This is a genomic window from Sediminimonas sp., from assembly GCF_024637375.1.
Classification (GTDB): domain Bacteria; phylum Pseudomonadota; class Alphaproteobacteria; order Rhodobacterales; family Rhodobacteraceae; genus Sediminimonas.
In genome coordinates, this window is record NZ_JAGXFK010000038.1 from 1 (window position 1) to 46,544 (window position 46,544).

Below are 46,544 nucleotides of genomic sequence, written 5' to 3' on the forward strand. Positions count from 1 at the left end.
GCCCCCGGTCGTCGTTTCGGGGCTGCCGAACATGACGCCGATCTTCATGCGGATCTGGTTGATGAAGATGACCATACATTTGCTGCGGCTCATCGAGCCGGTCAGCTTGCGCATCGCCTGGCTCATCAGCCGCGCCTGCACGCCGACGCTGCTGTCGCCCATGTCGCCTTCCAGTTCGCTCTTGGGCGTCAGGGCCGCGACCGAGTCGACCACGACTAGGCTGACCGCGCCCGAGCGCACCAGCGTATCGGTGATCTCCAGCGCCTGTTCACCGGTATCGGGCTGCGAGATCAGCAACTCGTCCAGGTCGACGCCAAGCTTGCGCGCGTATTGCGGATCGAGCGCGTGCTCGGCATCGACGAAGGCGCAGACGCCGCCCAGTTTCTGCTCCTCGGCGACGCAGTGCAGCGTCAGCGTCGTCTTGCCCGAGCTTTCGGGCCCATAGATCTCGACGATCCGGCCCTTGGGCAGGCCACCGATCCCCAGGGCGATATCGAGCCCCAGCGACCCGGTCGAGGTCGATTCGATATCACGGATGGCGTTTTCACCGCCCATCTTCATGATCGACCCCTTGCCGAACTGCCGTTCGATCTGTGCCAGCGCGCTGTCGAGCGCCTTCTGCTTGTCTGCGTTTTTCTTGCTGTCCATCGAGAGAAGATCTGCCGTTGCCATTGGATTTGGCTCCTTATTTCACGAAAAGCGGGGGCGCGGCAATCGCCGCCTTTGTTCCGCTTATGTTCCATCTCCATATGAGCACAAAATGAGAACATTGCAAATTAAATTTGCTACCGCCACTGTTGCCGGCGGAAATTAAGGAATGGTTTACACTGGAAAGATCGCACCGGATCGGGAACAACTGGCCCATGCTGGTTTTCTGGAAGCAAAGACTCGTTTTCCTGTCGGTCCCCAAGACCGGCACCACGGCCTACGAGGCGGCGCTGGCGCCGGTGGCGTCGATGGCGATTCTGGAACCGCCCGGGCTGAAGCATGCCCCGCTCTACCGCTACAACCGGTTCTTCCGGCCGATGTTCGAGAAAGCCTGCGAGACCGACGACATGGAAACCCTCGCGGTGGTCCGCGAACCGATCAGCTGGCTGGGTAGCTGGTACCGGTATCGCCGCCGGCCATTCATGCGCGGGCAGCCCAATGCCACCTTCGATATCAGCTTCGAGCAGTTCGTCGAAGGGTATATGCAAGGCCAGCAGCCGGGCTTTGCCAATGTCGGCAGCCAGGCAAAATTCCTTGCGCCGCGGCCCAACGGAACGCGGGTCAACTACCTATTTCGCTACGAGGATCAGCCGGCGCTGATCGCGTTTCTGCAAGAACGACTGGACACGCGGATCGACCTGCCGCGCCTGAACGTCTCACCCGAGATGGACCTGCACCTGTCGCCGCAGGTGGAGGCGCGCCTGCGGCGCAAATGCGCCGCCGAGTTCGAGTTGTGGGATTGCGCCGGCACCTGACCCGCGGCGGCGGTCACCGCAATTGCCGCGATACCGTTTCGGTGAGTTCCGACAGCGAAAACGGCTTGGGCAGGAACACCGAGTTGGGAATCCGCGCCTGCACGTCGCCGAAGGCCTCCTCGGCATAGCCCGACACGAAGATGACCCGCACGCCGGGGCGTTGCTTGAGCGCCTCGACGACCCAGCTCGGCCCGTCCATTCCGGGCATCACCACGTCGGTCACGAACACGTCGACGGCAAGGGTGTCGTCCTGCAATGTCTCAAGTGCCGCCTCGGCCGAGTCGGCCTCCAGAACGGTATACCCGCGCAACCGCAAGGCCCGCGCCGCGAAGGCGCGCACCGGCGCCTCGTCCTCGACCAGCAGGACGATACCGTCCGCCGGCTCCCTGGCCAGCGCATTGGCCGGGCGCGGGGCCGGCGCGGCCGCGTCGTCAACGCTCTTCTGGTGACGCGGGAAGATCAGCGAGAAGGTGCTGCCGCTGCCGGGCACGCTGTCGGCAAAGATATAGCCGCCGCTTTGCTTGACGATGCCGTAGGCCGTCGAAAGCCCCAGGCCGGTGCCTTCCCCGGTGCGCTTGGTGGTGTAGAACGGCTCGAAAATCTTGGGCAGCCGCTCGGGGTCGATTCCGACTCCGTCATCGGACACCATGACCCGGATATACGCGCCCGGCGGCACCACCGCGCGGTCGCGATGCAACGGCTCGTCCAGGGTCATGCAATCGGTGCGGATCTGGATTTCGCCACCGTCGGTCATCGCGTCGCGGGCATTGACTACGAGGTTCATCAACACCTGTTCGAGCTGCCGCTTGTCGGCCCTGATCATCGGCTGCGCGGGATCGTGCGTCAGGCTCAGCCGCACCCGTTCCCCGACCAGCCGGTTGAGCAGGTGGGTGAGATCGGAAAGCGTATCGCGCAGGTCAAGCACCTCTGGCCGCAGAGTCTGCTTGCGCGAAAACGCCAGCAACTGCCCCACCAGCGCGGCGGCGCGGTTGGCGTTCTGGCTGATCTGCACGAGGTCGGCATAGGCCGGGTCGCCCTGGTCGTGGCGCAGCAGCAGCAGGTCGCAGTGCCCCGTGATCGCCGTCAGCAGGTTGTTGAAATCATGCGCGACGCCACCGGCGAGTTCGCCGATGGCCTGCATTTTCTGGCTTTGAACGAATTGCGCCTCCAACGTTTTGAGCTTGGTGGCATCGTTGAGCACGGCGATCAGGGCCGGCGCGCCATCCGCGTCGACCCGCGTCAGCGTGACCTGCACGAACATCTCGCTATCGGTCCGCGACAGGCGCAGAAATTCGGAACTGCGCGCCGGGCGCCCCGCCGCGGCCTCCTCCAGCCAGTCCGCGATCGAGCGGCCGAGCCCCTCCATCAACTCCGGCAGGCGCCGCCCGTGGCACCGCCCTGCGCCCAGAAGGTCGCGCGCCAGCCGGTTTGACAGCGTGATCCTGCCGGAGTCGGCATCGAGACGCAGCAGCGCGACCGGCAGATCCTCGAAAAAGCGCCATCCGTCGTCACCCGTGTCCGCGGCGGCCGGCGCCTTGGCGGGCACCAGGACGATCTCGCGGCGACCGCCCGTCGATGGGCTCTCGGAGACGAGGCAGGCACGCGGCCCTTCGGCCGTGGTGACGGTATTGATCTCGCCCGGTCGCGGCGGCGCGCCATCGAACAGGCGTTCGATCGCCTTGGCCCGCCCGCCCAGGAATTTCCGCGCCGCGTCGTTCATGTAAAGGATGGTGCCACCCCGCCCCACCGTCATCGCCGGCAAGCGCGCCGCGCCGCCGCACTGCCCGGGCGCGGGGCGGTCGGCGACGTCTTCCAGCCGCCACAGGAAGGCGTCGCTGCCCAGCCGGTGCACGGCGATGCGCATATGCCCCTGCCGCAGCACCACGTCCTCGCGCGCGGCGCCGTCGGCCTGCGCGCGTGCCTGCAACCGGTATAGCGCCATCGCCGGGTTGGCAAAGACGTCCGGAAGCAGGCCAGCCACGGTGGCATCGCCGGACAGATCGAAGTGCGCCTGCGCCGCGGCGTTGGCATGCAGGATCGCGCCATCGGCATCGGCCAGCAGGCTGGGCGCGGCGTCGTGGGCGATGAAATCGGTGACCGCGCGCACCGCTTGCGCCTTGCGGCGGCCGTGCCGCCAGGCGACGAGCGCCGCCAGCGCCATGACTGCCAGCATCGCCCCCGCAACGGCGAGCAATGCGGCAGCAAGCGCCGCCCCCGGCACCACCAGCGCGGCGGCCGCGGTCGAAACGCCCACGCCCACTACCACCGCCCGGCGGCGCAACAACCGGGCCGAAACACGTGTGATCGGCCCGGGAGAGACCGCCGCGAATGACACTGGCCACCTCCGAAAATTGATTCGCCCGCACCCCATTGCAACGGGCAAAGCCTTAACCGCCGCTTAATCCGTCCAAGTATGCGGGGTAACGGCGCGGTTGATCAATGCCGGTCGCGGCGAAGGTGCGCGGTGAAGAACCCGTCGCCCGAGGCCCCCGGCACCCATTGCCGGCTGTGGTGTTGGTGCCAGCCGGGATGGCGGGCGAGGAAAGCGTCCACCCGGGCGGTGTTTTCCGACGCCAGGATCGAGCACGTCGCATAGGCAAGCGTCCCGTTTGCGCCCGTCAGGGCGGCCGCCTGATCGAGGATCGCGTCCTGGCGCGCGTGCAGCCGCTCCAGTGCCTCGGGGGTCAGCCGCCACTTCGCATCCGGCGCGCGCCGCCACGCCCCGCTGCCCGAGCACGGCACATCGCACAGCGCGAGGTCGAACGGCGCCTGCGCGTGGGCCTCGGCCAATGTCACCCGGTCGATGTGCACCCCCGCCCGCGCCGCGCGCTGCGGCAGATCGCGCATGCGATCCGGATCGGCGTCATGGGCAAAGGCGGCGATATCGGCGCGCCCGGTCATGGCCAGCGCCTTGCCACCGCCGCCAGCGCAGAAATCCAGTGTTTTCATGCCAGTTGTGAGGTGAAGTTCATCCACGACCGCCTGGCTTGCACCGTCTTGCAACTCGACCAGACCGTCGCGGTAGGCGGCACTGCCACGGATGCGCCGGGCGCCATCGACGACCCGCAGCGCCGAGGGCGAGATCGCGTCGGGCTCGGCCGTCACCCCGTCATCGGCGAGGCGGTCGCGCGCCTCATCGCGCCCACCCGCGCGCAGATTAACGCGCAGCATGACCGGCGCGCGTCGGCGCAACTGCGCGGCAAGCGCGGCCGCGCCCTGCTCACCCGACTCGCGGCAAAGCAGCGCCCAGAGCCAATCGGGCAGGTCCATCGCTTCGGCGCCCGGCTCGGGCGCGTGGCCGGCGGCCGCTTCCTCGGCGGTCAGCGGCGCCGGCGCGTGCCCCTGTCCGGTGAACAGCGATGCCGGTTCCTCGCCCCGCTCGCGCAGCAGGCCGATCATCACCGCTCGCCCCGTCATCGCGCCACCGCGCGCGGCGGCCGAGCGCAGCCGGCGCAGCGCGTCGAAGACGTGATCGCGCACCGCCGCCCTGTCGCCCGAGCCCGCGTAGCGCGCCCCGCGCGCCCAGCCGGTCAGCGCCTGCTCGGCCGGCGTGCCGGCGATGACGCGATCCAGCACCTCGGCGGCGGCAGCGATACGGGCCGCCGGCGTCATTTCGTATTCACGGGAACTGTGGCCCCTAACCTGTTGATAACCAACAAATCAACCGATTTGGTAGTTGGGGCTTTCACGGGTGATCTGGACATCGTGCACATGGCTTTCATGCAGGCCGGCGTTGCTGATCCGCACAAACGTGCAGTTGCGGCGCATGTCTTTGATATTGGCGCACCCGGTATAGCCCATGGCCGCGCGGAGCCCGCCGACCAACTGGTGGATGACCGCGCCCGCCGCCCCCTTGTAGGGAACCTGCCCCTCGATCCCCTCGGGCACCAGCTTGTCGCTGGCGGCGTCCTTCTGGAAATAGCGGTCGGCCGACCCGCGCGCCATCGCGCCGAGGCTGCCCATGCCGCGGTAGCCCTTGAAACTGCGCCCCTGGTAGAGAATGACCTCGCCGGGGCTTTCATCGGTTCCCGCGAGCATCGAGCCGACCATCGCGCACGAGGCACCCGCCGCGATCGCCTTGGCGAAATCGCCCGAGTACTTGATGCCGCCATCGGCGATCACCGGTACGTCGCCCGCCGCCGCGGCGCAATCCATCACCGCCGTCAGTTGCGGCACGCCGACACCCGCGACCATCCGTGTGGTGCAGATCGAGCCCGGCCCGATGCCCACCTTGATGGCGTCGGCGCCCACGCCGATAAGCGCGCGCGTTGCCTCGGCAGTGGCCACGTTGCCGGCCACCACCTGAACGTCGCCCGACAGCGCCTTGGCACGCGCCACTGCCTCGGACACGCCCGCGGAATGGCCGTGCGCGGTGTCGATCACCACCATGTCGACGCCCGCGTCGACCAGCGCCTGCGTGCGCTCGAACCCGGCATCGCCCACGGTCGAGGCCGCCGCGACGCGCAAACGGCCCAGGTTATCCTTGCACGCCGACGGGTTGAGCACCGCCTGTTCGGTATCCTTGAGCGTCAGCAGCCCGGTCAGCTTGCCCTCGGCGTCGGTGACCAGCAGCTTCTCGATCCGCCGGGCCTTCATCAGGGCCTTGGCCTCTTCGCGGTCGGCGGGCTCGCGAAGAATGGCGAGGTTGTCGGCGCTCATCATCACCCGTACCGGGGTGGCGTCGTCCTCGGCGAAGCGCATGTCGCGATTGGTCACGATGCCCACGACATGCCCGCCCGCGTCCACCACCGGAAAGCCGGTGACACGGTAGCGTTCCTGCAGCGCCTTGGCATCGGCCAGTGTCTGGTCGGGGGTCAGCGTGATCGGGTTGTAGACGATGCCCGATTCGAATCGCTTGACCCGGCGCACCTGCTGCGCCTGTTCCTCGACGCTCAGGTTGCGGTGAATCACCCCGATGCCGCCGAACTGCGCCATGGTGATGGCCATACGCGCCTCGGTAACCGTATCCATGGCCGACGAAAGCAGCGGGATGTTGAGGGCAATGTCGCGGGTCACCCGGGTGCCGGTATCTGCCGCCGCCGGCAGCACGTCCGACGCGGCGGGCACCAGCAGGACATCATCAAAGGTGAGCGCCTCACGAATCTGCATCGCAATCTCTCCATGCACGGGGTTCGTTTGGCACGTCCCTATTTCACGTCTGGGCCATGGATGAAAGGGCGATTTCCCGCCCGTCGCCGCGTCGGGCCGGGTCGATCGCATCGCACAAGGCACCCCACGCACGGAATGCGCGCACGATGCCGTGAAAATGACGCAGCCACGCGATTATCTGACGCTCCTCGCCTTTTTCCATGGCCAAAGCGCCATATGGTCGTGCCGACCGGCAGCGCACAGACAGGACATCACCGATGAGCACCGATCCTCTCGTGGTTTTCACCCCATCGGGCAAGCGGGGCCGGGTTCCCAAGGGCACCCCGGTACTGAGCGCGGCGCGGCAACTGGGGGTGGACCTCGATTCGGTCTGTGGCGGCCGCGGCATCTGTTCGAAATGCCAGATCGCGCCGGCCTTCGGCGCGTTTTCCAAGCACGGGCTGACCTCGACCCCCGAGGCGCTGTCGGAATGGAACGCGACCGAGCAGCGTTACCACGACAAGCGCGGGCTCAAGCCGGGGCGCCGGCTGGGTTGCCAGGCCACCGTGCAGGGCGACGTGGTGATCGACGTGCCGCCCGAGTCCCAGGTCCACAAGCAGGTCGTCCGCAAGGCCGCGACGGCACGCGACATCGTGATGGACCCGGCGACGCGGCTATATTTCATCGAGGTGGCGCAACCCGACATGCACGAGCCCACCGGCGATTTCGAGCGCCTGGCGCGTGCCCTGGCGGCACAGTGGGACATCACCGGCGTCACCGCCGCGCCCGACCTGCTGGCGCGGCTGCAACCGGCGTTGCGCAAGGGCGACTGGCAGGTGACGGTTGCCCTTCACCACGATCACACCGGCGCCCCTCCGCGGGTGATCGAGGTCTGGCCCGGTCTGCACGAAGGCGGCATCTACGGGCTGGCGATCGACCTTGGCTCGACCACCATCGCCGCGCATCTGGCCGACCTGGTGGATGGGCAGGTGCTGGCCTCGGCAGGGGTGATGAACCCGCAGATCCGCTTTGGCGAAGACCTGATGAGCCGCGTCTCCTACGCGATGATGAACCCCGGCGGCGAGCAGGAGATGTGCCGCGTGGTGCGCGAGGCGATCGACACCCTGATCGGCGAACTGGCCGGCGAGGCGGGCATCGCGCCCGAGTTGATCGTCGAGGCGGTGATCGTGTGCAACCCGGTCATGCACCATCTGTTGCTGGGCATCGACCCGGTCGAGCTGGGCCAGGCGCCGTTCGCGCTGGCGACCTCCGACAGCATTTCGATGCCGTTTGCCGCGCTCGATATGCGTGTGCCCAACCCGCGCGCGCGGCTCTATATCCTGCCGTGTATCGCCGGGCACGTGGGCGCCGATGCCGCCGCGGTGGCGTTGTCGGAAGAGCCGCACAAATCCGACGACCTGGTGCTGGTCGTCGACGTGGGCACCAATGCCGAGATCCAGCTTGGCGACAAATCCCGCGTGCTGGCGTGCTCGTCGCCCACTGGCCCGGCCTTCGAGGGCGCCCAGATCAGCGCCGGCCAGCGCGCCGCGCCCGGGGTCATCGAACGGGTCGAGATCGACCCGGCCACCAGGGAACCGCGCTTTCGCGTCATCGGGGTCGAGCCGTGGTCGGACGAGGATGCCTTCGCCGAGGCCGTCGCCGCCACCGGCATCACCGGCATCTGCGGCTCCGGCATCATCGAGGCGGTGGCCGAAATGCGCATGAGCGGGGTCGTCGATGCCTCGGGGCTGATCGGCTCGGCCGCGCAGGTGGGCACCGACCGCTGTATCGCCGAGGGCCGCACCCACGCCTATGTCATCCACGACGCGCGCGATGCGGGCGGCCCGCTGGTGGCGGTCACCCAGGGCGACATCCGCGCCATTCAACTGGCCAAGTCGGCGCTTTACGCCGGCGCGCGGCTGCTGATGGACGAAATGGGCGTCGATCACGTCGATCGCGTGGTGCTGGCCGGGGCCTTCGGCGCCCATATCAGCCCCAAGCACGCGATGGTGCTGGGCATGATCCCCGACGTGGCGCTCGACAAGGTCACCAGCGCCGGCAACGCCGCCGGCACCGGGGCGCGCATCGCGCTGAGCAACGTCGCCGCGCGCGCCGAGATCGAGCAGGTGGTCCACCGCATCACCAAGGTCGAAACCGCGATCGAGCCGCGGTTCCAGGAACATTTCGTGGCCGCCAACGCGATCCCCCACGCCACCGAGCCGTTTACCCAGCTCAGATCGATCGTGCCGCTGCCCGATGTCAGCTACAACACCCGCGGCGAAGAGGGCGGCACCGGCCGCCGCCGCCGCCGCCGGGGCTAGCCAAACCCGCCGCGCTGCGCCATTGATGGGCCATGAGGCTGACCTGGAACGAAATTCGCGCCCGCGCCGCCCGCTTCGCGGATGACTGGAAAGACGCCCACTATGAAAAGGGCGAGACGCAGAGCTTTTACAACGCCTTCTTTCACATCTTCGGAGTCGAACGGCGGCGCGTGGCCCAGTACGAGCTTTCGGTGGAGCGCACCGGGCGGGCGCGGGGCTTTGTCGATCTGTTCTGGCCGCGCACCCTGATTGTCGAGCAGAAATCGAAAGGGCGTGATCTGTTCAAGGCCGAGCAGCAGGCGCTGGAATACCTGTCCGACATCGCCGATCACGAACAGCCCCGTCACATTCTGGTCAGCGATTTCCAGACCTTCAAACTGACCGATCTCGATAGCGGCGAGGCCACCGCCTTTGCCCTGCAAGACCTGCCCAAGCATATTGAGCGCTTCGGTTTCATCCTTGGCATCCAGCGCCGCCAGTTCCGCGATCAGGATCCGGTCAACATCAAGGCGGCCGAGCTGGTGGGCCTTCTGCATGACGAGATCAAGGCATCGGGTTACACCGGCCACCGCCTCGAACAGTTCCTGGTGCGGATCGTGTTCTGCCTGTTTGCCGACGATACCGGCATCTTTCAGCCCAAGGATATCCTGTGGGAATATTTGGAGAACCGCACCCAGCCCGACGGCTCCGACACCGGTCCGCTGCTGGCGCAGCTTTTCGATGTGCTCAACACGCCCGAGGACGCGCGCTCGCCCCATCTTGACGAGGATCTGGCGAAATTTCCTTATGTCAACGGCGCGCTGTTCGCCGAATACTTCCCGCCGCCGGTCTTCAACGCCGCGATGCGCGCAGCGCTCTTGAACGCTTGCCGGTTCGACTGGACGCCGATCAGTCCAGCAATTTTCGGCTCGCTCTTCCAGTCGGTGATGGACCCGGCGGAGCGCCGCGCGAAAGGCGCCCATTACACCACCGAACAGAACATCCTCAAGGTGATCGAGCCGCTGTTCATGGACGATCTGCGCGCCGAGTTCGACCGGCTGCGCGTGCTCAAGCGTGACAAGCGGCGGCGGCTGACCGCGTTTCAGGAAAAACTGGCCGGTCTTACGTTTTTCGACCCGGCCTGCGGCTGCGGCAATTTCCTGATCATCGCCTACCGTGAACTCAGGCTGCTGGAGCTGGAGCTGCTGCGCGAGCTCAACCCCAGGGGCCAGCGCGAGCTGGACGCCACCATCCTGTCGCTGATCGACGTCAACCAGTTCTACGGCATCGAGTACGAGGAATTCCCTGCCCGCATCGCTGAAACCGCGCTGTGGATGATGGACCACATCATGAACAACCGCCTGTCGCTTGAGTTTGGCGAGGTGTTCACGCGCATCCCCCTGCGGCAAAGCCCCACCATCGTGCATGGCGACGCGCTGGAGACGGAGTGGCGAGCGGTGCTGCCGCCGGAGCGGTGTTCCTACCTGCTGGGTAATCCGCCGTTTGTAGGCGCCAAATACCAAAGCCCCCAGCAGCGCGAACAGGTGCGCCGCATCGCCGATCTGGGCAAATCGGGCGGCACGCTCGATTATGTCTGCGCGTGGTTCATCAAGGCGGGCGAATACGCAGGGCGCGCGGCTGCGGGCGATGGGGCGCGCCCGACCGGGGCGGCGCGGAACGCGCCCGCCTTGGGGGCGGGCGGGCGCGTCCCATCGCTGCGCGATGGGGGGAAGGAATGCCCACGCATCGGCTTCGTCTCGACCAATTCGATCACGCAGGGCGAACAGGTGGCACAGCTTTGGCCGGTGCTGTTCGACCAATGCGGGCTGGAGATTGCCTTTGCGCATCGCACATTCCCCTGGGGTTCCGAGGCGCGCGGCAAAGCCAATGTGCATGTAGTCATCATCGGGCTGGACCGGCGCGAAAACGCGCAGGCCGAGCGGCGGCTGTTTTCCTACCCCGATCCCAAGGGCGCACCCGAGGAAACATGCCACAGGGCGATTTCGCCCTATCTGTTCGATGCCGGGGGGCTGTCTGATCCGCATCTGGTGGTGCGCGAGCAAAGCCGACCGATCAATGGGTTGCAGCGTGTTTTCAGCGGGTCGCAACCTATCGACGATGGCAACTATGTCTTGGATGAAGAGTCGCGCAATCAGCTTCTGGGTGCAGAGCCGAAGGCCAGTGCATATTTGAAGCCATACTTGGCGGCACGCGATTTTCTTCAAGGTGGCTCGCGGTGGGTTCTTTATCTTTCCAACGCCAGCCCTGCAGATTTGCGGCATATGCCAGAAATTCGACGCCGAATTGCAGCCGTTCGGGAGTATAGGCAGAGGAGCAAGAGAAAATCGACAAAGTCAGCCGCTGATTACCCGGCGCAATTTTCTTTCGAGTTGGTTCCAGACAAAGACTTTCTGGTGCTTCCAAAGGTAAGCTCTGAACGAAGGCATTACATGCCCATAGGGTTTTATTCGCCACCCGTGATCCCGAGCGATCTTGTTTTTGTTCGCCCCGAAGCCACACTCTCCGACTTCGCCCTCCTCACCTCCGCCATGCACATGGCGTGGCTGCGCCAGATCGGCGGGCGGCTGAAATCCGATTTCCGCTATTCCATCGGCCTCGTCTACAACACCTTCCCCCTGCCCAAGGGCGACCTGAGCAAACTCGAACCCCACGCCAAGGCCGTGCTCGACGCCCGCGCCCAGCATCCGGGCGCAACGCTGGCCGATCTTTATGACCCCGATCTGATGCCCGCCGACCTGCGCCGCGCGCATGGCGCGCTCGACAAGGCGGTCGATCGGCTTTATCGCCGCTCGGGCTTTGCCTCCGACCGCGAGCGCGTCGAGCACCTCTTTCAACTCTACGAGCGAATGGTCAAACCGCTGCTGGCCAGACCCAAACGCCGCCGCTAGACGCGGCCGCGGCGCGCGAAAACGCACCATCGGCGCGGCATGGGCTGTTGACGGGATCGTGGTGCTGGCGTAATCAGCAGCCTGTCGCGGGTGTAGCTCAATGGTAGAGCAGCAGCTTCCCAAGCTGACGACGAGGGTTCGATTCCCTTCACCCGCTCCAATCCCGAACAGGCATCCCCCGACACTGGTATCGCTGCTGCGCTTGCGCTAGGCACTGTGCAACGCGAACGAGGGCGGCATGCCGACGATCACCACCGTCATCACCACCGTGGCGCTGTTGGCGCTGGGGCTTTGCGGGGGGCTGCTGGCATTGCTGGCCGGCCTGCCCCTGCCCTACATGCTGGGCAGTCTCGTGGCCACGGCGGCCCTGGCGCTGGGGTTCGGGAGGCTGCTGCCCGACGGGTACCTGTTTCCGCAGCGGCTGCGGCTGGTGTTCATCGCCCTGATCGGGGTGATGATCGGGGCGCAGGTGACGCCCGAACTGGTGGCGATTCTGCCGGCGATGGCGGTCAGCTTCGCCGCGCTGGCCGTTTTCGTCGGGGTGGCCCATGCCGGCAATTTCGCCATATTCCACCACCTTGGCGGCTATGACCGCGCCACGGCGTTCTACAGCGCAACGCCCGGCGGGCTGATGGAATCGATCGCCATGGGCGAAGAGGCCGGCGCCAACACCGCGGTGCTGAGCATGCAGCATTTCCTGCGCATCATCCTGGTCATAACGCTGGTGCCGGTGGGCCTGTCGCTATGGTACGGGGCGCCGGTGGGCAGCGCCGGCGGCGCCAGCTTCTCGACCGCGCGGGCGGGGCTGTCCGATCTGGCGCTTGTCGCCGTGGTCGGCGCGGCCGGGCTGTGGCTGGGGCTGCGGTTGCGCTTTCCCGCCGGGCAGTTGACGGGGCCGATGCTGGCGGCGGCGGTGCTGGGGCTTGCGGGCGTCGGCGCGCCCGCCCTGCCCGACTGGCTGATCCATGCGGCGCAGGTGGTGATCGGAACCTCGCTGGGGTTGCGCTTTGCCGGGCTGGGCCGGTCCGACCTGCTGCGGGCGCTGTGGCTAGGGCTGATATCGGTGGCGGCGATGCTGTCGCTGGGCACGGTGATGGCGCTCGGCGTTCACCACGTTTCCGGCACCGCCTTCGACGTGGCGCTGATCAGCTTTGCCCCCGGTGGCGTGACCGAGATGGCGCTTGTCGCACTCAGCCTCGATGCCAACCCGGCGCTGGTCAGCGCTCACCACATCTGGCGCATCGTCCTGACCGTCGTCGAAATTGCCGTTCTGTCGCGGTTGCGGCGCTTTCGCGGGCGCGACGCGCTTTGACAGCCGCCGCCCGGTCACGCTATCTGAACATATGTTCATTTTGAAAGGACGACCCAAACATGCGTATCGAAGACACAGCCGCCATCGTCACCGGGGGCGCCTCGGGGCTGGGCGAGGCAACGGCGCGGGCGCTGGTCGCCGCGGGCGCCAAGGTGACGATTCTCGACCGTGACGCGACGCGCGGCGCGGCGGTCGCCGAGGAGATCGGCGCCACCTTCCATAGCTGCGACGTCACCGACGAGGCCTCGGTGCAGGCAGCCATCGACGCCGCGGTAAGCGCCATGGGCCACCTCAACGCGGCGATCAATTGCGCCGGCATCGCCATCGCGGAAAAGACGCTGGGGCGCGAGGGGCCGCATCGGCTGGAAAGCTTCCGCCGTACTGTCGATGTCAACCTGGTGGGCACCTTCAACGTCGCCCGCCTCGCCGCCAGCGCCATGGCCGAGAACACCGCCTCGCCCGACGGGCTGCGCGGGGTGATCGTCAACACCGCCTCGGTCGCCGCCTTCGACGGGCAGAAGGGCCAGGCCGCCTATGCCGCCTCCAAGGCCGGGATCGCGGGGCTGTCGCTGCCGATGGCGCGTGATCTGGCGCGCGACGGCATCCGCGTCATGGCCATCGCGCCGGGCATCTTCCGCACCCCGATGCTGATGGGGCTGGGCGAGGAGGTGATGAAGGGCCTGGCCGCCGATGTCACCTGCCCCAGGCGGTTGGGCGATCCGGCGGAATATGCCGCCCTGGCGCGGTTCATCATCGAATCCGACTACCTCAACGGCGAAAGCATCCGCCTCGACGGCGCGCTGCGCATGCGCTGAGCCCCCGGCGCCCGCCCGCCCGCGACACCCGGGCACGCGGCGGGCGCTTCATGCGCCAGCGCCCTCGGTCTCGATCTTCAGTTCGTGACCGCAATGCTTGCAATGGATGGCGTCGGGGTCGTGGCGCGACAGCCCGCATTCGGGGCACTTGTACTTGATCTTGGCAGGCACGAAAATCGCCCGCGCCAGCCGCATGAACAGCGCCACACCGAAAACCATGATTACCACCGACAGAACCTTGCCGGTCGTCGAACTCAGGACGATGTCACCAAACCCGGTCGTGGTCAGCGCCGCGACGGTGAAATACAGCGCATCGACATAGCTGGTCAAACCCGGCTCTTCGCCGCCGCGCAGGAAAAACACCACCGCCGTCATCATGAACACGAAAACGAACAGGTTGACCGCCGCGACGATAGCGTCCTCGTGCAGCCGGAAAAAGCGGTTGTCGCGACGCAAATCGCGCAGCACATGGTAGGAATGGATCAGGCGCAATGCCCGCAGCACGCGGAGTACGCCCAATGTCTGCCCCATCAGCGGCGCCAGAACCAGGGAGGCGAGAACCGCGATGTCGGCAATCACGTAAACCTGCCGCAGAAAGCGCAGCCTGTCGGTCGCGATCCACATGCGCGCGCTCAGGTCTGCAAGGATCAGGATGCCCAGGACCACATCGACCAGCATGAGCTGCACCGACATCGGCAATGGCGCGGTCCCGATGAAAAACATGATGGTCACCGCGTCGAAGGCCAGCAACCCATAGCGGAACCGCGTCGCCCGCTTCGACTGGCCGTTGTACAGCAGCCGGATACGATCCTTCACCGTTCTGTCCTTTTTCACCATCGCGACCGGACCCTCATGTCGCCGCCTCGGCCTTTTCTTCCAGCGCCAGCCATTCCTCCTCGGCCGCCGCCAGCGCCTTCTGCCGCGCCGACAGCGCCTGCGTGGCCTTGTTGAACTTGGCCGGTTCGCGCGTATAGAGATCGGGGGCCGACAGGAATTCCTCCAGTTTCGCGATCTCGGCTTCCAGCCGCTCGATCTCGGCTGGCAGCGCACGCCGCCGGTGCTCTTCGGTGAAGGTCAGCGCCGAAGCCGATGCGCCGCCGCTTTCCTGCGTGGCCGGCTTGCCCTGGGCCGGCTTCGGCGCGGGTCTTGCATTGTCCTGCCCGGGTTTGCGCTGCCCGTCCCGGCCCGCGCCATCCCCGGCTGCCTGCGCCCGCTGCGCGCGGTAGTCGCTCCAGCCGCCGGCATAGACGGTGGCGCGCCCGTCGCCCTCCATCGCCACGGTGGCGGTCGCCACGCGGTCGAGGAAGTCGCGGTCGTGGCTGACCAGCAGCACGGTGCCGTCGTAATCGTCCAGCAACTCCTGCAACAAATCCAGCGTCTCGACATCCAGGTCGTTGGTCGGCTCGTCAAGCACCAGCAGGTTGCTTTCGCGCGCCATCAGCCGCGCCAGAAGCAGCCGCGCCTTTTCGCCGCCCGACAGCGCGCGCACCGGCGCGCGGGCCTGGCGCTCGTCGAACAGGAAATCCTTGAGATAGCCGATCACGTGGCGCGGCTGGCCGCGCACCATGATCTGGTCGGCCTTGCCAGAAACGCGCATGTCCTTGTCGCCGGTCAGGCTGTCCCATAGCGTCATGTCGGGATCGAGCTGCGCGCGCGCCTGGTCGAGTACCGCCGGCACCAGGTTGGTGCCGTGGGTGACGTGCCCGCTATCCGGCGCCATCTCGCCCATCAGCATCTTCAGCAGCGTGGTCTTGCCCACGCCGTTGGGCCCGACAAAGGCAATGCGGTCGCCGCGCAGGATGCGGATGGAAAAGTCGCGCAGGATGACGTCGTCGCCGAAGGTTTTCGAGATATTCTCGGCCTCGATCACCTTGCGCCCGGATTTCGGCCCCGATTCGAGCGCCATTTCCGCCGTGCCCTGCCGCCGCGTCTGCCCGGCGCGCTGCGCGCGCATGTCGCGCAGCGCCCGCACCCGGCCCTGGTTGCGCTTGCGGCGTGCGCTGATGCCTTCGACGGCCCAGCGGGCCTCGGCCTTGATCCTGCGATCGAGCTTGTGGCGCTGCTGGTCCTCTTCTTCCCAGACCTTGTCGCGCCAGGCTTCGAACCCTTCGAAGCCGATTTCCTGGCGCCGCACCGCGCCGCGGTCGATCCACAGCGTCGCGCGGGTCAGCGCGCGCAGGAAGGCGCGGTCGTGGCTGATGACAACAAAACCCGCGCGGGTGGATTTCAGCTCCTGCTCCAGCCAGGCGATCGCCTCGATATCGAGATGGTTGGTGGGCTCGTCGAGCAGCATCAACTCGGGCGCCTCGGCCAGCAGGCGCGCCAGCGCCGCGCGGCGCCGTTCGCCGCCCGATGCGGTGGCCACGGGCGTGTCGGGATCGAACTTCAAGCCCTCGGCGGCCATCGAGACGCGGTAGAACTCGGCCTCCGGCAGCGTCGCCGCGGCGAAGGCGCCCAGAGTTTCGAAGCCCTCCATCCGCGGCTCTTGTTCCATGTAGCCCACAATGACGCCGGGGGCGCGGGTGACGGCGCCGGAATCGGCTTCGACCAGCCCCGCCATCACCTTCATCAGCGTCGATTTGCCCGACCCGTTGCGCCCCACCAGCGCCACGCGGTCACCCGGATGAATCACCAGCGAAAGGCCGGAAAACAACGGTGCCCCGCCGAACCCAAGCGAGATGTCGGAAAGTTGTAAAAGCGGTGCGCGTGCCATGGCGTGCAGCTATCCCGCCGCGCGCCCCGGCGTCAAGCGCCGTGCGCGGCCGCTGCGTCACGACGCGACGGCCCGTAACAGCCGTTGGCGCGCCGGCGGGATCGCGGCGATTTCGAGCCCGGTGAAAACGTGCAGCGTGCCGAGCGCGTCGTCGATCACCGCATGGTCGCTGACCCAACCGCCCATCAACAGATAGGTGCGCAGCAGCGGCGGCATGCAGCGCATGGCCCGCGCCGGATCGGCGCTGCACAGACCGTCGATGCCGAACTGCACCACGCGTGGCGCCTTGATCCGCGGCCGCCAGCGACGCGGCGCCTGATGCCGCGCGCCCAACAGGGCGAAGGCATCCGCGTGAACGCGCGCATCGGTGCCGCGAAACGACGAGCAGCCGATCAGCATCTCGGCCTGCCGCGCATCGATGTATTGCGTGAGGGCACCCCAGGCGATGCGCAGGATGTCGGGGTCGCGCCGGTCGGGATCGACGCAGAATCGCCCCATCTCGACCAGCGGTGCCCTGAGCCCGGCCAGCGCCGACAAATCGTAGAACTGGGCCGAATAGCTCTGCCCCGCGGCCCGCCCGTCGCGTAGCGGCAGGATTCGGAAGCAACACACCAGTTGCCCGCCGCCCGTTTCCTCGACCAGGAAATGCCGGCAGCGGGCGTCGAACGCGTCGGCGTCATGTCCCGGCGCCCCGGGCCGGAAACACCGCTGCCTGAGTCGCTGCGCGCGGCGCAGCTCCTCGGGCGTCTCCGCAATCCGGCACCTGTAGCGCCCTTTTTCCAGCTCTGGCATCCGTTCCACTCTGCCCGGTCCGCACCCGCCTGGCCGTTCGCGGGTTCGTGTTGCGCACCGACCTTGCACAGCCTTCATGTCGGGACTGTTACAGCCCGTGCCATCGGCGCGGCCCCGTGCGGGCTCAATTGAGCATGTTATCGGCGCTGAACTGGCCGATCTTGCTGAGCAGTTGCCGCAGGAGGTTCACATCCACGATGGACGAGTCGGTCACCCGCCGCGAGATCGGCACTACCCGGCCATCCTCCAGGGAGAAGCGTTCGATGTTGCGCACCACGCCGGCATCGTCGAAACTGATCGCCAGAACCTGCCGCTCGACGACCGTCGGTTTCTGGTAGGCGAAGTGGCGCATCCGGCTTTGAACGTAGTAGTAGGCGCCCTTGTCGAAAAACCCCGAGGTGGTCGGCGCACCGATGGTTTCCTCGACACTGGCGCGGGTGTCCACGCCGACGGTGATCTGCTGCAGATCCTCCTCGACCGGGATATAGCCATGCGTGCGGTAGGTGGCCAAACTGCAGCCCACCAGTGCCAGCAGGCCGAGGCCGATGACGATATTCCGTATCCCGACGCGCATCACTGACATGGCTGCCCTCTTGAAATGGCTGGATGTGCCTTCTATCGACGCTTACAGAAGCTTGATTGCCTGTTCAAGAAAGGATGCGGACCGCGCCATGCCAGACAGTCCCGCCCAAAGACCGGCCGCATTGCGCGTGGCCAGGCTGCCGCGCGCCGCGCCAACGCCGTTCGATCTGCATCCCGGCCCCGACGAACTGGCGGCGATTGCCGGCGAATTGGGCCTTGGCAAGCTGCGCAAGCTGTCGTTTTCCGGCACCGTGCAGGCCGACGGGGCGCACGACTGGCGCCTCGACGGGCATCTGGGCGCGACGATCACCCAGCCTTGCGTGATCACGCTGGCACCGGTGACCACCCGCATCGAGGAAGAGGTGTCGCGCCGCTTTCTGGCCGACCCGGCGCCGATCGAACCGGACACCGACGAGGCCGAGATGCCGCCCGACGACAGCGCCGAGCCGTTGACCGACGTCATCGACCCCCGCGCGGTGATGATCGAGGCGCTGAGCCTCGCGCTGCCGCTCTATCCCCGTGCGCCCGGCGTCGAACTGGGCGAGGTCGTCCATGCCAAGCCCGGGAAGCAACCCCTGCGCGACCGTGATACCAAGCCGTTCGCCGGGCTGGCCGATCTCATGGGGGGCACGGCGACCGACGACTCCGGCGACGACGACAACGACCCCCAAGACCCCTGAGCCCCGGGGAAAACACTGGCGAAGACATCGGGAAAAACCGCTTGCGACTCCGCGCAAAGCCGGTATTTTGCGCCCTTCATCCGTATTTTGGGTTGGACATGTCGGCAGTGACCGAATATGAGCCTTGAACCCACGCGAAACCGGGCATCGCCCACAGGAAATCGAGGTTGTGACATGGCTGTCCAGCAGAACAAAGTCTCCAAATCGCGGCGCAACAACCGCCGCGCGCACGATGCGCTGGTTGCGGCAAACCCCAACGAATGCGCCAACTGCGGCGAGCTGAAGCGCCCCCACCACGTTTGCGCCGCCTGCGGCCACTATGCCGAGCGCGAGGTCGTCGCCATGGCGGACGAGATCGACCTGGACGAAGACGCGGCCTGAGCAGTCAACACCTCAACAAAGCGGGCGTCCAGATGACCGCGGGGCAGGATCACTCAAACCCAGACGCCGGGCACGTCACGATATCCGTCGATGCCATGGGCGGCGATCTCGGGGCCGCGGCCGTCGTGGCGGGAGTCGCGCAATCGGCTCGCAAGAATGCGGCGATCCGGTTCATCCTGCATGGCCCGCGCGCCGAGCTGGAGCAGCTGACGGCGAAGCGAAAGGTGCTCGCCGGGCGATGCGAGGTCCGCGACGCGCAAGACGTGGTGCAGATGAAAGACAAGCCCAGCCAGGTCATGCGCCACGGCAAGGGTACCTCGATGTGGTCGGCGCTGGAATCGGTGCGCGCCGGCGAGGCCGAGGTGTGCGTCTCCTGCGGCAATACCGGGGCGCTGATGGCGCTGTCGATGATGCGGCTGCGCAAGATGCCCGACGTCAACCGCCCCGCCATCGCGATCCACTGGCCATCGCGCAACCCCCAGCAGTTCAACGTCATGCTCGATGTCGGCGCCGACGTGCGCGCCGATGCCCGCGACCTGCTGCAATACGCGCTGATGGGCGCCTCCTATGCCCGCAACGGGCTTGACCTGCCACGCCCGCGCATCGGCTTGCTCAATGTCGGCACCGAGGAACACAAGGGCCGGCCCGAACTGCACGAGGCGCACGCGCTGATCACCGATTTCGCCCCGCGCGCCAATTTCGATTATGTCGGCTTTGTCGAGGGCAAGGACATTCCCGGCGATATCTGCGACGTGATCGTCACCGACGGGTTCACCGGCAACGTTGCGATCAAGACCGGCGAAGGCACCGCCACCCTGATCCTGGAATTGCTGCGCGAGGCGTTCCGCCACACGCCGCTGTCACGGCTGGCCTCGGTGCTTGCCTACACCTCGCTGCGGCGACTCGGCAAACGCATGGACCCCCGTCGCGCCAATGGCGGCGTGTTCCTCGGGCTCAACGGGACGGTGGTCAAATCCCATGGCGCCGCCGACGCCACGGGCATATCCGCCGCTGTCAAGCTGGCCTTCGATCTGGCGCAGTCGGGGTTCTCGGAAAAACTCGCGGCGCGGGTTGCATCGGCCCCCGCGCTGGCCGATGATGCATCGCCAGATCAAACCACAGATGGTGACAAGACATGATCCGCCGCGCCGTGGTCCAGGGTGTCGGGCACTACCTGCCGGAACGCGTCGTGCCCAACAGTGAATTCGAAAAGACGCTCGACACCAACGACGAATGGATTCGCGCCCGCTCGGGGATCGAGCGGCGCCATTTCGCGGCCGAGGGTGAAACCACCTCGCAACTGGCCACCCGCGCCGCGCGCGCCGCGCTCGACGACGCCGGGCTGCAGCCCGGCGACATTGACGCGATCATCCTGGCCACTTCGACCGCCGATCTGACCTTCCCCGCCGCCGCCACGATGGTGCAGGCCAATCTGGGCATGACGCAGGGATTCGCCTTCGACGTGCAGGCGGTTTGTGCGGGATTCGTCTATGCCCTGGCCAATGCCAGCGCGCTGATCGCCTCGGGACAGGCCGAGCGGGTGCTGGTCATCGGCGCGGAAACCTTCAGCCGCATCATGGACTGGACCGATCGCGGCACCTGCGTGCTGTTCGGCGACGGGGCCGGCGCGCTGGTGCTGGGTGCCGAGTCGGGCGAAGGCACCGCCGCCGACCGCGGCATACTGGCCACGGACCTGCACTCCGACGGGCGTTACCGCGACATCCTGTATGTCGACGGCGGGGTGTCGACGGGCACGACCGGGCAGTTGCGCATGCAGGGCCGTGAAGTGTTCCGCCACGCCATCGACAAGCTGGCCGCCACCGCGCAAAGCGCGCTGGACAAAGCCGGGCTCGACAGTGGCGACGTCGACTGGATCGTGCCGCACCAGGCCAACATACGTATCATCCAGGGCACCGCGAAAAAGATGAACCTGCCGATGGACAACGTGGTCGTCACCGTTCAGGACCACGGCAACACCTCGGCCGCCTCCATCCCGCTGGCGCTGTCGGTGGGCCGTGACCGCGGGCAGATCAAGCAGGGCGATCTCCTGGTCACCGAGGCAATCGGCGGCGGTCTTGCCTGGGGCGCGGTGGTGCTGCGCTGGTAAGGCGAAAATCGGCGAATTCACACCCGCGCCGACAGCCCTAAAGCATGACGCCCAAGTCGTTGATATTGACTCGGAAATTGACTACCCCCTATTGTTCACCAAAACGGGGGACACCGGCATGAGCGAAAAGACACTAACCCGCATGGATCTGAGCGAAGCCATCTTTCGCGAAGTAGGTCTTTCGCGCAACGACTCGGCACAGATCGTGGAAAGCGTGCTGACCCACATGTCGGACGCCCTCGTCGACGGCGAACAGGTCAAGGTATCGTCCTTCGGCACCTTCTCGGTGCGCGACAAGGCGGCCCGCGTCGGTCGCAACCCCAAGACCGGCGAGGAAGTGCCGATCAGCCCTCGCCGCGTTCTGACCTTCCGGCCCTCGCACCTGATGAAGGAACGTGTCGCCGAAGGAAACAAACGTTGAAGCGACGATAACCGGGGGCGCATATGGGCGGAAAATCACCCGACGCCTTTCGTACCATCAGCGAGGTGGCGGAATGGCTCGACCGGCCAGCCCATGTGCTGCGGTTCTGGGAAAGCAAGTTCGCGCAGATCAAACCGGTCAAGCGCGCCGGCGGGCGCCGCTATTACCGGCCGCAGGACATGCTGCTGCTGGGGGGCATCAAGAAACTGCTGCACGACGAGGGGATGACCATCAAGGGCGTGCAGAAGGTACTGCGCGAACACGGCGTCAAGTATGTCGCCGACCTGTCCGACCCGCTCGAGGACGCGCTGGCCACCTCGGCGCTTGGCGATGACGCCGACACCATCGACGTTCCCGCGCAAGCGCCCGACAGCGCCCGTGTACTGACATTCCCGACCGACAGCACCGCGGCGCCGCGTGCCGGCGGCGCGCGCCCCGAACCCGATACCGACCCCGCCGCCACCGGCGATACCCCGACGCAGGCGCCAGAAGCGGCGCAGGACGCGGACACAGCGGGGCACGCCCCCGACACGCCCGATCTGTTCAACGAAGAGGACGATCACGCCACCGCCGCGCCCGACACCCCCGAGGACGACGCGAAACCGACGAACCAGGGCGATGCCGACACGCCGAAGGCAGACGCGGCGATGACCGATGCAAAGCAGCCGGAGGCAGCGCCGTCTGGGCATGCGGGCGCGACCGGGGCTGACGTCACCGAGCAGCCCGCCGGCGCCGACACGCCCGCCGCGGCCCCGACCGAAGCGCCCGCGCCTTCGGATGCCGACAAGACCCCGGGCAAGGTAGCCGCGGATGCACCGGTCGCGGCGGCGCGCGACGAGGATGCAGCCCCGAAGGACAGGCGCGCGGCCGGCGGCCCCGCCGCCGGGTCCGATGACGCGCCCGCCCTGCTTGCGCGGATTGCTGCCCTCGATACCTCTGTGCCGCCCCCGAACTGCGCCCGCGTGCGCGTCCTTCTGGACCAGTTGATCGCCGTGCACAGCCGCGGCGACGAGGCCCGCGACGGGTAATCAGAAAGTGCCGATTTCCCCTTGCCCTGACGCACAGAAACGGTATGAAAGCGGCATCGTCGGGCTATGGCGCAGCCTGGTAGCGCGTCCGTCTGGGGGACGGAAGGTCGCAGGTTCGAGTCCTGCTAGCCCGACCAATTCATCACAGTGCAACCGCAGCTGCGCATGCGGGCGCAAAGCGGCAATGGCGATGCGGGGGGCCGAATGAGCGGCGTCATTCCTTCACAACAGTTGCGCCGCATGATCGAGGCAGGCGAGATCGCCGCCGACCCCGCTATCACGCCCGATCAGGTGCAGCCCGCCAGCCTGGATTTGCGGCTCGGCACCACGGCCTACCGGGTGCGCGCCTCGTTCCTTGCCGGATCGGGGGCCAGCGTGGCCGAGCGGCTGGCGCAGGTCGAAATGCACCGCGTCGATCTCAGCGCCGGCGCGGTCCTGGAAAAGGGCTGCGTCTATGTCGTGCCGCTGATGGAGCACCTGGCGCTGCCCGATCACGTACATGCCGTCGCCAACGCCAAAAGCTCGACCGGTCGTCTGGATATCCTCACGCGCACCATCACCGATGGCGGGGTCGAGTTCGACCGCGTATCGCCGGGCTACAACGGCCCGCTCTATGCCGAGATCTGCCCGCTGTCGTTCTCGGTGCTGGTGCGCTCGGGGATGCGGCTCAACCAGATCCGGTTCCGCGACGGCCACGCAACCCTCTCGGACGACGCCTTGCGCGCGCTGCACGCCAGAACGCCGCTGGTCGACGGCGCGGCGGTGGTTGACGGCGGCTTGGGATTCTCGGTCGATCTGGCCGGCACGTCGAACAACCTGGTGGGGTATCGCGCCAAGCCCCATACCGGGGTGATCGACCTCGATCGAATCGCGCATTACGACCCGCGCGATTTCTGGGAGGAATTGCACGGCGACCAGGGGCGCATCATCCTCGACCCCGGCGCGTTCTACATCCTGGTGAGCCGCGAGGCAGTACACATCCCGCCCGCCTATGCGGCGGAAATGGCCCCCTACCTGGCCATGGTGGGCGAATTCCGGGTACACTACGCGGGCTTCTTCGACCCCGGTTTCGGCCACGACGCGGCCGGCGGCGCAGGGGCGCGCGGCGTGCTTGAAGTGCGCTGCCACGAAACGCCCTTCATCCTGGAACACGGGCAGAGCGTGGGCCGACTGGTCTATGAACACATGTCCGAGCCACCCGATCAGCTATACGGCGCAGGGATCGCGTCGAATTACCAAGGCCAGGGCCTCAAGCTCAGCAAGCATTTCACGAGCGCCTGAGGCGGCAGGCCCGCGCGCTCAGAACTTGCCCATGCGCCGCCCGACCCGCAGGCTTTGGCGGGTGCGCTTGTTCATCTCGGGATCGTTGTAGTCGCCGCCCTGCCCGTCGCGCTGCGCAGCGTCACCCTGACCCGCCTGCGCCGACTTGCCCTTGCGTTTGGCGAACTTGTCGACACCGGCGCTGATGCCCTTTTGCATGACCATGCGCATGACCATGCGAACTACCATGTTGACTATGGAATTGACGTTCATGTCGCTCTCCTGGCTGCGTCGCGGACAAGATAACACCGAATCTTGCGGAATTCAGGGCGTGACGCGAAAAAATCGCCTTCACCCGCGCCCGCCGGTCAGTGCCTGCCATGCCGGCACGATGGCGCGCGTCGCCACCGGCACCAACAGCAGGCCAAGCGCCAGCCCCGCCACGGCGTTCAACCCCGCCGCGATGGTCCAGTTCGCCGCCGCTTGCGCGGCTTGCGGAACCATCGCGGCGCCGGCAGAAGCCAGATCACCCACCAGATGCGCCGCCATGGGCTGGCCCAGTTGCTCAAGCCCATGGGTGATGATCGCCCCGCCAACCCACAGCATCGCCGCCGTGCCGACGATCGTCAGCGCCTTCAGCACCCCCGGCATCGCCCTGACGATGCCCTGCCCGGCCCGCCGCGTCGGCCACCAGCGCCCGTGCTCGGCCATGTGCAGCCCGACATCGTCGGCCTTCACGATCAGCGCCACGCCGCCATAAACGATCACCGTGATCGCGATCCCCACGACGGCCAGCACTGCCCCCTCGACCCACAGCGTCGACTTGGGGATTTCCGCCAGCGAGATGGTCATGATCTCGGCCGACAGGATGAAATCGGTCTTGATGGCCCCGGCCGCCTTGCGTTCCTCAAGGTGGGCCGGATCGCCCACGTCGAAATCGGCCTCGACCGCATGATCGGCGTGCGGAAACAGCACATGAACGATCTTCTCGGCCCCTTCGAAACACAGGTACGCGCCGCCCAGCATGAGCAGCGGCGGGATCGCCCAGGGCGCCAGGGCCGACAGAGCCAGGCCGACGGGCAGCAGGTAGAGAAGCTTGTTCTTGAGCGACCCCTTGGCAATGCGCCACACGATGGGCAATTCGCGCGATGCATCGAACCCGTGCAGGTATTTCGGCGTCACCGCCGCGTCGTCGATCATCGCGCCGGCGGCCTTCGATCCCGCCTTCGCAGCCTGGCCCACGACGTCATCGACCGACGCCGCCGCCACCTTGGCGATTGCCGCGACATCGTCCAACAGGGCCAGCAAACCGCTCATATCGCGCCTCCCATCTTGCCGCGGAGTCGGGGCCCCGCTTTCCCTCACCCTACTGTCATCGCCGCGACCGGCAAGCCCCGATCCGGGGAACGGGCACGGGGACGTGTTAGCGCAATCAATCGCATTTTGCGCTAACACGCTGCTGCGGCGTCGTTTTTCGCCTTTCGAAGCGCACGACGCGCAGGTATATCGCCCCCAATCCACCTGCACAGGAGATCCCCGCATGACCATCACCGTCGGCATCAACGGATTCGGCCGGATCGGCCGCTGCACGCTGTCCCATATCGCGCAGAGCACGCGCGAGGACATCGAGGTGGTAAAGGTCAACGCCACCGGGCCGCTGGACACCGCCGCACACCTGATCCGCTACGACTCGGTGCATGGCCGCTTCCCCGGCACGGTGGACACCGGCGACGGCTGGATGGACCTGGGCCGTGGCAGGTTCGATGTTGTGTCGACCTACGACATGGACCAGCTCGACTGGGATGGCGTGGACGTGGTGATGGAATGCACCGGCAAGTTCAACGACGGGCTGAAGGCACGCAAGCATATCGAGCGCGGCGCGCGCAAGGTGCTGCTGTCGGCGCCGGGCAAGAACGTTGACCGCACCGTCGTCTTCGGCGTCAACCACGACAAGCTGCGCGCCACTGACACGATGGTATCCAACGGGTCGTGCACCACCAACTGCCTGGCGCCCCTGGCCATGGTCCTTGATCAGGCGGTCGGCATCGAATCGGGCATCATGACCACCGTGCACAGCTATACCGGCGACCAGCCGACGCTCGACCGCCGGCACGCCGATCTGTACCGCGCCCGCGCCGCCGCGATGGCGATGATCCCCACCTCGACGGGGGCGGCCAAGGCCCTGGGCGAGGTGCTGCCCAACCTCAAGGGCAAGCTCGACGGCTCGGCCATCCGGGTGCCCACGCCCAACGTCTCGGCCGTGGACCTGACCTTTCTGGCGTCGCGTGACGTCACGGAGTCGGAAATCAACGACGCCATGGCCCGCGCCGCGGCGGGGCCGATGAAGGGCGTTCTGGCTTACGATCCCGAGCCCAAGGTCTCGGTCGATTTCAACCATACCGAGGAAAGCTCGATCTTCGCGCCCGACCAGACCAAGGTCACCGGCAAGCGTCTGGTGCGGGTGCTGGCATGGTACGACAACGAATGGGGCTTTTCGTGCCGCATGGCCGACGTTGCCGTCGCCATGGGCCAGACCAACTGAGCCAGCGATCCGACGCCGGGCCTTGCGCGCGGGCGGTGCTTGCGGCAAGTCTGCGGGGGAAGCGCCCCACAGGAGAGCCGCCCGCCATGACCGACCGGATCGCCCTTTTCCTGGGCCTCGTGATCGTGCTCTGCCTCGTGCTCGATGCGACGCTGTGGGAGTGGGAGAACACCCTGTTCCTTGGGCGCAAGTTCGCCGAACTGATCGAATGGGTCGCCTTCTGGCGCTGAGCGCGGGGGCGCGCGCGCGCCGGCGCGGCTGCCCGGCTCAGCCCTGCCCCTTGCCCAGCCGCTTGAGCAGGTGCCGGCGCACCGCGGGCGTGACGAATTTCGACACGTCCCCGTCAAGCCTGGCGATCTCCTTGACCAGCTTCGACGCGATCGCCTGGTGTTCGGCATCGGCCATCAAGAACACCGTCTCGACCGAGTCGTCGAGCGCACGGTTCATGCCGACCATCTGGAATTCGTACTCGAAATCGGTCACCGCGCGCAGCCCGCGCACGATCACCCGCGCACCCACGTCGTGGGCGCAGTCGATCAGCAGGTTTTCGAACGGGTGAACCACGATCTCCATCCCGGTGTCGCGCGACAGGTTGGCGGTTTCCGCCTCGATCATCGCGACCCGCTCGTCCAGATCGAAGAGCGGCCCCTTGTCGCGGTTGATCGCCACGCCGATCACCAGCCGGTCGATCAGCGCGGCCGAGCGCCGGATGATGTCGATATGGCCCAGCGTGATGGGGTCGAACGTGCCGGGATAAAGGCCGATGCGCATGTGATGGCTCCCCTTGCCGCAAGTCTTGGCGCGCACGCAATATTATTGCGCCAGGAAATGCAAGCCGGAAAAGGGCGGTGCTACCAGCCCTTGACCATGCCTTCCAACGCATCCTTTTCCAGCGACAGTTCCTGAAGCCGTGCCTTGACCACGTCGCCGATCGTCACGATGCCGACAAGGCGGTCCTCGTCGACCACCGGCATGTGGCGGAAACGGCCGTCGGTCATCCGCTGCAACACGTCGTGGGCGCTGTCGTCGCGGTGGCAACAAGTGGGGTTGCGGGTCATCATGTCGGCGGCCCGTTCCGACAGGCAGACCGCACCGCGCAGCGCCAGCGACCGCACGATGTCGCGCTCCGACAGAATGCCGACGATATCGCTGCCGTCGGTCGATACCACCACGCCGCCGATGCGTCGCTCGGCCAGGATCTGCGCGACGTCGGCGATGGCATCATCGGGTTTCACCGTGACGACCGCGCTGTCGCCCTTCGAAGACAGGATCGTTTGAACATGCATGCCGGCCTCCACCGCTTGCGCCCTTGCACCATCAACCGTCCGGCACGCGCGACGATCTGTCAAGTCAGCGATTCGAGCCGCCCCACCTCGGCGCGCAGCCCGCTCACCAGGGCGGATGCAAAGCGATTCAACCGCTCCAGCCGCCGGTCGTCGGCGTGCCGGATCAGGTAGAACGAGCGGGTCAGGCCGATTTCCGCAGCCAGCACCTTGCGCAGCGGGTGCGACATCGGCAACGCGAAATCGTGCACCACCCCCAACCCGGCGCCGTGGCGCAACCAGTTGACCTGCACCGAAACCGAGTTGCTGGCCAGCGGCACGCGCTCGACCCCGAGATCGGACAGGTAGTCGAGTTCCTTGTCGAAGATCATGTCGGGGATGTAGCCGATGACGCGATGGCCCCGCAGGTCGGCCGGCGTCTCGATGGGCGGGTTGTCCCTGAGATAGCCGCGCGACGCCGCCAGGTGCAGGTGGTAGTCGGTGATCTTCTGCACCGACAGCCGCCCGGCCTGCGGCGGGCTGACGGCGATGGCCATGTCGGCCTCGCGCTTGGACAGGTTGATCACCCGCGGCAACGCGACGATGTGGATATCCAGATCGGGGTTGTCGCGCGCGATCGCGGCGCAAACCTGTGGCAACAGGAAATTGGCGCAGCCGTCCGGGGCGCCGATGCGGATCTGCCCTGACAGCCGCCCCTCCTGCCCGGCCAGTTCCTCGCGCGCAGCACCCATGGCCTGCTCGGCCCGCTCGGCGTGCGCGATCAGTCGCATGCCCGCATCCGTTGGCGCATAGCCCTGCGGGCTTTTGGCGAACAGCGGCGCGCCCAGTTCCTGTTCCAGCCGCGCGATGCGCCGGCCCACCGTGGCCGGGTCGACGCGCAGCACCTTGCCGGCGCCCGACAGGCTCTCGGCGCGGGCCACGGCCAGAAAAACCCGCATGTCGTCCCACTGCATGGCGTCTCCGTACCCCGAAAGATGCAAAACCCTTTTGGAACCTTGCCTCTTTTCATAGGAATTTTGCAAGGCTATCCTCGCGCCAATCATTGCGGAGGAGAACCCCATGAAAGAGCTGACCCACTACATCGACGGCGCCCATGTCAAAGGCACATCAGGCCGTTTTTCGGACGTCTGGAACCCCGCCACCGGCGAGGTGCAGGCACGCTGCCCACTGGCGAATGCCGACGAGATGGCGCGCGCCGTCGAGGCCGCAGCCAAGGCCCAGCCCGCCTGGGCCGCGACCAACCCGCAACGAAGGGCGCGCGTGCTGATGGCCTTTGTCGGGCTTCTCAACCGCGACATGGACAAGCTGGCCGAGGCGCTCAGCGCCGAGCACGGCAAGACCTTCCCCGACGCCAAGGGCGACATCCAGCGTGGGCTGGAAGTGGTGGAATTCTGCATCGGTGCGCCCGAGTTGCTGAAGGGCGAGTACACCGACGGCGCCGGGCCGGGCATCGACATCTACTCGATGCGCCAGGCGCTTGGCGTTACCGCCGGCATCACGCCGTTCAACTTCCCGGCGATGATCCCGATGTGGATGTTCGCCCCGGCCATCGCCTGCGGCAACGCCTTCATCCTCAAGCCTTCCGAGCGCGACCCCTCGGTGCCGCTGATGCTGGCCGAGTTGATGGAAGAGGCCGGCCTGCCCAAGGGCATCCTGCAAGTCGTCAATGGCGACAAGGAAGCGGTCGATGCGATCCTCGACAACGACGTGATCCAGTCGATCGGCTTCGTCGGCTCGACCCCGATCGCCGAATACATCTACGGGCGCGGCTGCTCGAACGGCAAGCGCGTGCAGTGCTTCGGCGGCGCCAAGAACCACATGATCGTGATGCCCGACGCCGACATGGACCAGGCCGCCGACGCGCTGGTCGGCGCCGGTTACGGCGCGGCGGGCGAACGCTGCATGGCGATTTCCGTCGCCGTGCCGGTGGGCGACGAGACCGCCGACCGCCTGATCGAGAAACTGGTGCCGCGCATCGAGAAGCTCAAGGTCGGCCCCTACACCGCCGGAACGGACGTGGATTACGGCCCGCTGGTGACGCCCGAGGCCAAGAAGCGCGTGCTGGGGCTGGTCCAATCGGGCATCGACCAGGGCGCCGATCTGGTCGTGGACGGGCGCGATTTCTCGCTTCAGGGCTACGAGGACGGCTTCTTTGTCGGCCCGCACCTTTTCGACAAGGTGACGCCCGATATGGACATCTACCAGCAGGAGATATTCGGCCCGGTCCTGAGCACGGTGCGCGCGGGCAGCTACGAGGAGGCGCTGAAACTGGCGATGGACCACGAGATGGGCAACGGCACCGCCATCTTTACCCGCGATGGCGACGCGGCGCGCGACTTCGCCAACCGCGTCAACGTGGGCATGATTGGCGTCAACGTGCCGATCCCTGTGCCGCTGGCCTATCACACCTTCGGCGGCTGGAAGAAATCCATGTTCGGCGATCTCAACCAGCACGGGCCGGACGCGTTCAAGTTCTACACCCGCACCAAGACGGTGACGGCGCGCTGGCCCTCGGGCATCAAGGACGGCGGCGAGTTCCACTTCAAGCAGATGGACTGAGCCCGCCGCCGGCATCAGGGGGCTGTCTGCCCCCGTCCCCGGCCCCAAAAGGGGCCAGGGACTCCCCCCGAGGATATTTCCGGCCAGAAGAAACATTCGTGAGCGCGGGCAGCGCGGCCCTTGCAAATTGCCGCCCATGGCTGGAAAATTAAACGCACGTTCATTTTCATCCGCGCGGAGGAAAGCCATGGATTTCGCCCTCACCGAGGAACAGACCGCCATCTTCGACATGGCTCATGCCTTCGGGCAGGAGCGCATCGCGCCCCATGCCCGCGCGTGGGAGGCCGACGGCACCATCCCCAAGGAGCTGTGGCCGGAGATCGCCGAGCTGGGCTTTGGCGGACTGTATGTGTCCGAGGAAACCGGCGGCGCGGGGCTTGGCCGGCTGGATGCGACGCTGGTGTTCGAGGCGCTGTCGATGGCCTGCCCGTCGGTCGCGGCGTTCTTGTCGATCCACAACATGTGCGCCAAGATGCTGGACACCTTCGGCAGCGACGATCTCAAGGCGCGCTACATGCCCGGCGTCGTGTCGATGAACACGGTGCTGAGCTACTGCCTGACCGAGCCCGGGTCGGGCAGCGACGCGGCGGCGCTGAAAACCCGCGCCGCGCGCACCAACGAGGGCTACACGCTCAACGGGACCAAGGCGTTCATCTCGGGCGGCGGTTATTCCGACGCCTACGTGGTGATGTGCCGCACCGGCGACGCGGGGGCCAAGGGCATCTCGACGGTGATCGTGGACGCGGGCACCGAGGGGCTGAGTTACGGCGGGCTCGAAGACAAGATGGGCTGGCGCAGCCAACCGACCCGCCAGGTGCAGTTCGACGATTGCACCGTGCCCGCCGGCAACCTGGTGGGCGAGGAAGGTAAGGGGTTCAAGTACGCCATGGCCGGGCTGGACGGCGGGCGGCTCAACATCGCGGCGTGCAGCCTGGGCGCGGCACAAACGGCGCTCGACATGACGCTGGATTACATGGGCCAGCGCAAGGCGTTCGGCCAGTCCATCGACCAGTTCCAGGCGTTGCAGTTTCGCCTGGCCGAGATGGAGATCGAGATGCAGGCGGCGCGCACCTTCCTGCGCCAGGCGGCCTGGAAGCTGGATCAGAACGCCCCGGATGCGACGAAATTCTGCGCCATGGCCAAGAAATTCGTGACCGAGGCGGGGTCGAGAACCGTCAACCAGTGCCTTCAGTTGCACGGTGGCTACGGCTACCTTGCCGATTACGGGATCGAAAAGCTGGTGCGCGATCTGCGCGTTCACGAGATACTGGAAGGCACCAACGAGATCATGCGCCTGATCGTGGCGCGGCAAATGCTGGCGGATCGCTGAGAGATGACGCACGAAGACGCCGACATCCACATCCGCACCGAGGGCCGCGCCGGGCGGATCACGCTCAACCGGCCGGGCGCGCTCAACGCGCTGACATGGGAGATGTCCCTGGCGATCGAGGCGGCGCTGGACGACTGGCGCGACGATGCGGCGGTGGAATTGCTGATCATCGACGCGGCCGGCGACAAGGCATTCTGCGCCGGCGGCGACATCGCCGAGCTGTACCGGACGGGCCGGGCCGGCGATTACGGCTATGGGCGGCGGTTCTGGTCCGACGAATACCGCATGAACGCCAAGATCTTCGAATTCCCCAAACCCGTCGTCAGCCTGATGCAGGGGTTCGTGATGGGCGGCGGCGTCGGTGTGGGCTGCCATGCCAGCCACCGCATCGTCGACCCCGGCGCGCAGATCGCGATGCCCGAATGCGGCATCGGGCTGGTGCCCGACGTGGGCGGCTCGCTGCTGCTGGCGCGGGCGCCGGGCCGGGCGGGCGAATATCTGGGGGTGACCGCCACGCGGATGTCGGCCGGCGACGCGGTGTTCGCGGGCTTCGCCGATGGCTGCCTGCCGCGCGACGCCTGGCCTGACATGGTGGCGGAGCTGTGCGAAAGCGGCCGCATCGACGCGGCCGAGCGCCCCTGCAAGGAGGCGCCGCCGACCTCGGAGCTGAGTACGCTCATGGACGACATCACCACCCATTTCGGCGGCGAAACCCTGGGCGACATCCTGCGCAGCCTGCGCGCCGACGATGGCGCGTTCGCGGCTGCCGCGCTCAAGCAGATGGGTCGCAACGCGCCCCTGTCGATGGGTTGCGCGATCGAGATGATCCACCGCCTGCGCGGCCCCTCGGCCGAGATCAGGCGCGCGCTGGACCTCGAATACCGGTTCACCTTCCGCGCCATGGAACATGGCGACTTCCTGGAAGGCATCCGCGCCGCGATCATCGACAAGGACCGCGATCCGCACTGGAAGCACGACCTCCACGATCTGCCCGATACGGCGGTGTCGCGGATGCTAATGCCACTGGGCGAAGACGCCCTCGATCTTGAGGAGGAGACAAGATGAAAATCGGGTTTATCGGGCTGGGCAACATGGGCGGGCCGATGGCCGCCAACCTGGCTGCGGCGGGGCACGACGTCACCGGGTTCGACATGGCCGACGTCGCAATCGACGGCGTCACGAACGCCGCCACCGTCGAGGAGGCCGCGAACGGCGCCGAGGTGGTCATCACCATGCTGCCCAACGGTGCCATCATGCACGCCGTCGCCGAACAGGTGCTGCCGGTGATGCAGGCGGGCACGGTGCTGGTGGACAGCTCGACCAGCGATGTCGACAACACTCGCGCCGTGGCCGCGATGGCCGACAAGGCGGGCGTGCATTTCCTCGACGCGCCGGTCTCGGGCGGCATCGGCGGGGCCGCGGGGGGCACGCTGACCTTCATGGTTGGCGGCACGCAGGACGGCTTTGACAAGGTCGCGCCGCTGTTCGAGGTGATGGGTCAGAAGGCCGTTCTGTGCGGCGAGGCCGGCGCCGGGCAGTCGGCCAAGATGTGCAACAACATGATCCTGGCCGGGACCATGATCGTGACCTGCGAGGCCTTCGCGCTGGCCGACAAGCTGGGCCTCGACCGCCAGAAGATGTTCGACGTGGTGTCCACGTCCTCGGGGCAGTCCTGGTCGATGAACACCTATTGCCCGGCGCCCGGCATCGGCCCGAAAAGCCCCGCCGACAATGACTACACTCCCGGGTTCGCGGCCGAGTTGATGCTCAAGGATCTGCGGCTGGCCCAGCAGGCTGCCGAAACAGTCGATGCCGACACCCCCGTGGGCAAGCTGGCCACCGAGCTTTACGAGGAGTTCGTCGAGCGCGAAAATGGCGAGGGGCGCGATTTCTCGGCCATGCTGCCCAGGTTCGAAAAGCGCGGTCGTGGTTGAAAGGGTCACCGTGACCGACTTCGAGGCGCTGCGCACCATCGCGGAAAACGCGGGGGGCGACGCGATCTTGTGACCAAATCGCAGACACACCAGATGAACCGGTGTAGCATGATGCCAGTGAACATGGAAAAGGAGACACTCCAATGACCAAGAACGTCGGCACCATCGACCGTATCCTGCGCATCGTCATCGGTGCGGCCCTGATCGCGGGCTTTTTCGTCAACCCGGATGCCAAGTATAGCTGGCTCTACCTGCTCGGGATCATCCCGCTGGCGACCGGGATTGTTTCAAGCTGCCCGCTTTACTCGATCTTCGGGATGAACACCTGCCCCCGCAAGTAAGCTTTGCGGCATGACTGGATGCAAAAAAGGGGCGCTTGGCGCCCCTTTCTTCATGGCCCCTACTCGGCCGCCATGGTGCGCCCCGCCAGCATCGGGCGCAGGTAGCGTCCGGTATGGCTGCGCGGGGTTTCGGCCACCTCCTCGGGGGTGCCGGTGGCAACGATTTCGCCACCGCCATCACCGCCCTCGGGGCCGATGTCGATAATCCAGTCGGCGGTCTTGATCACGTCGAGGTTGTGCTCGATCACCACCACGGTATTGCCCGCCTCGACCAGGTGGTGCAGCACCTCCAGCAGCGCCTTGACGTCCTCGAAATGCAGGCCGGTCGTCGGCTCGTCCAGGATGTAGAGCGTGCGCCCGGTCGCGCGCTTGGCCAGTTCGCGGCTGAGCTTGACGCGCTGCGCCTCGCCGCCCGACAGCGTCGTCGCCTGCTGGCCCACCTTGATATAGCCCAGACCTACCTGCATCAGCGCGTCCATCTTCTCGCGGATGCTGGGCACGGCCTTGAAAAAAGTTTGCGCCTCTTCGACCGTCATATCAAGAACGTCGGCTATACTCTTGCCCTTGAACGATATTTCAAGGGTTTCCCGGTTGTATCGCGCGCCCTTGCAGGTCTCGCAGGTCACGTAGACGTCGGGCAGGAAATTCATCTCGATTTTCAAGACCCCGTCGCCCTTGCACGCCTCGCAGCGGCCGCCCTTGACGTTGAAGGAAAACCGCCCCGGTTTGTAGCCGCGTGCCTTGGCCTCGGGCAGGCCGGCGAACCAGTCGCGGATCGGGGTGAAGGCGCCGGTATAGGTCGCCGGGTTGCTGCGCGGCGTGCGCCCGATGGGGCGCTGGTCGATGTCGATCACCTTGTCGAGGTGCTCAAGCCCCTTGATCGTCTCGCAGGGCGCCGGCGTCTGGCGCGCCCCGTTGAGCCGCATCGACGCGGTCTTGAACAGCGTCTCGACGGTCAGGGTCGATTTGCCGCCACCCGACACGCCGGTGACGCAGATCAGTCTGCCCAACGGGAACTCGGCCGTCACGTCGTCCAGGTTGTTGCCGCTGGCGCCTACCACCGTAACCTTTTTTCCGTTTCCTTTCCGACGCTTGGAAGGCACAGCTATTTCGCGCGCACCCGACAGGTATTGCCCTGTCAGCGATGCGGCATCCGCCGCCACCTCTTCGGGGGTACCGTGGCTGACGACCTGTCCGCCGTGCACGCCGGCGCCGGGACCGATGTCGAAAACGTAGTCGGCGGCGCGGATCGCTTCCTCGTCGTGTTCGACGACGATCACCGTGTTGCCCTGGTCGCGCAGGTTCTTGAGCGTGTCCAGCAGGCGACCGTTGTCGCGCTGGTGCAACCCGATGGACGGCTCGTCGAGGACGTAAAGCACGCCCGTGAGGCCGCTGCCGATCTGGCTGGCCAGGCGGATGCGCTGCGCCTCCCCGCCCGAGAGCGTGCCGGCGTTGCGCGACAGCGTCAGGTATTCCAGCCCGACATTGACGAGAAACCCGAGCCGCTCGCGAATCTCCTTGAGGATGGCGCGCGCGATCTCGTTCTTCTGCGCCGAGAGGTGCTCGGGCACCGTCTGGCACCAGGCGTGCGCCTGCGAGATCGACATCTCGGTGACATGCCCGATATGCAGCCCGCCGATGCGCACCGCCAGCGCCTCGGGGCGCAGGCGGTAGCCGTGGCAGGTGCCGCAGGGGCGGTTGTTCTGGTAGCGTTCGAACTCCTCGCGCACCCAGGCGCTGTCGGTCTCGCGGTAGCGACGCACCATGTTGGGAATGACGCCCTCGAAGGCGCGGCTGACCTGGTAAACCCGCCCGCCCTCGTCATAGCGAAAGCGGATTTCGTCGTCGCCCGACCCGTACAGGAACACCCGCTGCACCTGTTCCGGAAGGTCGCGCCAGCGCGCGTTCTTGTTGACCCCGTAATGCTTGGCGATCGCCTCGATGGTTTGCAGGAAATAGGGGCTCTTGCCCTTGCGCCAGGGCGCGAGGGCGCCATCGGCGATCGCCAGGCTGCTATCGGGAACGACGAGATTCTCGTCGAAGAACAACTCCTTGCCCAGCCCGTCGCAATCGGGGCAGGCGCCGAAGGGGGCGTTGAAGGAAAACAGCCGCGGCTCGATCTCGGGGATGGTGAAACCGCTGACCGGACAGGCGAAGTTTTCCGAGAACGTAATCCGCTCGGCTTCGCCCTCGCGGGGCGCGGTTTCCAGCACCGCGATGCCGTCGGCCAGGTCCAGCGCCGTGCGGAAGCTGTCGGCCAGCCGGGTTTCGATACCCGCCTTCACCACGATCCGGTCGACCACCACGTCGATGTCGTGGCGGAATTTCTTGTCCAGCACCGGCGGCTCGTCGAGATCGAAAAACTCGCCATCGACCTTGACCCGCTGGAAGCCCTGCTTGCGCAACTCCAGGAAATCCTTGCGGTATTCACCCTTTCGGTCGCGCACGACGGGGGCCAGAAGATAGGCGCGCGTGCCCTCTTCCATCGCCATCACGCGGTCGACCATGTCCTGCACCTGCTGCGCCTCGATGGGCAGGCCGGTGGCCGGGCTGTAGGGTGTGCCCGCGCGCGCGAACAGCAGCCGCAGGTAGTCGTAGATTTCCGTCACCGTGCCGACGGTCGAGCGGGGATTTTTCGATGTCGTCTTCTGCTCGATCGAGATCGCCGGCGACAGCCCGGTGATATGGTCGACGTCGGGTTTCTGCATCATGTCGAGGAACTGCCGCGCATAGGCCGACAGCGATTCGACATAGCGGCGCTGCCCCTCGGCATAGATCGTGTCGAACGCGAGCGAGGATTTGCCCGACCCCGACAGCCCGGTGATCACCACCAGCCGGTCGCGCGGGATGTCCACGTCGATGCTCTTGAGGTTGTGCTCGCGCGCGCCACGCACCTCGATTTTCCTGAGTTCCGCCATCACAGCCCCGCTTGCTTCTCTTAACAGATAGTTGAGCAAACCCGGATCGCCAACCAGAAACTGCGAACATTTCAGGAACGCATGATAATTTGGCGGGCCCCGATGGCGCAAATGCGGGCACGGCGGAAAATATATGCCGATTTCCGCATTTATTTACTCCGGGTGCTTGTACGTCGATATCGCGATCCGGTATCACCGCGCCAATGCCACTATCGCCTGGAGCAACCCCATGCCCGGTTTCCTTCGCCCGGCCCCGACGACCACGCTGCCCGAGACGCTGATTGACCAGATCGCCGCCGGGGCGGTTACCCTGATCGACATTCGCGACGCGGCCGAACTGGCCCGCACCGGACAGGCACAAGGCGCGCTGCACATCCCGATGATGCGGCTGCCCATGGTGGCCGACCCGCGTCACCCCGACCACGACGCACGCCTGTCGCCCGACAAGCCGGTGGCGCTTTACTGCGCGACCGGGGCGCGGTCGGGCATGGCGGCGCGGCTGTTGCGGCAAATGGGCTACGCCGAGGTGCACAATATCGGCGGGCTGGACGACTGGATCGCCGCCGGCGGCCCCTGCACGCGCTGAACCGCCCCGCCCTGCGGCGCCTCAGTAGTGGATCGCGCGGTCGTAGGCGTCCAACACCGATTCGTGCATCATCTCGCTGAGCGTCGGATGCGGGAACACGCTGTTCATCAATTCCACTTCGGTGGTCTCCAGCGTGCGGCCCACCACATAGCCCTGGATCAGTTCCGTCACCTCGGCGCCCACCATGTGCGCGCCCAGCAACTCACCGGTGCCGGCGTCGAAGATGGTCTTGACCATTCCCTCGGCCTCGCCCAGGGCGATGGCCTTGCCGTTGCCGATGAAGGGAAACCGGCCGACCCTGATCTTGCGCCCCTTTTCCTTGGCCTGCGCCTCGGTCAGGCCGACGCTTGCGATCTGCGGCTGGCAGTAGGTGCAGCCGGCGATGGCGTCGGGGTCAACCGGGTGCGGGTCGCCGCCGGCGATCAGTTCGGCCACCATCACGCCTTCGTGGCTGGCCTTGTGCGCCAGCCACGGCGCGCCGGCGATGTCGCCGATGGCATAGATGCCCTCGACCCCGGTGCGGCAGTGCTTGTCGGTCACGATATGGCTGCGTTCAACCTTGACGCCCAGGTTCTCAAGGCCCAGCCCCTCGGTGTTACCGACGATGCCGACCGCGGAAATCACCGTGTCGAAGTCGTGCTTCTCGACCTTGCCGCCGGTTTCGATATGCGCGGTCACCTTGGTTTTCGCGCGGTCCAGTTGCTTGACGGTGGCCTTGGACAGAATCGTCATGCCCTGCTTGGTGAACTGCTTGTGGGCAAAATCGGCGATCTCGGCATCTTCGGCGGGCAGGATGCGGTCCATCACCTCGACGACCGTGGTTTTGGCGCCCAGGGTGTTGAAAAAGCTGGCGAACTCGATCCCGATCGCACCCGAGCCGATGACCAGCAGCTTCTTGGGCATCCGCGAGGCTTCGAGCGCATGGCGGTAATTCCAGACCCGGTCGCCGTCGGCCTCCAGCCCCGGCAGGTCACGCGCCCGCGCGCCGGTCGCGACGATGATGGAGGGCGCCTGCAGCTCTTCGCTGCCCTTGTCGGTCTTGACGCTGACGCGGCCCTTGGCGGGGATCGTCGCATCGCCCATGATCACGGTGACCTTGTTCTTTTTCAGCAGGTGCCCCACCCCGCTGTTGAGCTGCCCGGCCACCTTGCGCGAGCGTTTCACGACCGCGCCCAAGTCGAAGCCGATATCGCCGGCCTTGAGCCCGAATTCTCCGGCGCGGTGCATCAAATGGAAAACTTCGGCCGAACGCAGCAGCGCCTTGGTCGGGATGCAGCCCCAGTTGAGACAGATGCCGCCGAGGTTCTCGCGTTCGACAATCGCGACGCTCAGCCCCAGTTGCGCCGCGCGGATCGCGGCCACGTATCCGCCCGGGCCAGCGCCGATCACGATCACGTCAAACGATTTGGCAGCCATGCGCGCGCCCTCCGATTCCGCTGATTGTTTGACGTTAAACTATCAGCGGCATCGCTTCAATGCGGGCGCGGCCGGATCAGCCGGCCTTCAACTCCTCCACGGTACGGCCATAGCCGCCGTGGCTGACATAGTCCTGCTCGGGCGTGCTCGAGCGGCGCGAAAGCGCCTCGTTGCGATAGGGAAAGCGGCCGAACAGGCGGATCACCTCGCGGTGCGCCTTGGCGTGCAAAAGGTTCGACGCACCGCTCTGCGGCATCCGTTCATGCATCAATCGCACGCAGCGTTCCTGGTCGCACAGGTTTTCCGAGTGCATCAGCGGCAGGTAGAAGAACTGCCGCTCCGGTTCGGGAACGCGCAGATCCCACTTGCGGTCGATCGCCAGCTTGGCCGCGGCCAGCGCGATACCGTCGCTTTCGAATGCCTGCGCCGTGCCGCGAAACATGTTGCGCGGGAACTGGTCCATCAGGATGATGTAGGCCAGCGCGCTGCGCGGGTTTGTCATCCACCTTCTGCAACTGCCTGAGCTTTGCGCCGATTGCCACACGGCGCCGAACCGATCCTTTATCGCTCCGTCCAGCGCCTGGCTGCCCTCGTACCAGCCCTGCGGCCCGACCTCGTCGATCCAGAACGACAGGATTTCTTCCGGGGTGACCATCGAAGCCTCCTCAAATTCGCCCGTATCTTTCGTAAAGAAAACGTTACATTCGAAAGGGCGCAAATGAACAGTAAACTTTTGCTACATATGCAACATCTTCGCCATCACGGCGCCACTCGCGCCTGTGCCGCCTCATCCTCGACCTCCGCCTCGGCGGTCTCGGCGGCGTACTCCTGCGCGATGCCGACAGCCACCGGCGAAGCGGCCGGCGACACCGGCGCATAGCTGGCCGTGTCCTCGACATCCGGCGCGGCACGCTGCGTCATGCGGTAGGCGGCATAACCCGACAGCGCCGCCAGCAGCAGCGCGATCTGTACGAAGAAGCCCGGCGCGCCCAGCACCTCCATCAGCCAGCCGGCGACCAGCGGCCCGGCGATGGCCCCCAGGCCGTTGATGAACACCATGCCCCCCGACGCCGCCGCCATGTCGTCGAGTTCGAGAAAATCGTTGGTATAGGCGATCAGCAGCGAATAGAGCGGGTTGCTCATTCCCCCGATCACGAACCCCGCCACCAGCAGCAGCGTGAACGAACCGCCCGCGAACATGCCGAATCCGGCGCCAATCGCCCCGATCACGGCCACCACCATGATCAGCCGACGCCGGTCCATCCTGTCCGACAGCCACCCCAGCGGAAACTGCAACAGCGTCGCGCCGATGTAGAACGACGACACGAACAACGCGATCTGCCCCAGCCCCAGCCCCACGCGCGCGCCATAGACGGCGGCCATGCCGAACTGCGACGCGAACACCCCGCCCAGCAGCAACATGCCCACGCATCCCAATGGCGACACCCGCATGATCTGGCGCAGCGTCATCGGCTTGGCGGTGTCGAAGGCGGGCGTCGGCGTGATCGACAGAAGGATCGGCGCGAAGGAAATCGACACCAGCACCGAGGGGATCACGAACAACACGTAGCCCGACGGATCGGCCACCACCAAAAGCCCCTGCGCGGCCACGATGCCGACCATCTGAACAATCATGTAAAGCGACAACGCCTGGCCGCGGGTCTCGTTGGTGGCGGCGTTGTTGAGCCAGCTCTCGGCGGTGACGTAAACGCCGGAAAAGCAGAACCCGATGATCACCCGACCCACCGTCCAGGCCCACGGGTCGGCGAAGGTGGGGTACAGGATCAGCACCGCCGAGATGAAGCTGGCCAGCGCCGCGAAGACACGCACATGGCCCACCCGGCGGATCATCTCGGGCGCCAGGCGCGAGCCGCCCAGGAAGCCCACGAAATACGCCGACATCACCACCGACATCTGGAAGGTCGAAAACCCTCGATCTCGCCGCGAACGCCCAGCAACGTACCTTGCAGTCCGTTACCGATCATCAACAGCAACATGCCCAGCAACAGCGCCCAGGCGCTGGATGCGAATCGTATCATCGTGAACTCCGAAAAGGGTGGCGCGGATCAGCTCCGCGCAGCCGCCGCGTTGTCATGGCCCGGCGCCGGGATCAACAGCGACGCATCGCCATAGGAAAAGAAACGGTAACCCGATGCCACCGCATGGGCGTAAATCCGCCGGATCGTGCCCTGCCCCATTAGTGCCGCCACCAGCATCATGAGCGTGGATTTCGGCAGGTGAAAATTGGTGATCAGCGCGTCGGTCACACGAAAGCGAAACCCGGGATAGATGAAGATATCTGTCTCGCCGCGCCAGGGCGCGATGGCGCCATCGCGCGCCGCCGTCTCGATCAGCCGCAGCGCGGTGGTGCCCACCGGGATGACCCGCCCGCCCGCGGCGCGGGTGCTGGCGATCTCGGCCGCCGCCTGTTCGCTGACCTCGCCCCATTCGGCATGCATGCGATGGCGCGTCACGTCCGCGACCGTGACCGGCAGGAAGGTGCCCGCGCCGACGTGCAACGTGACATGGCTGAATGCCACGCCGCGCGCCGCCAGCGCGTCAAGCAACGCCGCATCGAAATGCAACGACGCCGTGGGCGCGGCCACCGCCCCGGGGCGGCGCGCCCAGACCGTCTGGTAGTCGGTCCTGTCCTGCGCGTCCGCCATGCGGCGCGCCGCGATGTAGGGCGGCAAGGGCATTGCGCCGACGCGCTCCAGCGCGGCATCGAAATCATCGCCGGCAAGGTTGAACGCCAGCACCGCGCGCCCCTCGTCGCGCGATGTCACCGTGGCGCAAAACCCCTCGTCGAAGGTGATCACCTCGCCGTCGCGCACTTTCTTCAACGGTTTGAGCAACGCCTGCCAGCGGCCCTGTGCGGTGGGCTCGAGCAGCGTCACCTCGATCCGCGCAGCGGTGTCGCCGGCGGCGCCGCTGCGCCGGCGCAGCCCCGACAGGCGCGCCGGAATCACACGGGTGTCGTTGAGCACCAGCCGGTCGCCGGGGCGCAGCCAATCGGGCAGATCGCGCACATGCGCATCCGTGATCGCCGCGCCTTCGGCCACCAGCATGCGCGCGGCACTGCGCGGGCGCGCGGGCCGCGTGGCGATCTGGGCCTCGGGCAGGTCAAAGTCGAAATCGCTGAGTTTCATCTTACGGCTCTAAGGCCGGGGTTCCGGCTGTGGGGGCTGTCTGGGCTCGTCGCGCACGTCGGGGGGCGAGTCGGGGTCCGGCGGCGGGCGGCGGAATATCTCGCGGAACATGCCGGGTGTAAAGATGGATAACGGGTTGACCTGAACGCGCGGGTTTTCGGCCGTCCCCCGCATCCGGTAACTGAACCCGACCAGCCCCTCGCCCTTGCGCGTCAGCACCGCGCCGATGGCATTGAACAGGTAGAACGGCGAGATCACGCCCTGCATGTCCATGCGCCCGGTTTCGAGGTCGAGCACCCCGTCCATCGACAGGCCCAGCGAGGCGCCCACGGCGCTGCCCTCCTGCACCACGACCCGCGACGGCGTCAGCCGGAACCGCGACTCGACCTCGGCGAACAGCAGGCCGTTGCCGCGGAATTGCTCCAGCAGGCCGATCACGCTGGCGGCATTGAGCAACTCGGCCATCGCCGGCGCGTCGCGCAGCCAGATGTCGCGCACCTTCAGCCGCCCGTCATAGGTGCCCGGTGCCCCCACCGGCAACAGCGTCAGGTCCAGGGCGCCACGCCGTGCGCGTTGCAACAGCCCCGCGGCGCGAAACGTGGCACCAGCATTGTCCGACTGGATGCGGAAGGCGCTGCGCCCGTCGCGTGGCACCACCCGGCCGGTGACCTGCGCGCTGCCGTTGACCTGTGCGGTGAAGGTGCCGTCGAGCCCGCCTGCGGTGGCGAACTCGCCCTCCAGCCCGGTCAGCGCGATCCCTTCGGAGACCTGCAGCCGCTCGAGCGTCAGAAACAGCGGCCCGCCTTCCCCGCCGCCCGATCCGCCAATGCCGCCGGCCTCGCCGGCCGACACCGCGCGCATGTCGATCCAGCCCCCGGTCACCCGTACCGCGGGCGCCTGCCCCGGCCCGCGCCCGATCAGCGCCACCGGCGCGCTCAGCCAATTGCCGACGCGCGCACGGGTGAACTCGGCCCGGTCAAGCTGCCCGGCGTCGGTCAGCCGAACCTGCCCCAGCAGTTCCAACCGCGGCGCGTCCAGTTCCAGCCGGTCGATTTGCGGCGGCTCGCCCAGCGTTCCGGCGACCTCCAGCAGCCCCGTCTCGGCGGTGTCGAGATGCCAGTCGATCCAGGACAGCCGCAGGCCCAGCCCGGCCAGGTCGGACGACAGGCTGAACGCCGGGGCCGCGTCGCGCGCCAACGCGATCTCGAAACGCGCGGCGTTGCGGCCCGATACCGCGTCGGGCGGCAGGCCGATGGCGAATTCCTCGGCAAACGCGCGCGACAGGGTCACCGTGCCGGCGACGCGGCTGTGCCCCGAGGCCCCGGGACCGAGCGCGGTGCGCCATTCGGCATCGAATGGCACCTGCCCCAGCCGCCCCCGGCCGCTGATGCTCAGGGCATCGTTGTCGGCCTGCACCCGCAATCGCGGCGCCGCCAGTACCCGGCCCGGCACAACCTTGTCGCTGCGCACGTCGCTAAGCCCTGCCCGGGCCGAGAACCGCACCTCGTCGGGTTGAAGATGCTTTTTCAGCCGCAAGTCGAGCGTCGCCTGCACCTCGGCGTGCCCGTCGGCCAGGGCGACGGGCGTGTCGGATTTCTCCAGCGCGTTGATCGGGTCGAGATCGAGCATCGACAGCGCCGCGGTGATGGTACTGCGGCTGCGCAGGTACACCTGCGCCGGGGCCTCGTCGATCCGCACGTCGGGCACCACCAGGCTGGTGCCGGCGACGTCCAGCGCCCCGCCCTGCGGCGGCACCACCCGCCCGTGCACACCGGTCGCCACGAAACGGTCGTTGACGAGTTCCGCGTGCCCCGCCGCGCCCATGAGCAGCGGCAGCGTGCGCGCGTAGCGCAGCTCGGCATCGGAGAACTCGAAGGCGGCATAGACCATTTCCGACAGCCCGGCGCCCGTGCGGTAGGCCAGTCGAATGTCGTGCAGCGCGGCCTCGTGGAGGTTTTTCTCCACCCACTCGCGGGTGCGCGGCTTGACCTTGCGCGGCCACAGCGCCAGCACCCGCTGCGGGGAAATCGCGTCCATCTCCCCTTCGATCGACAGCGCCCAGCCCGCCTGGCGCGCGGCAAGCGCGCCCCGGGCGCGCAGCGTTGAGCCGCGATCGGCGATGCTGAGCCGCCCGATATCCAGTGTGAAGGGGTCGAGCCGCAGGCGGAAATCCATCTCGGCCCGCGCCAGTTGCACAGGATCCGGGTACAATTTGTCCGGGTTCGCCGCTATGTCGGTGACGGAGACCTGGCCCAGCAGCTCTTGCGGCCAGCCGCCTTGCAGGTCGCGCAAGGTGGCGGTGCCGGTCGCGCGCAAGCTTACCCACTGGCTGCGCACCGAGATATCGTCGAAGTCGAGTTGCCGTGTCGCCGGATCGTAGGTCAGGTAGACGCGTGCCGATTCGAAGGGCACCGGCCGTGTTTCCTCGGTAGGTTGCACCGCGCCGTTGCCGATCTGAAGCGTGGCACTGAGGCGCCCCAGGACGCCGTTTCCGTCGAGCGCGGCGCGCAGCGACCCCGAGATCGGCGCCCGCAGCACGTCGAGCCACGCCAGTGCCGGGGCCTGGTCGGCGATGTCGCCGGCTGCCATGTCCCGGAAGCTCATCCCGAACTGCGCCGCCGGCGAGCCGATGGCGCTGGAATAGCTGAGTTCCAGCGTGGTCGCGTAGTCGCGCCCGCCCAGCAGCGCGAAATCGCCGCTCAGGTTCAACACGCCGTCCTGTCGCGTCAGGCGTAACCGACCGCCGTCCACCGTCCAGGCGCGGCCGGTGCGCACGTCCTCGTAGCGTACTGTCAGCGCCTCGGCGGTGACGCTGCGCAGCGACGACAGGCCGGGCCGCGCCATCACCGCGTCCACTGCCTCGACCAGTTGCGCGGCGCTCACCGCCTGCCCCAGCGGCCGCAGGTCGGCCCCAAGTGCCAGGTCGAACACGCCATCGGTCAGTCGCCGCACCTTGACCCTTGCGCCCGACAGGCGCACCTTGCCCGGCCGCAGGCGCCCATCCAGCAGCGCCCGCGCCGACAGGCTGATCTCGACATCGCTCAGCGTCAGGACCGGCCGGCCGGACCCTTCGGCAAGGTCCACGTCTTGCAAGCGCAAGCGCGGCTCCAAGCCGCGTGCGACGATCAGCGACACCTCGCCGAAACGCACGTTCGTATCCGGCAGCGCGGCGCTGGCGCGCGCCTCGATGCGCGCGCGCAGCCAGTCCGGTGCCGTCAGCGGCCGGCCGATCGCCGCGATGACCAGCAGCATCACCGCCGCGGCCACGGCCGCCAGCCCGATCAGCGCCACCAGCCCGACGCGCCGGCGACGTCGCCGGCGCGTCGGGCGCGCCGGAACGGGAGACTTGTCAGCGGATGATCGCATTCCGGGTCTTCAACTGCCTCGCCGCGGCCCTCGGGCCCGCTTGCCTTGTTCCTGCCGCCTGAGGTCTATTATTGAACCGATCCACAGTCACCAGCAAAGGAAATCGACATGCTCGAAGATGGCGACACCGCCCCCGACTTCACCCTGCCCGCCGACGATGGCACGCAGATCACCCTGTCGGCGCTGCGCCCCGCGACGGTGGTGCTGTTCTTCTACCCGCGCGACAACACGCAGGGCTGCACCCGCGAGGCATCCGACTTCACCGCGCTTGGCCATGAGTTCGCCCAGGCCGGTGCCAGGGTTTACGGGATCTCGAAGGACACACTTGCCAGCCACGAGAAATTCCGCGCCGAACAAGGGCTTGGCGTTCCGTTGCTGTCGGATTCCGACACCACCGTGTGCGAGGATTACGGCGTCTGGCGGGAAAAGAAGATGTACGGCAAGACGTTCTGGGGCATCGAGCGGTCTACCTTCCTGATCGACCGGGCGGGCCGCATCGCGCGGGCCTGGCGCATGGTCAAGGTGCCGGGGCATGTGGAAGAAGTGCTCGCCGCGGTGCGCGCCCTGCCGGACGGCTGACGCGAGCGAGAATGTCGCGAACGACCCGCATTTCGGCGGTTTTTTGCCAAATTTGCCGGGTCGGATGCGGCCCGGATGCCCGACATGGCCAAAACAGGTTGCCCTGCATGGGCTTACTGGTTACGAAAACGTGAAGAAAAACGCCCCGGCCACTGAGCAACGGGGCTACGGGGATGGATCTGAGGGGGCACGGATTACTTGAGAACGCGACTTTCCATACGCATCGACACCGCGCTCGAGCGCTGGTTTCCCGAACGGCGCCTGTTCCTGAAATCGGATACCGACACGCGCTTCATCCGGTTGCGTCCGGGGACGCAGCTCACGGCCTTCGCGGGCGCCACGTTGCTTACCGCCTGGGCGATCGTCGCCACCGCGATCATCCTGATGGACACGATCGGCGCCGGCAACTTCCGTGACCAGGCCAAGCGCGACCAGCGCAATTACGAGGAACGCCTCAACGTGCTGGCGCAGCAGCGCGACGCCCGCGCCGAGGAAGCCCGGGCCGCGCAGGAGCGCTACAACAGCACCCTGACGCAGATCTCGCGGATGCAGTCGCGGCTTCTGGCCTCGGAAACGCGCCGGCGCGAACTGGAAACCGGGATCGAGACGATCCAGACCACGCTGCGCGACGCGATCAAGACCCGCGACAAGGCCCGCCGGCAACTGGCGGCGCTCAACGCGGACCCGGAC

Annotated in this window: 41 protein-coding genes, 2 tRNA genes and 1 pseudogene; 24 read left to right on the plus strand and 20 right to left on the minus strand. The window is 66.8% G+C overall.

Annotated elements, in window-relative coordinates; genetic code table 11:
- On the minus strand, positions 1 to 672 hold a 672-nt coding region (recA, locus tag Q0L89_RS05350; protein ID WP_296763125.1), incomplete at its 3' end, for a recombinase RecA.
- Between the two features lie 191 nt (positions 673 to 863).
- Between recA and Q0L89_RS05355 the strand changes: the two genes are divergently transcribed.
- Positions 864 to 1,463 (plus strand): gamma-glutamyl kinase, encoded by a 600-nt coding sequence (locus Q0L89_RS05355; RefSeq protein ID WP_296763126.1) that lies wholly within the window; start codon positions 864 to 866, stop codon positions 1,461 to 1,463.
- Positions 1,464 to 1,476: 13 nt separating this feature from the next.
- On the opposite strand, the gene Q0L89_RS05360 is transcribed toward Q0L89_RS05355, so the two are convergent.
- The 4 genes from Q0L89_RS05360 to Q0L89_RS05375 all read right to left on the minus strand — a co-directional run bounded on the left by Q0L89_RS05360 (position 1,477) and on the right by Q0L89_RS05375 (position 6,774).
- Entirely contained in the window at positions 1,477 to 3,717 is a 2,241-nt protein-coding gene (locus Q0L89_RS05360; RefSeq protein WP_296763127.1) for an ATP-binding protein, read from the minus strand.
- Between the two features lie 182 nt (positions 3,718 to 3,899).
- Entirely contained in the window at positions 3,900 to 5,075 is a 1,176-nt protein-coding gene (locus tag Q0L89_RS05365) for an RsmB/NOP family class I SAM-dependent RNA methyltransferase (RefSeq protein WP_296763128.1), read from the minus strand.
- 48 nt (positions 5,076 to 5,123) lie between these two features.
- Positions 5,124 to 6,572: an IMP dehydrogenase gene (guaB, locus tag Q0L89_RS05370; protein WP_296763129.1), complete on the minus strand. Its 1,449-nt coding sequence runs from the start codon at positions 6,570 to 6,572 to the stop codon at positions 5,124 to 5,126.
- Between the two features lie 43 nt (positions 6,573 to 6,615).
- A complete protein-coding gene (locus Q0L89_RS05375) occupies positions 6,616 to 6,774 on the minus strand; it encodes a hypothetical protein (RefSeq protein WP_296763130.1) in 159 nt (52 codons plus the stop codon).
- 55 nt (positions 6,775 to 6,829) lie between these two features.
- Here Q0L89_RS05375 and Q0L89_RS05380 point away from each other — a divergent pair, with 55 nt between their 5' ends.
- The 5 genes from Q0L89_RS05380 to Q0L89_RS05405 all read left to right on the plus strand — a co-directional run bounded on the left by Q0L89_RS05380 (position 6,830) and on the right by Q0L89_RS05405 (position 13,887).
- A complete protein-coding gene (locus Q0L89_RS05380) occupies positions 6,830 to 8,872 on the plus strand; it encodes an ASKHA domain-containing protein (RefSeq protein WP_296763131.1) in 2,043 nt (680 codons plus the stop codon).
- 32 nt (positions 8,873 to 8,904) lie between these two features.
- Complete coding sequence (locus Q0L89_RS05390; RefSeq protein WP_366937897.1) at positions 8,905 to 11,760, plus strand: DNA methyltransferase; 2,856 nt, start codon at positions 8,905 to 8,907, stop codon at positions 11,758 to 11,760.
- A gap of 86 nt (positions 11,761 to 11,846) precedes the next feature.
- Positions 11,847 to 11,920, plus strand: a tRNA-Gly gene (locus tag Q0L89_RS05395).
- 78 nt (positions 11,921 to 11,998) lie between these two features.
- Positions 11,999 to 13,072: an AbrB family transcriptional regulator gene (locus tag Q0L89_RS05400; RefSeq protein ID WP_296763134.1), complete on the plus strand. Its 1,074-nt coding sequence runs from the start codon at positions 11,999 to 12,001 to the stop codon at positions 13,070 to 13,072.
- Between the two features lie 59 nt (positions 13,073 to 13,131).
- Positions 13,132 to 13,887, plus strand: a complete 756-nt coding sequence (locus Q0L89_RS05405) for an SDR family NAD(P)-dependent oxidoreductase (protein WP_296763135.1) — start codon at positions 13,132 to 13,134, stop codon at positions 13,885 to 13,887.
- Positions 13,888 to 13,935: 48 nt separating this feature from the next.
- On the opposite strand, the gene Q0L89_RS05410 is transcribed toward Q0L89_RS05405, so the two are convergent.
- The 4 genes from Q0L89_RS05410 to Q0L89_RS05425 form a co-directional block, all read right to left on the minus strand.
- The gene (locus Q0L89_RS05410; protein ID WP_296763136.1) at positions 13,936 to 14,724 is read right to left on the minus strand and encodes an ion channel; all 789 of its coding nucleotides are present in this window, start codon (positions 14,722 to 14,724) and stop codon (positions 13,936 to 13,938) included.
- Positions 14,725 to 14,737: 13 nt separating this feature from the next.
- Positions 14,738 to 16,600 (minus strand): ATP-binding cassette domain-containing protein, encoded by a 1,863-nt coding sequence (locus Q0L89_RS05415; protein WP_296763137.1) that lies wholly within the window; start codon positions 16,598 to 16,600, stop codon positions 14,738 to 14,740.
- A 57-nt stretch (positions 16,601 to 16,657) separates the two neighbouring features.
- Complete coding sequence (locus Q0L89_RS05420; protein WP_296763166.1) at positions 16,658 to 17,392, minus strand: GNAT family N-acetyltransferase; 735 nt, start codon at positions 17,390 to 17,392, stop codon at positions 16,658 to 16,660.
- Between the two features lie 124 nt (positions 17,393 to 17,516).
- A complete protein-coding gene (locus tag Q0L89_RS05425; RefSeq protein WP_296763138.1) occupies positions 17,517 to 17,975 on the minus strand; it encodes an outer membrane protein assembly factor BamE in 459 nt (152 codons plus the stop codon).
- A gap of 88 nt (positions 17,976 to 18,063) precedes the next feature.
- Here Q0L89_RS05425 and Q0L89_RS05430 point away from each other — a divergent pair, with 88 nt between their 5' ends.
- From Q0L89_RS05430 to Q0L89_RS05465, 8 genes are all read left to right on the plus strand, one after another.
- On the plus strand, positions 18,064 to 18,654 hold the full coding sequence (locus Q0L89_RS05430; protein WP_296763139.1) for a DUF177 domain-containing protein: 591 nt from the start codon (positions 18,064 to 18,066) through the stop codon (positions 18,652 to 18,654).
- A gap of 174 nt (positions 18,655 to 18,828) precedes the next feature.
- Positions 18,829 to 19,035 carry a 50S ribosomal protein L32 gene (gene rpmF, locus Q0L89_RS05435; protein ID WP_296763140.1) on the plus strand — a complete coding sequence of 69 codons (207 nt, stop codon included), beginning with the start codon at positions 18,829 to 18,831 and terminating at the stop codon, positions 19,033 to 19,035.
- A gap of 32 nt (positions 19,036 to 19,067) precedes the next feature.
- On the plus strand, positions 19,068 to 20,174 hold the full coding sequence (gene plsX / locus Q0L89_RS05440; RefSeq protein ID WP_296763141.1) for a phosphate acyltransferase PlsX: 1,107 nt from the start codon (positions 19,068 to 19,070) through the stop codon (positions 20,172 to 20,174).
- Positions 20,171 to 21,142, plus strand: a complete 972-nt coding sequence (locus Q0L89_RS05445; RefSeq protein WP_296763142.1) for a beta-ketoacyl-ACP synthase III — start codon at positions 20,171 to 20,173, stop codon at positions 21,140 to 21,142. The genes plsX and Q0L89_RS05445 overlap by 4 nt, the downstream gene beginning before the upstream one ends.
- Positions 21,143 to 21,260: 118 nt before the next feature.
- Positions 21,261 to 21,563, plus strand: a complete 303-nt coding sequence (gene ihfA / locus Q0L89_RS05450; protein ID WP_296763143.1) for an integration host factor subunit alpha — start codon at positions 21,261 to 21,263, stop codon at positions 21,561 to 21,563.
- Positions 21,564 to 21,586: 23 nt separating this feature from the next.
- On the plus strand, positions 21,587 to 22,591 hold the full coding sequence (locus Q0L89_RS05455) for a MerR family transcriptional regulator (RefSeq protein ID WP_296763144.1): 1,005 nt from the start codon (positions 21,587 to 21,589) through the stop codon (positions 22,589 to 22,591).
- Positions 22,592 to 22,651: 60 nt separating this feature from the next.
- Positions 22,652 to 22,728 (plus strand) — tRNA-Pro (locus Q0L89_RS05460).
- Between the two features lie 67 nt (positions 22,729 to 22,795).
- The gene (locus Q0L89_RS05465; protein ID WP_296763145.1) at positions 22,796 to 23,872 is read left to right on the plus strand and encodes a 2'-deoxycytidine 5'-triphosphate deaminase; all 1,077 of its coding nucleotides are present in this window, start codon (positions 22,796 to 22,798) and stop codon (positions 23,870 to 23,872) included.
- Between the two features lie 18 nt (positions 23,873 to 23,890).
- Here Q0L89_RS05465 and Q0L89_RS05470 read toward each other — a convergent pair whose 3' ends face one another.
- Entirely contained in the window at positions 23,891 to 24,124 is a 234-nt protein-coding gene (locus Q0L89_RS05470) for a hypothetical protein (RefSeq protein WP_296763146.1), read from the minus strand.
- A gap of 78 nt (positions 24,125 to 24,202) precedes the next feature.
- The gene (locus Q0L89_RS05475; RefSeq protein ID WP_296763147.1) at positions 24,203 to 25,168 is read right to left on the minus strand and encodes a DUF808 domain-containing protein; all 966 of its coding nucleotides are present in this window, start codon (positions 25,166 to 25,168) and stop codon (positions 24,203 to 24,205) included.
- A 223-nt stretch (positions 25,169 to 25,391) separates the two neighbouring features.
- Here Q0L89_RS05475 and gap point away from each other — a divergent pair, with 223 nt between their 5' ends.
- A complete protein-coding gene (gene gap, locus Q0L89_RS05480) occupies positions 25,392 to 26,393 on the plus strand; it encodes a type I glyceraldehyde-3-phosphate dehydrogenase (protein ID WP_296763148.1) in 1,002 nt (333 codons plus the stop codon).
- Between the two features lie 86 nt (positions 26,394 to 26,479).
- Positions 26,480 to 26,623 (plus strand): hypothetical protein, encoded by a 144-nt coding sequence (locus Q0L89_RS05485; protein WP_296763149.1) that lies wholly within the window; start codon positions 26,480 to 26,482, stop codon positions 26,621 to 26,623.
- A 37-nt stretch (positions 26,624 to 26,660) separates the two neighbouring features.
- On the opposite strand, the gene coaD is transcribed toward Q0L89_RS05485, so the two are convergent.
- The 3 genes from coaD to Q0L89_RS05500 all read right to left on the minus strand — a co-directional run bounded on the left by coaD (position 26,661) and on the right by Q0L89_RS05500 (position 28,629).
- Complete coding sequence (coaD, locus tag Q0L89_RS05490) at positions 26,661 to 27,164, minus strand: pantetheine-phosphate adenylyltransferase (protein WP_296763150.1); 504 nt, start codon at positions 27,162 to 27,164, stop codon at positions 26,661 to 26,663.
- An 80-nt stretch (positions 27,165 to 27,244) separates the two neighbouring features.
- Entirely contained in the window at positions 27,245 to 27,679 is a 435-nt protein-coding gene (locus tag Q0L89_RS05495) for a CBS domain-containing protein (protein WP_296763151.1), read from the minus strand.
- A gap of 59 nt (positions 27,680 to 27,738) precedes the next feature.
- The gene (locus Q0L89_RS05500; RefSeq protein WP_296763152.1) at positions 27,739 to 28,629 is read right to left on the minus strand and encodes a LysR family transcriptional regulator; all 891 of its coding nucleotides are present in this window, start codon (positions 28,627 to 28,629) and stop codon (positions 27,739 to 27,741) included.
- 106 nt (positions 28,630 to 28,735) lie between these two features.
- On the opposite strand from Q0L89_RS05500, the gene Q0L89_RS05505 reads away from it, so the two are divergent.
- The 5 genes from Q0L89_RS05505 to Q0L89_RS05525 all read left to right on the plus strand — a co-directional run bounded on the left by Q0L89_RS05505 (position 28,736) and on the right by Q0L89_RS05525 (position 33,840).
- Positions 28,736 to 30,235 carry a CoA-acylating methylmalonate-semialdehyde dehydrogenase gene (locus Q0L89_RS05505; protein WP_296763153.1) on the plus strand — a complete coding sequence of 500 codons (1,500 nt, stop codon included), beginning with the start codon at positions 28,736 to 28,738 and terminating at the stop codon, positions 30,233 to 30,235.
- Positions 30,236 to 30,422: 187 nt separating this feature from the next.
- Positions 30,423 to 31,565: an acyl-CoA dehydrogenase family protein gene (locus tag Q0L89_RS05510; RefSeq protein WP_296763154.1), complete on the plus strand. Its 1,143-nt coding sequence runs from the start codon at positions 30,423 to 30,425 to the stop codon at positions 31,563 to 31,565.
- A 3-nt stretch (positions 31,566 to 31,568) separates the two neighbouring features.
- Positions 31,569 to 32,630 carry an enoyl-CoA hydratase/isomerase family protein gene (locus Q0L89_RS05515; RefSeq protein ID WP_296763155.1) on the plus strand — a complete coding sequence of 354 codons (1,062 nt, stop codon included), beginning with the start codon at positions 31,569 to 31,571 and terminating at the stop codon, positions 32,628 to 32,630.
- The gene (gene mmsB / locus Q0L89_RS05520) at positions 32,627 to 33,499 is read left to right on the plus strand and encodes a 3-hydroxyisobutyrate dehydrogenase (RefSeq protein ID WP_296763156.1); all 873 of its coding nucleotides are present in this window, start codon (positions 32,627 to 32,629) and stop codon (positions 33,497 to 33,499) included. Before Q0L89_RS05515 ends, mmsB begins: the two co-directional genes overlap by 4 nt.
- 143 nt (positions 33,500 to 33,642) lie before the next feature.
- Entirely contained in the window at positions 33,643 to 33,840 is a 198-nt protein-coding gene (locus Q0L89_RS05525; RefSeq protein ID WP_296763157.1) for a DUF2892 domain-containing protein, read from the plus strand.
- A 59-nt stretch (positions 33,841 to 33,899) separates the two neighbouring features.
- Here the strand turns inward: Q0L89_RS05525 and uvrA are convergent, their stop codons facing one another.
- A complete protein-coding gene (gene uvrA, locus Q0L89_RS05530; protein WP_296763158.1) occupies positions 33,900 to 36,758 on the minus strand; it encodes an excinuclease ABC subunit UvrA in 2,859 nt (952 codons plus the stop codon).
- Between the two features lie 229 nt (positions 36,759 to 36,987).
- Here uvrA and Q0L89_RS05535 point away from each other — a divergent pair, with 229 nt between their 5' ends.
- On the plus strand, positions 36,988 to 37,344 hold the full coding sequence (locus Q0L89_RS05535; RefSeq protein WP_296763159.1) for a rhodanese-like domain-containing protein: 357 nt from the start codon (positions 36,988 to 36,990) through the stop codon (positions 37,342 to 37,344).
- Positions 37,345 to 37,365: 21 nt separating this feature from the next.
- On the opposite strand, the gene lpdA is transcribed toward Q0L89_RS05535, so the two are convergent.
- The 5 genes and pseudogenes from lpdA to Q0L89_RS05560 all read right to left on the minus strand — a co-directional run bounded on the left by lpdA (position 37,366) and on the right by Q0L89_RS05560 (position 45,275).
- Positions 37,366 to 38,760: a dihydrolipoyl dehydrogenase gene (gene lpdA / locus Q0L89_RS05540; RefSeq protein ID WP_296763160.1), complete on the minus strand. Its 1,395-nt coding sequence runs from the start codon at positions 38,758 to 38,760 to the stop codon at positions 37,366 to 37,368.
- A gap of 76 nt (positions 38,761 to 38,836) precedes the next feature.
- Positions 38,837 to 39,415, minus strand: a complete 579-nt coding sequence (locus Q0L89_RS05545) for a DUF924 family protein (protein ID WP_296763161.1) — start codon at positions 39,413 to 39,415, stop codon at positions 38,837 to 38,839.
- Positions 39,416 to 39,519: 104 nt separating this feature from the next.
- Positions 39,520 to 40,799: pseudogene (locus Q0L89_RS05550) on the minus strand (MFS transporter).
- Between the two features lie 27 nt (positions 40,800 to 40,826).
- Complete coding sequence (gene queA, locus Q0L89_RS05555; RefSeq protein WP_296763162.1) at positions 40,827 to 41,909, minus strand: tRNA preQ1(34) S-adenosylmethionine ribosyltransferase-isomerase QueA; 1,083 nt, start codon at positions 41,907 to 41,909, stop codon at positions 40,827 to 40,829.
- A 9-nt stretch (positions 41,910 to 41,918) separates the two neighbouring features.
- Entirely contained in the window at positions 41,919 to 45,275 is a 3,357-nt protein-coding gene (locus Q0L89_RS05560) for an AsmA-like C-terminal region-containing protein (protein WP_296763163.1), read from the minus strand.
- Between the two features lie 108 nt (positions 45,276 to 45,383).
- Between Q0L89_RS05560 and Q0L89_RS05565 the strand changes: the two genes are divergently transcribed.
- The gene (locus Q0L89_RS05565) at positions 45,384 to 45,854 is read left to right on the plus strand and encodes a peroxiredoxin (RefSeq protein ID WP_296763164.1); all 471 of its coding nucleotides are present in this window, start codon (positions 45,384 to 45,386) and stop codon (positions 45,852 to 45,854) included.
- Between the two features lie 198 nt (positions 45,855 to 46,052).
- On the plus strand, positions 46,053 to 46,544 hold a 492-nt coding region (locus Q0L89_RS05570), incomplete at its 3' end, for a DUF5930 domain-containing protein (protein WP_296763165.1).

Coding starts and splice junctions, on each gene's coding strand:
- Q0L89_RS05355 (WP_296763126.1), top strand. CDS start 864: ATGCTGGTTTTCTGGAAGCAAAGACTCGTTTTCCTGTCGGTCCCCAAG.
- Q0L89_RS05365 (WP_296763128.1), bottom strand. CDS start 5,075: ATGACGCCGGCGGCCCGTATCGCTGCCGCCGCCGAGGTGCTGGATCGC.
- guaB (WP_296763129.1), bottom strand. CDS start 6,572: ATGCAGATTCGTGAGGCGCTCACCTTTGATGATGTCCTGCTGGTGCCC.
- Q0L89_RS05375 (WP_296763130.1), bottom strand. CDS start 6,774: ATGGAAAAAGGCGAGGAGCGTCAGATAATCGCGTGGCTGCGTCATTTT.
- Q0L89_RS05380 (WP_296763131.1), top strand. CDS start 6,830: ATGAGCACCGATCCTCTCGTGGTTTTCACCCCATCGGGCAAGCGGGGC.
- Q0L89_RS05390 (WP_366937897.1), top strand. CDS start 8,905: ATGAGGCTGACCTGGAACGAAATTCGCGCCCGCGCCGCCCGCTTCGCG.
- Q0L89_RS05400 (WP_296763134.1), top strand. CDS start 11,999: ATGCCGACGATCACCACCGTCATCACCACCGTGGCGCTGTTGGCGCTG.
- Q0L89_RS05405 (WP_296763135.1), top strand. CDS start 13,132: ATGCGTATCGAAGACACAGCCGCCATCGTCACCGGGGGCGCCTCGGGG.
- Q0L89_RS05410 (WP_296763136.1), bottom strand. CDS start 14,724: ATGGTGAAAAAGGACAGAACGGTGAAGGATCGTATCCGGCTGCTGTAC.
- Q0L89_RS05415 (WP_296763137.1), bottom strand. CDS start 16,600: ATGGCACGCGCACCGCTTTTACAACTTTCCGACATCTCGCTTGGGTTC.
- Q0L89_RS05420 (WP_296763166.1), bottom strand. CDS start 17,392: ATGCCAGAGCTGGAAAAAGGGCGCTACAGGTGCCGGATTGCGGAGACG.
- Q0L89_RS05425 (WP_296763138.1), bottom strand. CDS start 17,975: ATGTCAGTGATGCGCGTCGGGATACGGAATATCGTCATCGGCCTCGGC.
- Q0L89_RS05430 (WP_296763139.1), top strand. CDS start 18,064: ATGCCAGACAGTCCCGCCCAAAGACCGGCCGCATTGCGCGTGGCCAGG.
- rpmF (WP_296763140.1), top strand. CDS start 18,829: ATGGCTGTCCAGCAGAACAAAGTCTCCAAATCGCGGCGCAACAACCGC.
- plsX (WP_296763141.1), top strand. CDS start 19,068: ATGACCGCGGGGCAGGATCACTCAAACCCAGACGCCGGGCACGTCACG.
- Q0L89_RS05445 (WP_296763142.1), top strand. CDS start 20,171: ATGATCCGCCGCGCCGTGGTCCAGGGTGTCGGGCACTACCTGCCGGAA.
- ihfA (WP_296763143.1), top strand. CDS start 21,261: ATGAGCGAAAAGACACTAACCCGCATGGATCTGAGCGAAGCCATCTTT.
- Q0L89_RS05455 (WP_296763144.1), top strand. CDS start 21,587: ATGGGCGGAAAATCACCCGACGCCTTTCGTACCATCAGCGAGGTGGCG.
- Q0L89_RS05465 (WP_296763145.1), top strand. CDS start 22,796: ATGAGCGGCGTCATTCCTTCACAACAGTTGCGCCGCATGATCGAGGCA.
- Q0L89_RS05470 (WP_296763146.1), bottom strand. CDS start 24,124: ATGAACGTCAATTCCATAGTCAACATGGTAGTTCGCATGGTCATGCGC.
- Q0L89_RS05475 (WP_296763147.1), bottom strand. CDS start 25,168: ATGAGCGGTTTGCTGGCCCTGTTGGACGATGTCGCGGCAATCGCCAAG.
- gap (WP_296763148.1), top strand. CDS start 25,392: ATGACCATCACCGTCGGCATCAACGGATTCGGCCGGATCGGCCGCTGC.
- Q0L89_RS05485 (WP_296763149.1), top strand. CDS start 26,480: ATGACCGACCGGATCGCCCTTTTCCTGGGCCTCGTGATCGTGCTCTGC.
- coaD (WP_296763150.1), bottom strand. CDS start 27,164: ATGCGCATCGGCCTTTATCCCGGCACGTTCGACCCCATCACGCTGGGC.
- Q0L89_RS05495 (WP_296763151.1), bottom strand. CDS start 27,679: ATGCATGTTCAAACGATCCTGTCTTCGAAGGGCGACAGCGCGGTCGTC.
- Q0L89_RS05500 (WP_296763152.1), bottom strand. CDS start 28,629: ATGCAGTGGGACGACATGCGGGTTTTTCTGGCCGTGGCCCGCGCCGAG.
- Q0L89_RS05505 (WP_296763153.1), top strand. CDS start 28,736: ATGAAAGAGCTGACCCACTACATCGACGGCGCCCATGTCAAAGGCACA.
- Q0L89_RS05510 (WP_296763154.1), top strand. CDS start 30,423: ATGGATTTCGCCCTCACCGAGGAACAGACCGCCATCTTCGACATGGCT.
- Q0L89_RS05515 (WP_296763155.1), top strand. CDS start 31,569: ATGACGCACGAAGACGCCGACATCCACATCCGCACCGAGGGCCGCGCC.
- mmsB (WP_296763156.1), top strand. CDS start 32,627: ATGAAAATCGGGTTTATCGGGCTGGGCAACATGGGCGGGCCGATGGCC.
- Q0L89_RS05525 (WP_296763157.1), top strand. CDS start 33,643: ATGACCAAGAACGTCGGCACCATCGACCGTATCCTGCGCATCGTCATC.
- uvrA (WP_296763158.1), bottom strand. CDS start 36,758: ATGGCGGAACTCAGGAAAATCGAGGTGCGTGGCGCGCGCGAGCACAAC.
- Q0L89_RS05535 (WP_296763159.1), top strand. CDS start 36,988: ATGCCCGGTTTCCTTCGCCCGGCCCCGACGACCACGCTGCCCGAGACG.
- lpdA (WP_296763160.1), bottom strand. CDS start 38,760: ATGGCTGCCAAATCGTTTGACGTGATCGTGATCGGCGCTGGCCCGGGC.
- Q0L89_RS05545 (WP_296763161.1), bottom strand. CDS start 39,415: ATGGTCACCCCGGAAGAAATCCTGTCGTTCTGGATCGACGAGGTCGGG.
- queA (WP_296763162.1), bottom strand. CDS start 41,909: ATGAAACTCAGCGATTTCGACTTTGACCTGCCCGAGGCCCAGATCGCC.
- Q0L89_RS05560 (WP_296763163.1), bottom strand. CDS start 45,275: ATGCGATCATCCGCTGACAAGTCTCCCGTTCCGGCGCGCCCGACGCGC.
- Q0L89_RS05565 (WP_296763164.1), top strand. CDS start 45,384: ATGCTCGAAGATGGCGACACCGCCCCCGACTTCACCCTGCCCGCCGAC.